This window comes from Flavobacterium reichenbachii (assembly GCF_002217435.1).
GTDB lineage: Bacteria > Bacteroidota > Bacteroidia > Flavobacteriales > Flavobacteriaceae > Flavobacterium > Flavobacterium reichenbachii.
Map to the genome: position 1 here is coordinate 1 of NZ_MUHF01000039.1, position 41131 is coordinate 41131.

Annotated in this window: 37 protein-coding genes; 12 read left to right on the forward strand and 25 right to left on the reverse strand. The window is 32.6% G+C overall.

Annotation, left to right across the window (positions count from 1 at the left end; translation table 11 throughout):
• Nucleotides 1–25: 25 nt before the first annotated feature.
• A complete protein-coding gene (locus B0A68_RS24590) occupies nucleotides 26–202 on the reverse strand; it encodes a hypothetical protein (protein ID WP_165770645.1) in 177 nt (58 codons plus the stop codon).
• A gap of 191 nt (nucleotides 203–393) precedes the next feature.
• Nucleotides 394–801, reverse strand: coding sequence for a hypothetical protein (locus tag B0A68_RS23615; RefSeq protein WP_035681071.1), 408 nt, complete (start codon nucleotides 799–801; stop codon nucleotides 394–396).
• A gap of 133 nt (nucleotides 802–934) precedes the next feature.
• Here B0A68_RS23615 and B0A68_RS23620 point away from each other — a divergent pair, with 133 nt between their 5' ends.
• The gene (locus tag B0A68_RS23620; RefSeq protein WP_035687716.1) at nucleotides 935–1366 is read left to right on the forward strand and encodes a hypothetical protein; all 432 of its coding nucleotides are present in this window, start codon (nucleotides 935–937) and stop codon (nucleotides 1364–1366) included.
• 118 nt (nucleotides 1367–1484) lie between these two features.
• Here B0A68_RS23620 and B0A68_RS23625 read toward each other — a convergent pair whose 3' ends face one another.
• Entirely contained in the window at nucleotides 1485–2741 is a 1257-nt protein-coding gene (locus tag B0A68_RS23625) for a mechanosensitive ion channel family protein (RefSeq protein ID WP_035681069.1), read from the reverse strand.
• Nucleotides 2734–3021 carry a DUF3817 domain-containing protein gene (locus B0A68_RS23630; protein ID WP_035681066.1) on the reverse strand — a complete coding sequence of 96 codons (288 nt, stop codon included), beginning with the start codon at nucleotides 3019–3021 and terminating at the stop codon, nucleotides 2734–2736. The genes B0A68_RS23625 and B0A68_RS23630 overlap by 8 nt, the downstream gene beginning before the upstream one ends.
• A gap of 187 nt (nucleotides 3022–3208) precedes the next feature.
• Between B0A68_RS23630 and B0A68_RS23635 the strand changes: the two genes are divergently transcribed.
• From B0A68_RS23635 to B0A68_RS23650, 4 genes are all read left to right on the forward strand, one after another.
• Nucleotides 3209–3742 carry a DUF6155 family protein gene (locus B0A68_RS23635; RefSeq protein WP_035681064.1) on the forward strand — a complete coding sequence of 178 codons (534 nt, stop codon included), beginning with the start codon at nucleotides 3209–3211 and terminating at the stop codon, nucleotides 3740–3742.
• Nucleotides 3743–3850: 108 nt separating this feature from the next.
• A complete protein-coding gene (locus B0A68_RS23640) occupies nucleotides 3851–5389 on the forward strand; it encodes a DEAD/DEAH box helicase (RefSeq protein WP_035681062.1) in 1539 nt (512 codons plus the stop codon).
• 105 nt (nucleotides 5390–5494) lie between these two features.
• Nucleotides 5495–6829, forward strand: a complete 1335-nt coding sequence (locus B0A68_RS23645) for a DEAD/DEAH box helicase (RefSeq protein WP_035681059.1) — start codon at nucleotides 5495–5497, stop codon at nucleotides 6827–6829.
• Between the two features lie 85 nt (nucleotides 6830–6914).
• Entirely contained in the window at nucleotides 6915–8174 is a 1260-nt protein-coding gene (locus B0A68_RS23650) for an NAD(P)/FAD-dependent oxidoreductase (RefSeq protein WP_035681057.1), read from the forward strand.
• Between the two features lie 106 nt (nucleotides 8175–8280).
• Here B0A68_RS23650 and B0A68_RS23655 read toward each other — a convergent pair whose 3' ends face one another.
• Nucleotides 8281–9510: a multidrug effflux MFS transporter gene (locus B0A68_RS23655; RefSeq protein WP_035681054.1), complete on the reverse strand. Its 1230-nt coding sequence runs from the start codon at nucleotides 9508–9510 to the stop codon at nucleotides 8281–8283.
• A gap of 112 nt (nucleotides 9511–9622) precedes the next feature.
• On the opposite strand from B0A68_RS23655, the gene B0A68_RS23660 reads away from it, so the two are divergent.
• The 4 genes from B0A68_RS23660 (at nucleotide 9623) to B0A68_RS23675 (ending at nucleotide 13369) form a co-directional block, all read left to right on the forward strand.
• A complete protein-coding gene (locus tag B0A68_RS23660) occupies nucleotides 9623–10042 on the forward strand; it encodes a hypothetical protein (protein ID WP_035681051.1) in 420 nt (139 codons plus the stop codon).
• Nucleotides 10043–10128: 86 nt separating this feature from the next.
• A complete protein-coding gene (locus B0A68_RS23665; RefSeq protein WP_035681048.1) occupies nucleotides 10129–10515 on the forward strand; it encodes a hypothetical protein in 387 nt (128 codons plus the stop codon).
• A gap of 340 nt (nucleotides 10516–10855) precedes the next feature.
• Nucleotides 10856–12769, forward strand: a complete 1914-nt coding sequence (locus B0A68_RS23670) for a DUF294 nucleotidyltransferase-like domain-containing protein (RefSeq protein ID WP_035687713.1) — start codon at nucleotides 10856–10858, stop codon at nucleotides 12767–12769.
• A 3-nt stretch (nucleotides 12770–12772) separates the two neighbouring features.
• Entirely contained in the window at nucleotides 12773–13369 is a 597-nt protein-coding gene (locus B0A68_RS23675) for a 3'-5' exonuclease (protein WP_035681046.1), read from the forward strand.
• Between the two features lie 71 nt (nucleotides 13370–13440).
• On the opposite strand, the gene acs is transcribed toward B0A68_RS23675, so the two are convergent.
• From acs to B0A68_RS23710, 7 genes are all read right to left on the reverse strand, one after another.
• Complete coding sequence (gene acs, locus B0A68_RS23680) at nucleotides 13441–15348, reverse strand: acetate--CoA ligase (protein WP_035681044.1); 1908 nt, start codon at nucleotides 15346–15348, stop codon at nucleotides 13441–13443.
• Between the two features lie 489 nt (nucleotides 15349–15837).
• A complete protein-coding gene (ilvC, locus tag B0A68_RS23685) occupies nucleotides 15838–17307 on the reverse strand; it encodes a ketol-acid reductoisomerase (protein WP_035681041.1) in 1470 nt (489 codons plus the stop codon).
• Nucleotides 17308–17368: 61 nt separating this feature from the next.
• Nucleotides 17369–17890: an acetolactate synthase small subunit gene (gene ilvN / locus B0A68_RS23690; protein ID WP_035681038.1), complete on the reverse strand. Its 522-nt coding sequence runs from the start codon at nucleotides 17888–17890 to the stop codon at nucleotides 17369–17371.
• A gap of 96 nt (nucleotides 17891–17986) precedes the next feature.
• Nucleotides 17987–19675: a biosynthetic-type acetolactate synthase large subunit gene (ilvB, locus tag B0A68_RS23695; RefSeq protein WP_035681036.1), complete on the reverse strand. Its 1689-nt coding sequence runs from the start codon at nucleotides 19673–19675 to the stop codon at nucleotides 17987–17989.
• Between the two features lie 66 nt (nucleotides 19676–19741).
• Nucleotides 19742–21415 (reverse strand): dihydroxy-acid dehydratase, encoded by a 1674-nt coding sequence (ilvD, locus tag B0A68_RS23700; RefSeq protein WP_035681033.1) that lies wholly within the window; start codon nucleotides 21413–21415, stop codon nucleotides 19742–19744.
• A 270-nt stretch (nucleotides 21416–21685) separates the two neighbouring features.
• Nucleotides 21686–22804, reverse strand: a complete 1119-nt coding sequence (gene leuB / locus B0A68_RS23705; protein ID WP_035681030.1) for a 3-isopropylmalate dehydrogenase — start codon at nucleotides 22802–22804, stop codon at nucleotides 21686–21688.
• A 93-nt stretch (nucleotides 22805–22897) separates the two neighbouring features.
• A complete protein-coding gene (locus B0A68_RS23710; protein WP_051892436.1) occupies nucleotides 22898–24073 on the reverse strand; it encodes a 2-isopropylmalate synthase in 1176 nt (391 codons plus the stop codon).
• A 155-nt stretch (nucleotides 24074–24228) separates the two neighbouring features.
• Here B0A68_RS23710 and B0A68_RS23715 point away from each other — a divergent pair, with 155 nt between their 5' ends.
• The gene (locus B0A68_RS23715) at nucleotides 24229–25773 is read left to right on the forward strand and encodes a hypothetical protein (protein ID WP_035681029.1); all 1545 of its coding nucleotides are present in this window, start codon (nucleotides 24229–24231) and stop codon (nucleotides 25771–25773) included.
• A gap of 209 nt (nucleotides 25774–25982) precedes the next feature.
• Here the strand turns inward: B0A68_RS23715 and B0A68_RS23720 are convergent, their stop codons facing one another.
• Nucleotides 25983–27638 carry a M1 family metallopeptidase gene (locus B0A68_RS23720; protein WP_035681028.1) on the reverse strand — a complete coding sequence of 552 codons (1656 nt, stop codon included), beginning with the start codon at nucleotides 27636–27638 and terminating at the stop codon, nucleotides 25983–25985.
• Between the two features lie 159 nt (nucleotides 27639–27797).
• On the opposite strand from B0A68_RS23720, the gene B0A68_RS23725 reads away from it, so the two are divergent.
• Nucleotides 27798–28496, forward strand: a complete 699-nt coding sequence (locus tag B0A68_RS23725; RefSeq protein WP_035681027.1) for a carbohydrate-binding family 9-like protein — start codon at nucleotides 27798–27800, stop codon at nucleotides 28494–28496.
• Nucleotides 28497–28543: 47 nt separating this feature from the next.
• Here the strand turns inward: B0A68_RS23725 and B0A68_RS23730 are convergent, their stop codons facing one another.
• The 12 genes from B0A68_RS23730 to B0A68_RS23785 all read right to left on the reverse strand — a co-directional run bounded on the left by B0A68_RS23730 (nucleotide 28544) and on the right by B0A68_RS23785 (nucleotide 40101).
• Nucleotides 28544–29131 (reverse strand): hypothetical protein, encoded by a 588-nt coding sequence (locus B0A68_RS23730; RefSeq protein ID WP_123947548.1) that lies wholly within the window; start codon nucleotides 29129–29131, stop codon nucleotides 28544–28546.
• Nucleotides 29132–29251: 120 nt separating this feature from the next.
• Complete coding sequence (hisIE, locus tag B0A68_RS23735) at nucleotides 29252–29851, reverse strand: bifunctional phosphoribosyl-AMP cyclohydrolase/phosphoribosyl-ATP diphosphatase HisIE (RefSeq protein ID WP_035681024.1); 600 nt, start codon at nucleotides 29849–29851, stop codon at nucleotides 29252–29254.
• A gap of 168 nt (nucleotides 29852–30019) precedes the next feature.
• Complete coding sequence (hisF, locus tag B0A68_RS23740) at nucleotides 30020–30775, reverse strand: imidazole glycerol phosphate synthase subunit HisF (protein ID WP_035681022.1); 756 nt, start codon at nucleotides 30773–30775, stop codon at nucleotides 30020–30022.
• A gap of 81 nt (nucleotides 30776–30856) precedes the next feature.
• Nucleotides 30857–31582, reverse strand: a complete 726-nt coding sequence (hisA, locus tag B0A68_RS23745) for a 1-(5-phosphoribosyl)-5-[(5-phosphoribosylamino)methylideneamino]imidazole-4-carboxamide isomerase (RefSeq protein ID WP_035681020.1) — start codon at nucleotides 31580–31582, stop codon at nucleotides 30857–30859.
• A 99-nt stretch (nucleotides 31583–31681) separates the two neighbouring features.
• A complete protein-coding gene (gene hisH, locus B0A68_RS23750; RefSeq protein ID WP_035681017.1) occupies nucleotides 31682–32263 on the reverse strand; it encodes an imidazole glycerol phosphate synthase subunit HisH in 582 nt (193 codons plus the stop codon).
• Between the two features lie 69 nt (nucleotides 32264–32332).
• A complete protein-coding gene (hisB, locus tag B0A68_RS23755; RefSeq protein ID WP_035681014.1) occupies nucleotides 32333–33469 on the reverse strand; it encodes a bifunctional histidinol-phosphatase/imidazoleglycerol-phosphate dehydratase HisB in 1137 nt (378 codons plus the stop codon).
• Between the two features lie 40 nt (nucleotides 33470–33509).
• Entirely contained in the window at nucleotides 33510–34271 is a 762-nt protein-coding gene (locus B0A68_RS23760) for a hypothetical protein (protein WP_035681012.1), read from the reverse strand.
• A gap of 30 nt (nucleotides 34272–34301) precedes the next feature.
• Nucleotides 34302–35345, reverse strand: a complete 1044-nt coding sequence (gene hisC, locus B0A68_RS23765) for a histidinol-phosphate transaminase (protein ID WP_035681009.1) — start codon at nucleotides 35343–35345, stop codon at nucleotides 34302–34304.
• A gap of 135 nt (nucleotides 35346–35480) precedes the next feature.
• On the reverse strand, nucleotides 35481–36773 hold the full coding sequence (gene hisD, locus B0A68_RS23770; RefSeq protein ID WP_035681007.1) for a histidinol dehydrogenase: 1293 nt from the start codon (nucleotides 36771–36773) through the stop codon (nucleotides 35481–35483).
• 94 nt (nucleotides 36774–36867) lie between these two features.
• Nucleotides 36868–37725 carry an ATP phosphoribosyltransferase gene (hisG, locus tag B0A68_RS23775; protein ID WP_035681004.1) on the reverse strand — a complete coding sequence of 286 codons (858 nt, stop codon included), beginning with the start codon at nucleotides 37723–37725 and terminating at the stop codon, nucleotides 36868–36870.
• Nucleotides 37726–38040: 315 nt separating this feature from the next.
• Nucleotides 38041–39435 (reverse strand): sensor histidine kinase, encoded by a 1395-nt coding sequence (locus tag B0A68_RS23780; RefSeq protein WP_035681002.1) that lies wholly within the window; start codon nucleotides 39433–39435, stop codon nucleotides 38041–38043.
• Nucleotides 39436–40101 carry a response regulator transcription factor gene (locus B0A68_RS23785; protein WP_035681000.1) on the reverse strand — a complete coding sequence of 222 codons (666 nt, stop codon included), beginning with the start codon at nucleotides 40099–40101 and terminating at the stop codon, nucleotides 39436–39438.
• Nucleotides 40102–40302: 201 nt separating this feature from the next.
• Here B0A68_RS23785 and B0A68_RS23790 point away from each other — a divergent pair, with 201 nt between their 5' ends.
• Nucleotides 40303–41100, forward strand: a complete 798-nt coding sequence (locus tag B0A68_RS23790) for an LTA synthase family protein (RefSeq protein WP_317044664.1) — start codon at nucleotides 40303–40305, stop codon at nucleotides 41098–41100.
• Nucleotides 41101–41131: the final 31 nt, after the last annotated feature.

Below are 41131 nucleotides of genomic sequence, written 5' to 3' on the forward strand. Positions count from 1 at the left end.
ATTAAACCTCCAATCACAATTACAGCTATACAAAAAGCACCACTATCAGAATAGAAGTTAAAATAATAAAACTTTGATTATCTCCAGTTTGATAGGCAGAATATATAGAATAAAGCCATTGCGGAACTACGGTTAAAGCACCCAAAATTAATAACAATCCTAAAATTTTGATTAAGATTGCCCAAAAGGTTTTAATTGACATTTATATATTATTTAATTTATTTTAATCTGACTGATTACTATTTCAATTGCTAAAATATGAAAGTTTTTTTTGATTTAAATGATGTAAATTTTATCATTAAAAGTTATAAAGAATTTGTTCTGATAGTCAGTTTTTTTTTAGTTTGATTAAAATATTTTGCCAATGTCAATAATTAGAGTTTATCTTAAAAATTAATTCGAATTTGATTGCAGTTCAAACAATTGCACCTGACTTTTCAATCTTTCAATCAACAAATTCATCATGCGCTTGTTTAAACTTGAAGAGTTCTGAATATAAGTATCGTATTCTTCAATAGTAAAAAGTGCCATAATAATTCCTTTTAAAGAATTTCTGAATTTAATATCTTTTTGAATTGAATTTTCAATGGTTTGAATTTTCTTTTCGACAGAATACGAATAAAAATCGGCTTTGTTTTTATTTACATAATTCGTAAATACTGCAATAAACAAATCATTTTGCAGCTTTAATATCGGCCTGATGGTCTGATTTTGGAATATTTCGTCTGGCGAAGATTGAGCACTTACAGTTCCTAAAGTCTCGCCTCTGAATTCTTTTAAAAATGTGTCTCTATCTGTCATGGTTTTTATTTTAAATTTAGAAAAAAATCTTGTACGAAAAGGTTATTTTTGTTTATATAATTAAAAACATTTTGATTACTAGATAGATCGTAGGTAAAATCCGATGAAGTTTAATTTCTTTAAAAAATATCACATGATAAAATTCTTCAAAGCTGTTTCATTGTTAATGTTCGTTTTTATACTGTTTTCCTGCAATTCAAAAGAAAAACAGGATTCTTATCGCGATGTTGTATATCGTGCTGTTAATGATAAAGATACAGCTGTTTTGGCATTAAAAATAAGCGGAAAAAGATTTTATGGACGTTATGAAATCTCGTATTACAAAATAGGTAAGGATTCGGGAGATGTAAGAGGGGATATAAAAGAAAATACTTTAACAGGAGATTTTCATTTTATTTCTAACGGCGGAAGCTGGAAAAGAATCCCTTTGGCTTTGCTTAAAAAAGAAGACAAATTGATTTTAGGAAACGGTGTAATAGGAACTTACATGAATCTTCCGTGCTTTATTCAAGGGACTTTAAATTACAATGAGCCAAAGTTTGTTTTTGAAGAGATTCAGAAATAGTTTTTTTGTTTCACGTTTCAGGTTTCAGGTTTAATTGGAATGTGTATTAAGCAAACTCAATAAAACTTGAAACCTGAAACAAAGAAAACGTGAAACCTGAAACAAAGAAAACCTGAAACTAATTTAAAGGTCCTATTGTTGACGGCAGCTCAAATATTTCGAGATCAAAATAAATTACAGAAGCCATAACGTGATCGAAAATATCCGACATGATATATTCGTAATTTGCCCAGCGTTTGTCGCTAGAAAAAACATAAATCTCTAAAGGCACGCCATGTGCAGTAGATTGCAGCTGACGGCACATAATGTGCATATTTTTATTCAGTCCCGGATGATCTAAAAGGTATTGCATGATGTATTTTCTAAACAATCCAAGATTGGTCATATTACGTCCGTTTAATGCTAAACTTTTATCAATGCCGCGGGATTCGTTATATTTTTCGATTTCTGCTTGTCTGGTATCAATATAAGAACTTATGAGCTGCACATTTTTCATATGATTCAGATCATCATTGTTCAGAAACCTTATACTGCTGCTTTTTATTAAAATATGTCTTTTAATACGTCTTCCGTCTGATTTCTGCATACCGCGCCAGTTCTGAAACGAATCTGAACTCAAAGCATAAGTAGGAATAGTGGTAATCGTATTATCAAAATTTCGAACTTTTACAGTCGTTAAATTAATTTCGATTACATCTCCGTCTGCACCAAATTTGTCCATCGTAATCCAATCGCCAATACGAACCATATCGTTTATGGCCACCTGAACACTAGACACAAATCCTAAAATTGTATCTCTGAAGATCAAAATGATAATAGCAGAAAGTGTTCCTAGAATGGTTAATAATTCGCCTTTTTTGATTCCGAATAAAGTCGAAATTATAAGAGCAACTCCAAAAATCCAAAGGACAATCATAATAACCTGAACAAAACTATCGATAGGTTTATCGCTGTATTCCGGCTTTTGTTTTAGATAATCTCTAAGTGAATTAAAAATTGTTCTTACAATCCAAAGTCCTAATAATACAATATAAACTCCTACTATTTTTCCAAAAATTAATTCCCAGTATTCGTATTTATCCAAAATAACAGGAACTGCTTTATATATAAAGAAAAACGGAATTAAGTAAGCTGTATATCGCGTGGTTTTATTTTGTACTAAATAATCATCGAATTTTGTTTTGGTGCGCTGCGCAAAAACAGCTGTAAGCGTAACTAAAAGAAACTTAGCAATATAATAAATGACATACGCCAATGCTATTAAAATAGCAATATTTAAGATCAGGCTTATATAAGACGCAAAATTGCGGCTCATTCCCCAATCTCTAAAAATCGGATATAAAAAATTAAATATTTTATCCAAAAGCTTATGCATTATGATCTAGATATTTTTTCTCCACATAAAAAGTTCCAAACGGAATAAGAGAAGCAATTAAAATAATTCCGAACGTTTTAAGATCCCAATTTTGAGATTTTTTGAGTAAAAATGCCAAAATAATATATCCGATAAATAAAACACCATGTGCCATTCCGAGCGGACGTAACAGGGTATGATAAAGTTCTGGATTATTGGACTTAATAATCAGCATATTTGCAAACAAAACTAAATACGAGATTCCTTCTAGAATTGCTGTAACTTTGAAAATCTTGAGCATGTATATATTTTTTGAGTTTATGGGGTAAAATTAAGTATTATGGTTTGATTTTTCTATTATAAAAATTGAAATTTAGAGGTTTGTTTTCGGTCGCAGTCGTATACCAATACAAAGAAAATTATAATTGGAATTGGGATTTGGAATTTAATTCAACTTATTGTAATTTACTTTTGTAATAAACTTGATAATGAGTAAAAGAGATTTAAAAAAATATATAGGCCAACTGACTAAAGAACAGCTGGAAGAACAAATTGTAGAACTTTATGAGAAATTTGCTCCTGTAAAGGTATATTATGATTTTGTCTTTAATCCAAAAGAAGATAAGTTGCTGCAGGAATCTAAGGTGAAAATTTCTCACGAATATTTTCCCATAAAAAAGCCTAACGCAAAGTGGCGCCCAAAAGCCAAAATGCGTCGTTCTGTTGCTCAAAAAATCATAAAACATTTTATTATGCTTGGCGTTGATTCGTTTATCATCGCAGATTTAATGCTTTACAATATTGAAATTGCCCAAACATTCTCTTCGAATAATTTTATAAAGCAGGAATTATTCTACAAAAGCATACTTAATTCTTTTGAACAAGCGGTAAATTTTATTATTTCTAATGGAATTCTGCCTGAATTTAAATCAAGAATTTTAGACATACAACAGCAAACTATGCAGCAAAAATGGAAAAACAAATACGAATTTGAGGCAATTTCAGACAAAATAGACTTTTAAAGATACTTCCTATAAAAAATCTTATTTAAAAAAAACATTTATTTTAGGTTAAAATAAGATGAATAACTGTTTTTTCGGTGTATTTTTGCAAAAATCCAAAAATAAACAATGTCTCAAAACACTTTAGAAATAGAAAGAGAAGAGAAGAAAGAACTTTATGCATACCAAAAAGGCGATATTGACGCTATTTTTGAGCGTCTGGATAATGCTTCTCAAAAACATCATTTATTGTATCAGCTGCCGACAGGTGGTGGAAAAACAGTAATTTTTTCTGAAATCGTTCGCCGCTATTTATCAAATAATGATAAAAAAGTGGTTGTTTTAACACACCGTATAGAACTTTGTAAACAAACCTCAAAAATGTTGAAAGGTTTTGGAGTGACAAACAAAATCATTAACAGCAAGGTTAAAGAATTGCCCGATCAGAATGAATATTCGTGTTTTGTGGCAATGGTTGAGACTTTGAAAAACCGTATTAATGATGAAAAACTTCATCTTGACAATATAGGTTTGGTTATTATTGATGAGGCGCATTACAATTCGTTTAGAAAATTATTAAACTCATTCAAAAATGCTTTTATATTAGGAGTAACAGCTACGCCTTTAAGTTCTAATATAAAACTGCCAATGCACCAGAGTTACGATGAGCTTATTGTTGGTGATACTATTGGATCGCTTATAGACAAAGGTTTCCTTGCAAAAGCAACAACTTATAGTTATGATGTTGGTTTGACTTCACTAAAAGTGGGTATTAACGGTGATTACACCGTAAAATCTTCAGATGATTTGTATACGAATACCATAATGCAGGAAAAACTGCTGCACGCGTATACAGAACGTTCTTTAGGAAAAAAGACTTTGATCTTTAACAACGGTATTCATACCTCATTATATGTATATGAAACTTTTAGAGAAGCAGGTTACGATATTAGACATCTCGATAATACCAGCAGTTCTGAAGAAAGAAAAGATATATTGCAATGGTTTAAGAAAACTCCAGATGCTATTTTAACTTCGGTTGGAATTTTAACTACTGGTTTTGATGAGCCTACGGTTGAGACAATTATCTTAAACAGAGCAACAAAATCGTTGACCTTATATTACCAGATGATTGGTCGTGGATCTCGAAAACTTCCTGGTAAAGATGAGTTTACGGTTATCGATTTAGGAAATAATGCAGCGCGTTTTGGTTTATGGAGCGAGCCGGTGAACTGGCAGCACATTTTTAAATCGCCTGAATTTTATCTGGAAAATCTTCGTGATGATACAGAAATCGAAATGTTCTTTAAATACAATATGCCGCCAGAACTTCGTGCTAAGTTTAGCAAAACAGCCGATGTTACTTTTGATGTTGATGAAGAGCATAAATTAGCAATAAAGCAAAACTTACGTTCTAAAATTGTATTAGACAAATCATTAGAACAACATGCTTCTATGTGCGTGGATAATACTGAAACCCTGCAGGAAGCAAAATCTCTTGGAAAAGAGCTAGACGATGATATCGAATGCAGAATCAAACGTTATGCAAAATGTTTGAGCCAGTGCAGTAAAAACTACCGCGAATGGCTGGTTGATGATTACAAAAAAAATATGACTTTATTGATTGGGAAAAAGTATCGTGAAAAAATCATGAACGAACCGGACTGAGAATAAGAGTTAAAAAAAGTTTCAGGTTTCAGGTTTCAAGCTTGCTGGAAAGCACAGAAAACCTGAAACTTGAAACAAAACAAATAAAATAAACAAAAAAAATACATGTCTAAACAATTCTCAACATTAGGACTTTCAGCGCCAATTTTAAAAGCTTTAAGCGAATTAAATATTGTTGAACCTACAGAAATTCAACAAAAAACAATTCCGCTTTTATTATCTGAAAATCATGATTTGGTTGGTTTAGCAAAAACAGGAACTGGAAAAACGGCTGCTTTTGGACTTCCATTACTACAGTTAATTGATGTTGAATCGCCAATCGTTCAGGCAATTATTTTAGTACCTACAAGAGAACTTGGACATCAGATTTTTAGAAACTTAGAAGATTTTTCTAAGCATATTCCGAACATCTCAATCGCTGCAACTTGCGGTGGAATTCCAATAAAGCCTCAAATTGAGCGCCTTACAGAACCAACACATATTGTAGTCGCAACGCCGGGACGTTTAATAGATTTGATTCAGCGTAAAGCAATAGATCTTAAACAAACGAAATATTTAGTTTTAGACGAAGCAGACGAGATGGTTTCGATTCTTAAAGAAAGTTTAGATGAGATTATTGCTGAGCTTCCTAAAAATCATCGTACTTTATTATTTTCTGCAACTTTACCAGGAACAATAAAACAACTGATTCAGAATTACTTAAACAAAAATGTAGTTCAAATTAGTGCCAATATGGAAACTATTGGCAATCAAGGAATAGATCACGAATATATCGTTGTTGATCCTATTGAAAAACTGGATATTTTAATGCATTTCTTAAATTCAAGAGAAGGAGAACGTGGTATTATTTTTTGTAAAACGAAAGCTGCTGTTAACAAATTGGCCAAAAATCTGGCAATAAATCGTTTTTCTTCTGGAGCACTTCATGGAAGTTTATCTCAGGGAATTCGCGATAGAATTATGGAACAGTTTCGTGAAGGTCACATTAATATTTTGGTCGCTACAGATTTGGCCGCCAGAGGAATAGATGTTGCTGCACTTTCTTATGTTGTCAATTATCATTTGCCGGATACTTACGAAAATTATGTACACCGAAGCGGAAGAACGGCAAGGGCAGGAGCAAAGGGGCTTTCTCTAACAGTTTTACAACAAGAAGAAGTTGCTGAAATTGCTGAATTTGAAAGAGAGCTGGATATTAAATTTACAGAATTTAAAAAACCTTCTGCTGTTAGCTTAGAGGAAAATAATACCCTTTTATGGGCAAAACAAATCTTCAAAACAAAGCCGAATCACGACATTTCTGCTGATTTAAAAACAAAGGTAAAAACAGTTTTTCATCATTTAACAAAAGAAGAATTAATAGAAAAATTATTGGCTAATTATGTTCTTCAAAACAAAAACGATATAGTTGAAAAACCTGTTAAAAAATTCAAAAAGTAATTTAAACAGACTTTGTAACTGTTAAATTATGTTGTACTTTTAAGGTGATTTTAAAACAAATAATCTTATTCGTAAAACAACATATATGAAGATAGTCATTATTGGAGGTGGTTTTGCAGGTATAAATCTTGCTAAAGAGCTTGTTAACCATCCTCAAATACAAGTTACCCTTGTAGACAAGAATAATTATAATTTTTTTCCACCACTTATATATCAGGTTGCAACGGCTTTTTTAGAACCGTCAAGTATCAGTTATCCTTTTAGAAAATTTTTTGCGGGCAAAAAAAATCTGCAATTTCGTTTAGGCGAATTAATTTCTGTTGTTCCTGCAGAAAAGAAAATCATCCTTAATAATGGTGAGCTAGACTATGATCATCTGGTTTTTGCTACTGGAGCAGAAACAAGTTATTTTGGTATGGAAAATGTCATGAAAAATGCCATTCCGATGAAAACCTTAAATGATGCCATCGAAATGAGAAATACGCTGCTCAAAAATCTGGAAAAAGCCGCTATTACCAAAGATATGCGCAAACGTCGTAAATTATTGACAATTGTAGTAGCCGGGGGCGGACCAACAGGAGTGGAGGTTTCGGGAATGTTTGCAGAAATGCGTAAAAATATCCTGCTAAAAGAATACCCTGAACTCGAAACTTCTGTAAGTAATGTTTATCTGGTAGATGGAGGAGACGCTCTTCTTGCTCCAATGAGTAAAGAATCGCAGCAAGATACTCTAGAAGCATTAACCAAACTTGGTGTTGTCGTAAAATTGCATACCCGTGTAACCGATTATATTGATGATACCGTGCATTTTGAAAACGGAGAGACAATCAAAACAAAAAACTTAATCTGGGCTGCTGGAGTTTCTGCAAAAATATTTGAAGGAATGCCGCAAGAAAGCTACGGACGAGGCAGACGTATGGCTACAGATGCTTTTAGTAAAGTAAATGCTGTAGACAATATTTATGCAATTGGTGATACTGCAATTCTGGCGGGAGATAAAAAATTCCCTGACGGACATCCGCAAGTGGCTCAGGTTGCCATTCAGCAAGGAATCAATTTAGCCAAAAACTTTATGAATATGGCTTCTAATAAACCATTAAAACCATTTGCTTATAATGACAAAGGTTCTATGGCAATTATCGGGAAAAATAAAGCAGTAGTAGATTTACCGAGTCCAAAATGGCATTTTAAAGGATTTTTTGCCTGGATTATCTGGTTGTTTATCCACTTGATATCATTAATCACTTATAGAAACAGATTAAATACTTTTTATAACTGGATGGTTGCTTATTTTGCAAGAGATCAATCTCTTAGAATGATTATCAGACCAGATAAAAGATCTTAGAAAAACTCAATTCCAATGGAATATGTAGAAAATATAAAAGCCAGAATAAATATTCTGGCTTTTTTGTTGGGAATTTGGAATATAAAAAATTTGAATTTTTATCTTTTTAATGTCCAACTATAATATTGTCATCTGCTCCAAGTTCTATTTTATTTTTAATAAAACGTTTGCCGATATTTAAAATTATAAATGCAGTAATTGTAGTTATAGACATAATGGCTACCATTGGTGCAACAGAATCTTTTACAAAAATACCAATAGCAAAAGAAGCCAAAGCTCCTAAACCAAGCTGAATTGCACCCATCAAAGCAGAAGCACTTCCTGTATTTTTTGCAAATGGCGCCAATGTAAGACCAGCTGTATTTGGGTTTGAAATTCCTAAACAAGCTAAAAATAAAAATAACATTATTACAGTTTCATACAATCCTAAAAAATTGTTTAGGGCCAAAAATAAGAAGATAATACTAATTACAGATTGTGAAATCAGAGCTCCAAAAATCATTTGTTCGCTTGAAAATCTTTTTAATAATAAGGAATTCAGCTGGCTTGAACCAATGAAACTCACGGACATAAAAGCAAAAATCCACCCGTACGTTTTAGCATCAACTTTATACACATCCATAAAAATTATAGGAGAAGCTGCTACATAAGAAAATAAACCCGAAAAAGCGATTGCTCCTGTAAAAGCATAAGTGTAAAACTGTGGTTCTCTAAGGACACTTAAAAAATTGGTAATAATAGGCTTAGGCTTTAGCGAAATCGAAGTATCTGGTTTATAATTATTTGGAAGTCCAACCATTGAAATTACCAAAACAAAAATTCCCATGCACATGAGGATTAAAAATACAAGATGCCAGCCAAAATCTTCTGTAACATAACCTCCAATTGTTGGCGCCAGCATTGGTGAAAGACCAACAACGAGCATTAGGAGAGAAAAAACTTTAGGAATATCTTTTACAGGAAACAAATCACGAACCATCGCAACTGAAGCTACAGTTGCTGCACAGCTTCCGATTGCCTGTATAAAACGTAAAAATATAAATCCATCAATATCTGGAACATAAACACATCCCAGAGAAGCTAAAATATAAATCAGTAATCCAATAAATAATGGTTTTTTACGGCCAAAACGATCTAATAATGGTCCATAAAGCAATTGTCCCGCAGAAATTCCGATAAAATAACTAGACAAGCTCATAGAGACTTTTGCCACAGTAGTATTTAAATCTCGAGCAATACCAGAAAAACCAGGAAGATACATATCGATAGAAAAAGGACCAAGTGCTGTTAAAGAACCTAAAATGAGGATAAGTTGGATATATTTTTTTGTTGTCATTTTCTTAAAATGTGGCTTTTAATTTTTTGCAAAGGTAAAGATTTCGTACCTTGTAGTATAATTAAATGAGTTTTTTAAAAAAACTTTACATTATTAATCTAAATTCAACATTATGAAAAAGTATTTATTACTATTAACAATTATTTTTACTTCAGCTTCCTTTGCACAAACTATAACTTCAAAATTAGAAGATGTAAATGCCGTACAATACGATCTTCTTAAAAAAGTAAATGAGTATTACCCAGACATTACGCTCAACAAAACGATTACTAATTTTTATGCTGACGGAAAGATCATAGATTCGCAGCAGGAATTTGATATTAAAAATACCAAATTCTCAAGTTATAAAATTGGAATTGAGCCAGATAACAAAAAATTATTATTTGAATATATCTCTGAAGAGACTGGAAAAGTTTACGGTGATGTTTCTCTTTTTAAAGGAAATGTTCTAAGAACAACCTTCAACGAAAAGAATAATCAAATTGAAGTTTCACTTAACGGAAAATCCGTTTATTTGAAAAAATTAAAATAAATTTTCATTTAAAGGAAATATGAAGCATCACAATCGTGATGCTTTTTTAGTTTATATTTGGATAAAAATTTTAAAATTCAATTTTAATGAAGAAGATCATCGTATTGCTGCTTTTTATTTCATTTCAGACATATGCACAAACTAATAGATTTACAGGAACCTGGAGTAATGAAAATTGTAAAAATTGCAGTAAAGACTATATTTTTACGTTGAATATTGCGCAGTCAAATTATAAGATCTACGGAACTGTAGAAATCACAAGCACAACTAAAACTGAACTTAATTCGGGAGTCTTAGAAGTTTCCGGATATGTATATACTATGGGCGAACGAGCTCAGATTACGTTAAAAGGAAAAAATGGAATTTCTGCCGGCGGTGTATTGTTTGAGCAGGATGGAAAACTTTTGTTTACAAAACGCGGCGGTGACGATATTGTGCCTAAAGAAGTAGTTTTAACCAAAATAAATGAATAAGCGTCTTATTTGCGCTATTCCATTTTGAACTATAATTTATATTATGTAAAATAGAATATTTTAAAAACCGCTTGACTGCACTTTATAACTTACTTATATAAAAGTCTTTTGAGCGTGCTTAAAATCAAATAAACTACTCTTTTCCAATTACTTGTATTAAAATATAAAAACTACAATCTAGAAATATTTAAAATTTTAAGTAAATTTTAGTTTTTAAAACGTCATAAACATCAAATTTAGGCGTTTCTTTAAAATATCTAGATTCTCACTAAGATGCTTTATTGTGAGCGTTTATTTTATTATTTTTACATTCGATACTTTAAAAAAAAATATCAAACAAATGAATACAATTGCTGAGCATATTGCAGATTTTTTAAAAGAATATCCGCCCTTTAATAATTTGACTTTTCAAGAACTGTCAGATATCGCTACGAATATTCGTGTACATAATTTAGAAAAACACGCAATATTGTTTCAAAACAATGATGTGCTTCATGACAGCTTTTATGTTGTAGCTTCTGGTGTAATCAATTTAACAACAATTGCTGATGCCGAAGAAACGATAATTAATAAATGTCACGAAGGAGATATTTTTGGTCTGCGCCCGTTTTTTGCTAAAAACAATTACATGATGACCGCAAAAGCACGTGAGGAAAGTATCATTTATGCTATTCCGATTGCTGTTTTTAGACCTTTTGTGGCTAATAATTCTGATGTTTTAAACTTTTTGCTAGAAAGTTTTTCTATAAATTCAAGACATACTAAGGATAATGCCAATTCAAACGGAAAATTAATTCCAGAGTCCGCTTATATAGACCAGCAGTCAGAAATGCAGTATGTGCAATCTCTTGTTTACAATAATTCTCCGTTAACTACTGAGGGACACCATATTGTAAAAGATGTTGCTATTTTAATGACCGAAGCTATGGTAGATAATATCGTAGTCTGCGAAAAGAATCATCCTATTGGTATTGTAACTGATGCCGATTTATCGTCAAAAATTGCTACAGGCCGTTATCCTATTACAGAAACGATCGATAAGATTATGTCTTCGCCGGTTGTTACAGTTATAGAAAATGTATCGCTGGCAGAAGCTCAGTTATTAATGCTTAAGCACAACGTTTCTCACTTATGTGTTACTAAAGACGGTACGAGCAAATCTTCTGTAAAAGGAATTATTTCTGAACATGATTTAATTGTTGCTCAAGCAAGTAACCCTGGTGTATTAATTAAAGAAATTAAGCGTTCGCAGCTTCCTAAAGATTTAAAACAAATACGTGATCGTCTTTCTGATTTGATTCAAAATTCAATTCAGAAGAATATTCCGATTTCACATATCAGTAATATTGCCAGCGAAATAAATTTAGCTATAATTAAGCGTGCGGTAGAATTATCTATTTTAGATTTAGGCTCCCCTCCTGCTCGTTTTGCATGGTTAAGCATTGGAAGTCAAGGGCGTAAGGAACAATTATTACTCACAGATCAGGATAGTATTTTGATTTTTGAAGATGTTACTCCTGAAAAATACAGAGAAGTAAAAGATTACTTCCTGAGATTAGGAAAAAGAACTACTGCAATATTAGAAAAAGTGGGTTACGAATATTGTCCAAATGGCCATATGGGAAGCAATATGCTTTGGTGTAAGTCATTGACAGACTGGACTAAACAATACAACAGCTGGATGAATACTCCAGGTGAAAACAGTAACGACTTAAGCAGTATATTCTTCGATTATGAAATTGTTTTTGGAGAGCCAAAAATTGAAGAAGTGATTGAAAATGTTATTTTTAAAAATGCAGTTAATAATACGCTTTTCTTTGACTTTTTAGGAAATGATGCTTTGAAGAGAAATTCTCCTTTAAGTTTTTTCAAAAAATTTATTGTTGAAGAAGAAGGTCCGCATAAAACAAAATTTGACATTAAAACCCGTGCTTTAATGCCTTTGATTGATTCTGCTCGTTTGTTAATTTTGAATGCAAATATTAAAGGTATTAAAAATACGTATTTAAGATTTAAACAATTGGCAATTACAGATTCTAAGAACGCCGAAATATATTTAAGCTGTGCAGAAGCTTTTTTAACGCTCTCAAAATTCAGAACTGTTGAAGGATTAAAAAATGACGATTCCGGACAATATATAAATTTAAGGGAAATGTCTAAAACAGACAAAGAGAAGTTAAAAAACGCATTGAATCCAATGAAAGACCTTGAGGAATTAATTAAGAGTAAATTTCAACTTACACAATTCTCATAAATTATGCTAGACTGGCTGAAAAAGATCAATAAAGAGTATCCTGATTTCTGGAAGGAATACTTAACTAAATTCGAAAGCAAACCTACAAAGTATGTTGTTTTATCAACAGAAACGTCTGGTTTAAACCCGGATAAAGATGTCATTTTATCTTTGGGGGCTTTCTCGGTTATTGATGATAGTATTGTAATTAAGGAGAGTTTTGAAACTGTTTTACTGCAATACAAATTTCTACAAGACAATGGTCTTTCTAATGAATTTATTATTGAAAGTAAAATGATCAAAATGCAGGAGCCGGAAGCTTTGGAGGCTCTGATTAATTTTATTGGAAATGCAGTTCTTGTTGGGCATCATATAAATTTTGATATCGAAATGCTCAACGCCGCACTTGAACGTCTGGACTGTGGCAGAATAAAAAACGAGGCACTAGATGTCGATGTGATGTACAGAAAATTAACTGATATTAATGACAAGCAGTTTTCTATGGATGATTTATCCGAAATATATAAAATTCCAAAAAGCGATAGAAATTCTTCTGCTGAAGATGCGTATAAAATTGCGCTTGTATTTTTAAAATTAAAATCTCGTTTGGGAATTAGATAATTTTTAATTACAATATAAAAAAAATGCCTCTTAAAATTTAAGAGGAGAGGCATTTTTTTTATATTATTTTATTAAACTCTTTCTTTGATGATTTCGTCTACAACTTCAGGATTCAACAAGGTTGTTGTATCTCCAAAGTTAGACAAATCTCCTTCAGCAATTTTACGCAAAATTCTACGCATAATTTTTCCTGAGCGAGTTTTTGGCAGCCCAGAAACAAACTGAATTTTATCTAATTTGGCAATTGGTCCAATATGATCAGAAATATACTGATTAATCTCTTTTGTCAAATTTTCTTTATTTCTAACTTCTCCAGTTTCTTTAAGAATAACAAAACCGTATAAAGCATTTCCTTTAATTTCGTGAGGGAAACCAACAATTGCAGATTCTGCAACAGCCTGATGTTCATTAATAGCATCTTCAATTGGAGCAGTTCCTAAATTATGACCAGAAACAATTACAACATCATCTACTCTACCTGTGATTCTGTAATATCCAACTTCGTCTCTTAACGCACCGTCTCCTGTAAAATATTTTCCAGGAAAGGCAGAGAAATAAGTTTCTTTATATCGTTCATGGTTACCCCAAATTGTTCTGGCAATTCCAGGCCATGGAAATTTAATACATAAACTTCCCACAACTTGATTACCTTCAATTTCGTTACGTTTTTCATCCATCAATACAGGCTGAATTCCCGGTAATGGCAATGTAGCATAAGTTGGTTTTGTTGGTGTTACAAAAGCAATCGGCGAAATCATGATTCCACCAGTTTCTGTCTGCCACCAAGTATCTACAACCGGACATCTCTTATCTCCTACGTGGTCGTTAAACCAGTGCCATGCTTCTTCATTAATTGGTTCTCCAACAGAACCAATAACTTTAAGAGATTTTAGAGGATATTTTTGAATATAATCTAAGCTTTCTTTTGCTAATGAACGAATTGCAGTTGGCGCTGTATAAAATTGTGTGATTTTATGTTTTTCGATAATATCCCAAAAGCGGCTGAAATCCGGATAAGATGGAACTCCTTCAAAAATCACGGTTGTTCCTCCATTCAATAATGGTCCGTATAATATATAAGAGTGGCCCGTGATCCATCCGATATCTGCGGTACACCAGAAAATATCATTTTCTTCGTGGCTGAAAACATTTTTAAAGGTATAAGCTGTATAAACCATGTATCCAGCTGTTGTATGTACCATACCTTTTGGTTTTCCTGTTGATCCTGAAGTATATAAAATAAATAAAGGGTCTTCAGCATCCATAATTTCGGCAACACTATTGTCTAAAGCTGCGTCTAACAATGGCTGTAACCAAATATCACGACCTTCCTTCATTGATACTTCTGTTTTGGTTCTTTTTACAACTAAAACTTTAGAAACAGACGGGCAAGTATTTAATGCTTCATCAACAATTGCTTTTAAGTCAATTGTTTTATTTCCTCTATAACCACCGTCTGAAGTAATAACCATTTTACATTCACAGTCATTGATTCTTGCAGAAACAGCAGAGTCAGAAAATCCTGCAAAAATTACAGAGTGAATTGCTCCTATTCTAGCACAGGCAAGTACAGAAACAGCCAGTTCCGGAATCATTGGCAAATAAATACAAACACGATCTCCTTTACGAATTCCCTGCTCACGCAGAACATTCGCCATTTTAGAAACTCTCTCGTATAATTCGTTGTAACTAATATGTAAAGCATCTTCTGAAGGATCATTCGGCTCAAAAATTATAGCCGTTTTCTCGCCTCTTTTACTTAAATGCCTGTCAATACAATTTTTGGTAATATTAACTTTTGCTTCTGTAAACCATTTTACTTCGGCGTCAGCCATATTAAAATCAACAACCTTATCCCATTGCTGATACCACGTAAAATTCTCTTCAGCTATCTTTCCCCAAAACTTTCTTGGTTCCCTAATTGATTTATTGTAGTGTTTAAAATATTGCTCTAAATTTTCAATTTTATAATAGCTCATAGTTCATGGAATTTTTTTATAAATGTATTAAATCTCGACGTATTCTTAAAATTATTTAATCGATAAATTTTAACTAAAAAAAACATATAACAAAAAAATATTAATATTTTTATGAATTTAATTTAAAAAAAAGCTTTTTTAATCTAAAATGTAAATTTAAAAAAGGCATAATACCTAAATACTATGCCTTTTTAATTAACAAATTTCAATAACAATTAATTTGGTCAGGCTGTATACAAACTGTATCCTATTTTGAAAATAGCAGCATCTTTATTAATTAATAACAGAAATTTCAACAAGCTTATTTATCTCTAAATACGCCCCCTAAAGGGATTAGCTTCACTTAACTTATTATGTCAAGTTAAGTGAATGCAATTTGCATCTATATCCATTGTTTGTTAATAAGTGCTTACTAATTCAAAATATTATACGAAACTGTGGTACAGTGCAGATCCCATCACATTCGAATGTGTGGTAACTCCCAATTTATTATCCAATTTTTTTCATTGCAGTCATAGACTCACGAAGCCATGCCCCTACTTCTTCAATAGGATGCTGACGAATTTCTTTGTTTACTGCAATTAAAACCGCATTGTCTACTCCGTTTGAAGTTGAAAATGGTTTTCCAATTATGTTAGTTTCTACAGTTTTCATATATTCTTCCAACAATGGTTTACAAGCGTGGTCAAATAAATAACAACCGTATTCTGCAGTATCAGAAATCACACGGTTCATTTCGAATAATTTCTTTCTTGCAATTGTATTAGCGATTAATGGTAATTCGTGCAAGGATTCGTAATAAGCTGATTCTTCGATAATTCCAGCTTCTGTCATTGTTTCAAAAGCCAATTCAACACCCGCTTTTACCATTGCAATCATCAAAACTCCATTGTCAAAATATTCTTGTTCTGGAATTGCAGCTTCTTGTGGTGCAGTTTTTTCGAAGTTAGTTTCTCCTGTAGCTGCTCTCCATTTCAACAAATTAGCATCATTATTAGCCCAGTCAATCATCATTGTTCTTGAGAATTCTCCAGAAATAATATCATCTTGGTGTTTTTGGAATAACGGACGCATAATGTCTTTTAATTCTTCTGCAATTTCATAAGCTTCGATTTTTGCAGGATTAGAAAGACGATCCATCATGTTTGTAATACCACCGTGTTTCAAAGCTTCAGTGATTGTTTCCCATCCGTATTGAATTAATTTTGAAGCATATGCCGCATCAATTCCTTTTTCGACCATTTTATCAAAACATAAAATAGATCCTGTTTGCAATAAACCGCAAAGAATTGTCTGCTCACCCATTAAATCTGATTTTACTTCAGCTACAAAAGATGATTTTAAAACTCCTGCTCTGTGTCCTCCTGTTGCAACAGCGTATGCTTTTGCCTGATCCAAACCAAATCCGTTTGCATCATTTTCCGGGTGAACAGCAATAAGCGTTGGTACACCAAAACCTCTTTTATACTCTTCTCTTACCTCAGATCCAGGACATTTTGGAGCACACATAATTACAGTAATATCTTTACGAATCTGCATTCCTTCTTCAACAATATTAAAACCGTGAGAATAAGCCAATGTAGAATCTTTTTTCATTAATGGCATAATTGCATTTACCACAGCTGTGTGCTGTTTGTCTGGTGTAAGATTACAAACTAAATCTGCAGTTGGAATTAATTCTTCGTAAGTACCTACAGTAAATCCATTTTCTGAAGCATTTTTAAAAGAAGCTCTTTTTTCTGCAATTGCATCTGCACGAAGCGCATACGAAATATCTAAGCCAGAATCTCTCATGTTTAAACCTTGATTTAAACCTTGTGCTCCACAGCCCACAATTACAACTTTTTTCCCTGCCAATGCTGCGATTCCATCTGCAAATTGAGATTGATCCATGAATTCGCAAACTCCTAATTGTTCTAATTGTAATCTAAGTGGTAATGTATTGAAATAATTTGCCATTTTGTTTAATAATATTTAATGTTGTGTAATTTTATTTTTGATTAATAGGTACTAAATTTTGTTATTTGAATGTTTCTAACAACGCTGAAATTTCCATTTTTTGCTTAGAAACTGAAATTCTCCCCGAACGTACAAACTGCATTATTCCGTACGGTTTAAACTTTTCGTATAATTCTTCGATTTCAGAACGTCTTCCTGATTTTGAAATCACAAAGAAATCGCGAGAAACAGTTACAATAGTAGACTGACTCTCTTTGATAATATTCTGAATTTGTTTTTCATCAAACAATAAGCTTGATGCGATTTTGAATAAGGCATTTTCCAGATAAATTGTTTCTTCATCTGTATGATAAAATGCTTTTATTACCTCAATTTGTTTTTCTATCTGCCCAACAATATTCTGAACCCATTTTTCTGTTGTATTGACTACAATAATAAACCTAGAAACATTCTCTATTTCTGATTCTGAAACGTTTAGACTTAATATATTAATGTGGCGCTTTAAGAATATTCCAGATATTCTATTTAGTAAACCCACGTTATTTTCTGAATATACCGATATGGTAAATGTTTTATCTTCCATTGTTTTTTAGTTTTATTTGTTTCATGTTTCATGTTTCATGTTTCAAGTTCTGATGGGAACGTGAAACGTGAAACTTAAAACTTAAAACTTTTTTTCCTAACTTAATCTAATTTCTGAAACACAAGCTCCTGTTGGAATCATTGGGAAAACGTTATTTTCTTTTTCTACCATAACTTCTAAGAAGTAAGAATCTTTTGAAGCCAGCATTTCTGCAACTGCTGCATCCAGATCTTCTCTTTGTGACACTTTTTTAGATTTAATATGATAACCTTCGGCTATTGCAACAAAATTTGGATTAATCATTTTTGTCGAAGCATATCTATTGTCAAAAAATAATTCCTGCCATTGACGTACCATTCCTAAAAATTCATTGTTTAAAACAACAATCTTAACCGGAACTTGAGTCTGGAATATAGTTCCTAATTCCTGAATCGTCATCTGGAAACCACCGTCTCCAATAATTGCTACAACTTCGCGATCTGGTCTCCCCATTTTGGCTCCAATTGCAGCCGGCAATGCAAATCCCATAGTTCCTAAACCTCCAGAAGTAATATTACTTTTGGTTGAATTAAATTTAGCATATCGGCAGGCAAACATCTGATGCTGACCTACATCTGAAACAATTATAGCATCACCTTTTGAGTGTTTGTTAATCATTTCCAAAGTTTCTCCCATTGATATTCCTTTACCGTTTGTTGGGTTTAACTCTTCGTTAATAACTGTTTCTATCTCGATTTTATGCAGTTCTTTAAATTCATTATGCCACAAATCATGAGATTTTGATTCAATAAGAGGTAATAAAGCAGTTAGAGCTTCTTTTACATCTCCTAAAACAGCAACTTCTGTTTTTACATTTTTATCAACTTCTGCAGGATCAATTTCAAAGTGAATTACTTTTGCCTGTTTTGCATATGTTTTTAGATTTCCCGTAACACGGTCATCAAAACGCATTCCTAAAGCAATTAAGACATCACATTCGTTCGTCAGCATATTTGGTCCGTAATTTCCGTGCATTCCAAGCATACCAACATTTAACGGGTGATTTGTTGGCAAAGCAGAAAGTCCTAAAATAGTCCAGCCAGCCGGAATTCCAGATTTTTCAATGAATGCTTTTAGTTGTTCTTCGGCTTGACCGAGAATAATCCCCTGACCAAAAACAATAAAAGGTTTTTTTGCACTATTAATTATTTCAGCAGCTTCGGCCACTTTGTCTAATTTTAATTTAGGAACCGGAACATAACTTCTGATTGCCGTACATTTTTCATAACTAAAATCAAACTCATCAAACTGAGCATTTTTAGTAATATCAATTAATACTGGTCCCGGACGTCCAGAACGAGCGATATAAAATGCTTTTGCAATAATTTCCGGAATTTCAGAAGCTTCTGTAATCTGGTAATTCCATTTTGTAACCGGAGTTGAAATCCCGATAATATCAGTTTCCTGAAATGCATCAGAACCTAATAAATGTTTTCCAACCTGACCTGTAATACAAACCATTGGCGTTGAATCGATCTGCGCGTCTGCAATTCCGGTAACTAAATTTGTAGCTCCCGGTCCAGAAGTTGCAATTGCTACTCCTACTTTTCCTGTAGCTCTTGCATATCCTTGCGCGGCATGCGTTGCACCTTGTTCATGACGTACTAAAACATGGTGTAATTGATCTTGAAATTTATATAATTCGTCATAAACCGGCATTATGGCTCCTCCTGGATATCCATAAACCAAGTCTACTCCTTCTGCTAATAAACATCTTATAACGGCTTCTGCCCCTGATATTTTCATAGTATATTTTTTTTATCAATGTCAACTTTAATTAAATTGACCTTGATTTTTGATATTGTTATTTTATTAATTATCGGTAACGCAGCCTGTAGAAGCACTTGACACCGATCTTGCGTATTTAAGTAAAACTCCTTTTGTAACTTTTAACGGTGGCTGAACCCAAGCCGCTTTTCTAGCTGCAAATTCTTCGTCAGATATTTTCAGGTCGATTGTATTTTTTACAGCATCGATAGCAATTAAATCTCCATCTTTTACTAAAGCAATACCACCACCATCATAAGCTTCTGGTGTAATATGTCCTACGACAAAGCCATGTGAACCTCCAGAGAATCTGCCGTCTGTGATTAGCGCACAAGTGCTTCCTAATCCGGCTCCAATAATCGCAGATGTAGGCTTTAGCATTTCAGGCATCCCCGGACCACCTTTTGGTCCACAATACCTGATGACGACTACACTGCCTGGTTTTATTTTTCCCGCCTCAAGACCAGGAATTACTTCAAATTCTCCTTCAAATACAACAGCAGGCCCTTCAAAATATTCTCCTTCCTTGCCGCTTATTTTTGCCACAGCACCTTCAGAAGCAAGATTTCCGTATAAAACCTGAATGTTTCCAGTTGGCTTTAAAGCTTTATGAATTTCATGAATTACTTCTTGTCCATCTTGTAAATCCGGTACAGAAGCTAAATTTTCAGCTACTGTTTTTCCTGTTACTGTCAAACAATCTCCATGGATTAAACCTACGCTTAATAAATATTTCATTACCGAAGGAATTCCGCCAGCAGCATGTATATCTTCCATCATGTATTTACCACTTGGCTTCATATCAGCCAAAACAGGTGTCCTGTCATTAATTGCCTGAAAATCATCCAGCGTAATTTTGATATCAACAGCGTGAGCCATTGCAATTAAGTGCATAACTGCATTTGTAGAACCTCCTAAAACTGCTACAATTGTAATAGCATTTTCAAAAGCTTTACGAGTCATAATATCTCTTGGTTTAATATCTTTTTCTAATAAAATTTTAATAGCAGCTCCGGCAGCAAGACATTCGTCTCTTTTTTCCTGACTCAATGCAGGATTAGAAGAACTGTATGGCAAACTCATTCCTAATGCTTCAATCGCAGAAGACATTGTATTTGCAGTATACATACCGCCGCAAGCACCAGCTCCCGGACAGGCATTTTGAATAACACCTTTGAAATCTTCTGGAGTAATTTCGTTTTTTACTTTTTTTCCTAAAGCTTCAAAAGCAGAAACAATATTTAAAGATTCACCTTTCCATTTTCCAGAGTGAATTGAACCTCCGTAAACCATCATCGAAGGGCGGTTTAAACGTCCCATAGCAATAAGAGCTCCAGGCATATTTTTATCGCAGCCCGGAATTGCAATTACACCATCATACCATTGTCCGCCTACAACGGTTTCAATAGAATCTGCAATTACGTCACGAGAAACTAATGAAAAACGCATTCCTTCTGTTCCATTAGAAATTCCGTCACTAACACCAATGGTATTAAAAATAAGTCCGACAAGATCAACATCCCAAACACCTTTTTTAACATCTTTTGCTAAATCGTTCAAGTGCATGTTACAAGTGTTACCATCGTAACCCATACTCACAATACCAACTTGTGCTTTTTTCAGATCTTCTTCAGTTAAACCAATACCATACAACATGGCTTGCGCTGCAGGTTGTGTTTGATCTTGAGTGATGGTTTTGCTGTACTTATTTAATTCCATTATTGTATTATTTTTTTTTAATTTTTATTCCAAAAAAAAACCTTCCAGTATTTGGAAGGTTTGTAATATAGTTTTTCAATTATATTTATACCATTCCCGATGCAGATGTGCTAAACACATTGACAACAACGACAGAAGTAATAATAATTGAGATTTGCATCATTTAATTTTTTAGTATTACAAAAGTAAAAAAACTTTAAGAACTAAAAAAATAAAATCTCAACATTTTCAATACTTCTTGTTACTTATTTCATTATTTTAATAAAATTTTTAAACAATTGTCGATTGTCCTATATGAACGTTGTCATTATTAAAATACAGTAAATCATCTTTACTGAAAATGAAGTTTGAAACAAACTCCCCTACTTCATTTGTACCAAATTTTGAATCTGGTTTCAAATCAACCGTAACCACTTTGTATTCAATAGCTTTTTCAACAGCCTGATAAATAACATTCGCTTCTTTAAATAATCCGAAATGCTCTAACAGCATTGCTGCTGATAAAATAGAAGCAATTGGGTTGGCAATATTTTTTCCTTTTGCCTGAGGATAAGATCCGTGGATTGGTTCAAACAAAGCATTTTTCTCTCCTAAAGAAGCCGATGCCAATAAACCAATCGAACCTGTAATTACGCTGGCTTCATCTGATAAAATATCTCCAAATAAATTCTCTGTCAAAATCACATCAAATTGTTTTGGATTTAAGATCAACTGCATTGCAGCATTATCTACAAATAAAAAGTCTAAAGCAACATCTGGATAATCTGCACTCACTTTCTGAACTACTTTTCTCCATAATCTTGAAGTTTCCAAAACATTTGCTTTGTCCACCATTGTCAGCTTTTTGCGTCGGTTTTGTGCCGATTTAAAAGCTAAGTGTGCAATTCTGGTGATTTCTTCTTCTGAATACTCACATAAATCTGAAGCGTGTGTTCCTTCTTCATTCAATGTTTTTGCTCCGAAATAAGCACCGCCTGTTAATTCTCTGAAAATAGTAAAATCTGCTCCTTCTATAATTTCTCTCTTTAAAGGAGAAGCATCAATTAATGATTTATACGGTTTTATTGGGCGTATGTTTGCAAACAAACCTAATTCTTTACGAAGTTTCAATAATCCCTGCTCCGGACGCACTTTTGCATTTGGATTATTATCATATTTAGGATCTCCGATAGCGCCAAATAAAACTGCATCTGTGTTTAAACAAAGATTTAGTGTTTGTTCCGGCAGCGGATTTCCGGTTTTGTCAATAGCAATTGCTCCCATGAGTGCTTCTTCAAAAACAAATTCATGATTGTACACTTCGCCAATGGCGTATAATGCCTTTTTGGCTTGTAAAATTACTTCCGGTCCAATTCCGTCTCCTGGTAAAACTGCTATTTTCAAATTCATAATGCCTCGTTCTTTATGTATTTAAATCTTTATTTTTTTCTTTCTTCTTTGCTTGCTCTATTCTCCTTCTTCTTTCCTCTATTCTCTTTTCAACTAACTTCTAATTAAATCACCTTCAATTTTAGAAGCTTCAATAATTTGGTGAATATCTGCATCTATCACTTCTTTTTTAATATCAGCGAATTTCAAAAACTCAACATATACAATATCCAATTGTACTTTAGTAAGCTCGTAACCTACTTTTTTAGCTCTGTAAGCCAAAGCTGCTCTTCCGCTTCTTGCTGTTAGAATAATTGAAGATTCGTTAACACCCACATCAAGTGGATCCATGATTTCGTAAGTCGCTCTATTTTTGATCACGCCATCCTGGTGAATTCCAGAACTGTGTGCAAAAGCATTTGCTCCAACAATCGCTTTATTTGGCTGCACGATCATTCCCATACTTTCAGAAACCAAACGACTCATTTCGTTTAATTCTCTTGTATTAATATTAGTATCTAAATTAAGGTATGGATGTTGTTTGAAAATCATCACCACTTCTTCAAGTGCTGTATTTCCCGCTCTTTCTCCAATACCATTTATAGTACACTCAATTTGTCTTGCACCGTTTATAGCGCCAGAAATAGAATTGGCAGTTGCCATTCCTAAATCATTATGGCAGTGACATGAAAGGATTACGTTTTCGATTCCTTTTACGTTTTCTTTTAAATATTTAATTTTTGCTCCGTACTCTTCCGGAAGGCAATATCCTGTTGTATCCGGAATATTTAATACTGTTGCTCCCGATTTAATAACTTCTTCGCAAACTTTTGCTAAGAAAGCATTATCAGTTCTACCAGCATCTTCTGCATAAAACTCAACATCTTCTACATAAGATTTTGCATGTGCTACAGCATATTTTGCTCTTGCAATAATATCTTCGGGCGTAGTATTTAATTTATGGAGGATATGAGATTGTGAAGTTCCGATTCCAGTATGGATTCTTGGTCTTTTTGCATGTTTTAAGGCAGCTGCTGCAACATCAATATCGTTTTTTACAGCTCTAGTCAATCCGCAGACGGTGGCATTTTCTACAATTTTACAAATCTCAGAGACCGATAAAAAATCGCCCGGACTTGACACTGGAAAACCTGCTTCGATGATATCAACTCCCATTTTGTCTAGTCGTTCTGCGATAACTAATTTTTGCTTAGTATCTAACTTACATCCTGGAACTTGTTCACCATCGCGCAAAGTGGTGTCAAAAATTTGAACTTTCTCTCTATTCATATTCATTTATTTAATGTAATTTCACATCTTGATAACAAATATATGTTGTACCTCTTCAGCACCAAATTCATTTTAATGAAATTATACTGTTCATAACACAATTTATAACGAGTTAAACTTCTAATAATCAATAATTTATATTATTATTTTTTACAATGGCTAACCATCAAAAAGATTTCTTATTTGTTCTTATAAAATCCCTTTCTAAATCTGAAAAAAGACAGTTTAAAATTTTTGCAAGCAGATTAGAGACAAGTTCGAATACTAAATTCATTGAATTATTTAATATTTTAGATAAGTCTGAAACCTACGATGAAAAGCTTATTCTAAAGAGCGGAATCATCAAAAAAATACAGTTATCTAATTTAAAATCATACTTATACAAACAAATTTTAGTAAGTATTCGACTGAATATTCCAAGCCAGAATATTCGATATCAATTGCGCGAACAAATAGATTTTGCGGGAATCCTATATAATAAAGGATTGTATAAACAGAGTTTAAAGATTCTGGATAAAACAAAAATGATTGCGCTTGAAAATGATGAAAAATATATGGCGTATGAAATTGTAGAGTTCGAAAAACTAATCGAATCGCAATATATTACACGAAGTATTCAAGGCCGCGCTGACGAATTGGTGATTCAGGCAAAAGAACTAAACTACAGAAATACGATTTCGAGCAAATTATCAAATTTATCATTGCAGCTTTACGGAATCATGCTCAAAACTGGTTACGTAAAAAATGATGAAGAATACAAATACATTGATGATTATTTTAATAAACATATTTCTAAGTTAGACGAAAGCAAGTTTGGCTTCCGCGAAAAATATTGGTTTTATAATGCTAATTTGTGGCGCAGTTTCTTGGTTCAGGACTTTTTGGCCAGTTATAAATATGCTTATAAATGGGTGACATTATTTTATGACAACCCAAATATGATCTATCAGAATCCAGTTTTTTTTCTAAAAGGAAACCATTACTTTTTGGAATCTCTGTATATGCTAAAGTATAAATCGAATTTCAAAAAATACTTATCGGTTTTAGAAGATACCATACAAGATGAAAAATTTCCTGTAAACGATAACATTGCATCTCTATCATTTCTGTACGTATACAATAATAAGCTGAATCTGCATATTTTAGAAGGTACTTTTGAAGAAAGTGAATACCTGATTCCTGAAATTTTAGAAAAAATAAAGTTACACAGTGAACATCTGGACGAACACCACGAAATGTTGTTCTTCTACAAAATTGCTTCGATTTACTTTGGAAATGAAAAATATACTGAATGTATTTTTTATTTGGATAAAATCATCAACAACAAAAACTTAACTATGCGTGAGGATTTAATGTGTTTTGCGAGACTCTTATCTTTAATTGCACATTACGAGTTGGGAAAAGATTATTATTTAGAAAATCATCTTAAAAGCACCTATAAGTTTTTGTTGAAAATGAACGACTTACACGAAGTTCAAAAAGAAATCATCAAATTTTTACGAAATCTGAATAACTTTTATCCCGCAGATATTAAGAAGGAATTTAAAAAGATGCATGCTCGATTTGTAGAGCTTGAAAAGAATACGTACGAAAAAAGAGCTTTTCTATATTTAGACATTATTTCGTGGCTTGAAAGTAAAATTGAAAACCGCAAAATTGCTGCTATAATTAAGGAAAAAGCGAAACTGAATAGTCGTTAGTTTTCAATCTCAATCCCGAAACCCCGAAGTAATTCCAAATCCCAATCGTTTACAACACAACCTTTGTCAAAGTTTAAAACTTTGACAAAGGTTTTTTTACGCAAAATGACAACTTATGAGAACTTACTTAAAACAACAAACCCGACAGGTTTTTAAAACCTGTCGGGTGTATTAAACGTAAAAAATCCGAAACTACAACAATTGGATTTTTATTCGATAATATTAGAACTCGTTACATAAAAATCTTTATCTACTTCTACTTTACGAGTTTCATCTGCAGTTTTTTCAGATTGCCATTCTGTAGTTGGTTTTAACCAGGTTTCGACTCCATTTAATTTCACTCTTACCGGCATGTCAAATTTGGCTACGCAGTTTGTCCAGTGATATCCAAAGGTTCCATTTTTAAACATATATTCAAAAACCGGAATTTGTGTTGTGGTTAAATATTGAGCAAAAACTCTGTTAAAGTTAATTCCAGACTGCTCGTTTATATAATCTTGAATTTGCTTACTTGTTACAGTCTGATGATAAAATGTTTTATTTAAACCTCTTAAAATAGATTTCCATTTGGCATCGTCATTCACTACCTGACGAATCGAATGCAGCATGTTTGCTCCTTTTGGATACATATCGCTCGATCCTTCGTTATTTACATCATAATGTCCGATAATCGGAGCATCATTCTGAATAATTTTTCTACACCCAATTACATATTCTGCTCCGGCATCTTTTCCATAATAATATTCAAGAAAAAGACTTTCAGAGTAATTCGTAAAGCTTTCATGAATCCACATGTCCGCAATATCTTTATACGTAATATTGTTGGCAAACCATTCGTGTCCAGACTCATGAATTATAATAAAATCAAATTTTAATCCCCAGCCGGTTCCGCTTAAATCTCTACCCAAATAGCCATTTTTATATCCATTCCCGTACGTAACAGAACTTTGGTGTTCCATTCCTAAATAAGGCGCTTCTACAAGTTTATAACTGTCTTCGTAAAACGGATAAGGACCAAACCAATTCTCAAAAGCTTTCAGCATTCTTGGCGCATCTTTAAAATGTTCTTTAGCTACAGCTAAATTATCTCTTAAGACATAATAATTACAATCTAAATCGCCTTTTTCACCTTTAAATTTCTCCGAAAAATTAACGTAATCTCCAATATTGATGTTCACACCATAATTATTAATCGGGTTAGAAACGTACCAATTAAAAGTTTTAGTGCCGTCTTTTTCTTTTTTAACGCTTTTTAGTCTTCCGTTAGAAACCTCAGTCAAATCTCCCGGAACATTCACACTAATCAGCATATTTTCTACTTCGTCATACATATGATCTTTGCAAGGCCACCAAACACTGGCACCTAAACCCTGACACGACGAAGCGATAAAGTCTTTTCCGTTTCTGTCTTTTTTCCAGGTTATACCGCCGTCCCAAGGTGGTTTAATGGCTTCTTTTGGTATTCCTCCAAACGAAATTATGATTTCTTTTGTATCTCCAACTTTTTGATCTGCAGATAATTCAATAAAAAACGCATTACCTTCTCTCGTAAATTTTTGTTCTTTACCGCCTTGTGTGACTTTGTAGATCTGCATCGGTTCCTGCAAATCAATCTGCATTTTATTATTGGCAGCAAGAACGGTGTAACGTACTGTATTTGAACCTGTAATTGTTTTGTCTTTCGGATTTACTTTTATATCTAAATGGTAATATTTTAAATCCCACCAAGCTCTTTCTTTTGTAATGCTTCCGCGTAAAGTGTCCTGATGCGTAAAAGTAGTTTCAGACTTATTAAGAAGTCCTTGTGCCTGAGCATTTAACCCAATTAATAAGGCAATTAAAGCGCCGCCAAAGTATTTTTTCATTATTAGTAATTTGAAATAAATAGTGTATTCTACAAACTGATTCTATAACAAAAGTAAACATTCGAATCAATTTTTTGATAATTTTACAGTTCTATTCAAAAGATTAAGTGTTAAAATTAATTTTCATCTATTTTATCTTTTTAAAATAATTTACCTTTTATGAAACCTAATTTAATTTTATACATTTTAACTGCAGCACTTTCGTTTACAAGCTATTCACAAAATATTCCGATTCCTAAAACAAATGAAAAACTGATTATTGACGGCGATTTATCCGATTGGAAAACACCGTTTTTAGGTCCATTTGTAATTCATAATTCTGGCGGAAAAGCGACTCAGAATACATTTGTTTCACTTTCGTGGAATAATGAAAACCTTTATATAGCGTATCGTTCTGAAGATTCTAATATAATCGGAAAATCACAGCCAAAAGACTCTAAAATCTATGAAACAGATGATTTAGTAGAAATGTTTATTGATCCTGACGGCGATGGAAAAAACTATTTTGAAATTGGCGTAAATGCTTTTTCTACCCATTATGACATGGCAGTAAAATGTATTTCTCCAGATTGTGGCGGCTGGAATACCGATATGAATTATAATATTTCGGACTTAGAAACAGCAAGCAAAATAACGGAAGAAGGTTTTTGCATCGAAATAAAAATACCATTTTCGAGTCTCGAAAAAATTAAAAATGGCGGTTTTACAAAACCAAAAGCGGGTACAAAATGGAAAGCAAATACTTTTAGAATAGATTACGGTAACACCACAGAATACCTTGCTTTACAATATTATAAAAGCTTAAAGTTTGGTTTTCATCATCCAGAAGAATTCGCTGTTTTTGAGTTTGCAGAGTAGTCTTTTAGTTTAATCGTTTGTTTGTTTGTTTGTTTGTTTGTTGATATTTAATTGAAAAGTTGTTGTATCTCTACTGGTTTATAATACTCTACATTGTCAACTAAAAAATTAAAAGACATATTAGTCTTTGTCATATTATAAATTTCAAAAATGGATTTATTTCGAGTAAAATAGAAACTTCTATTATTTGAATTTTCATAAAAAATATATGTTTGCAAAAACATAGAAATTCCTTTTTTTAAAACTATCGCATTAGAAAATTCTTTAGGAAGAAATCTATTTATAAAAGTATCATTATCAATGTATATTTCTCCAGTGCTATCATTAATTGGCGCAAAATTACCATACGGCGTTTTTTCTAAAAACAGAATTAATCTCTGGCCAGCTTTTAATTCTTTAATTCTTGGATCACATAACCATTCTTTCCAGATGACTACATTAATTTTCGAACTTGATTTTCCCTTTATAAACTGAGTGATCGTGAATTGATATTCATTTTTTGATATTTTAGAGACAGTTCCGTCTACAATTAAAACAGCTTTAGAAATAACTATTGGGTATGGCGTTTCATTTTTCTTGAATCCATAATTCAGACAAGGAATTAAAAGCATTAATAAACAGATATATAGTTTCATAAATAGATTATTTAATACTAAAATTAGTTTTTTTTCATACATGAAGTAAAAAAAAAAAAATGCATTACATCTTACTTTTTAAGACATAATGCATCTAGATTTTATAAATTTAAAAAAAAGTTACTTCTGGCGTTTCTTCAAAACTTCAACAACATCAGCCAGCTGATATCCTTTTGCTTGAAGTAGAATCAAATAATGAAATAATAAATCGGCGCTTTCGCTGAGGAATAAATCATCGTTATCGTCTTTGGCTTCAATTACCACTTCTACAGCTTCTTCGCCTACTTTTTGAGCAATTTTATTGATACCTTTTGCAAATAATGAAGCAACATAACTCTGCTCAGAATCTGCATTGTCTCTACGAATTTTTATTGTTTTTTCGAGCGTAGAAAGAAAACCATAACTTTCTGCATTTTCTTCCTGCCAGCACGTGTCTGCTCCGGTGTGGCATGTTGGCCCAACAGGTCTGGCCTGAATTAAAAGCGTATCTTCGTCGCAGTCGTTTTTAATGCTTACAAGATTCAAAAAGTGACCGCTCTCCTCGCCTTTTGTCCAAAGTCTTTGTTTTGAACGGCTGAAAAAGGTTACTTTTTGAGTTTCTATTGTTTTCTGAAGCGATTCTTCGTTCATATATCCCAGCATCAAAACATTTTTAGTTTCCGAATCCTGAATTATCGCCGGAATTAATCCGTGTGCCATTTTAGTAAAATCTACGTTCATTGTATTTTATATTTTAGACTTCAGTCCCGATAGCTATCGGGATAGATTACTGAATTCTATATTTTTATTTCTTAATTCTATCTTCTTAATTCTATCTTCTTTATTCTCTTTTCTAAAGTCTATCTTCTTGATTCTATCTTCTTGATTCTATTTTCTAAACTCTATCCTCTAAAGTCTAACTTCAATATCATTCTTTCTTAATTCTTTTTTCAAATCCTTAATTTCGATTTCTTTAAAATGAAAAACACTTGCTGCCAAAGCGGCGTCTGCTTTTCCTTCTTTAAAAGAATCTACAAAATGCTGTATATTTCCGGCGCCTCCAGAAGCAATAATCGGAATATTAATTAAAGTGGATAATTTAGCCAAAGCATCATTTGCAAAACCATTTTTAGTGCCGTCATTATCCATCGAAGTAAATAATATTTCGCCCGCGCCACGTTCTGCCACTTCAACTGCCCAATCAAATAGATTTAATTCTGTTGGTACTTTCCCGCCCACTAAATGCACAATCCATTGTCCGTCAATTTGTTTCGCATCTATTGCAACCACAACACATTGGCTTCCAAATTTCTGCGCTAAATCATTAATCAACTGTGGATTTTTTACTGCCGATGAATTAATTGAAACTTTATCAGCTCCATTATTCAACAAAATCTCGACGTCTTCTACAGACGAAATGCCGCCACCAACCGTAAACGGAATATTGATTTTTTCTGCCACACTTCGCACCATATTTACTAAGGTTTTACGACGTTCTTCTGTAGCCGAAATATCCAAAAAAACCAATTCGTCTGCGCCTTCAGCAGAATAAATTTCAGCCAGTTCTACCGGATCGCCCGCATCACGCAGGTCAACAAAGTTAACGCCTTTTACGGTTCTTCCGTTTTTTATATCTAAACACGGTATGATTCTTTTTGCTAACATTTTTTAATGTGTCAATTTGAGAATTAGATAATTAGATAATTTTAAACACAACGTAAAGAATTATCTAATTGACTAATTATCTCATTTTCTAATTATGTAATTCTCTAATTGTTTCAAAGTAATTCTGCCTTCGTAAATTGCTTTTCCTATTATCGTTCCTTCACAGCCTAATTCGGCTAATTTTGGAAGTTCGTCGAAAGTTGAAATTCCTCCCGAAGCGATTAGTTTTATACCTTTTGCTTCGCTTAATATTTTCTCATACAAATCAAAACTTGGACCTTGAAGCATTCCGTCTTTGGCAATATCGGTACAAATTACGTACTGAATTCCTTTTGCTTGATAATCCTGAATAAAGGGAACTAAATCCTCATTTGACTCTTCTAACCAGCCAGAAACTGCTATTTTTTCATCTTTTGCATCTGCTCCTAAAATGATTTTATCTGAACCGTATTCTGAAATCCATTTTTCGAAAATCGCTCTGTTTTTTACAGCAATACTTCCGCCGGTAATTTGGTTTGCACCACTTTCAAAAGCAATTCTTAAATCGTCGTCTGATTTCAATCCGCCTCCAAAATCAATTTTTAAAGTGGTTTGCGATGCAATTTGTTCCAAAATTTTATAATTGACAATTTTACTCGATTTTGCACCGTCTAAATCTACTAAATGCAAATATTCAATTCCGTGTGCTTCAAATGATTTCGCTACTTCAAGCGGATTCTCATTGTAGATTATTTTGGTATCGTAATCACCTTTGGACAATCGAACGCATTTTCCGTCAATGATATCTATAGCTGGTATTATTCTCATTTTTTTTAGTCTTAAAGTTTGAAAGTCGAAAGTCTTAAAGTCTTTTTTGATTTTCAAAAATTGTTATTTTGGTTTATATTGATTTTTGAAATTGAAATTTTACATTTTTAAGAAATTCTCTAAAATCTTTTCTCCCACTTCACCGCTTTTTTCCGGATGAAACTGCGTTCCATAAAAATTATTTTTCTGTAAAGCCGAAGCATATTCCATTTCATAATTGGTCGTTGCAATGCTTTCTGCGCAATTTGGAGCATAAAAGCTATGAACCAAATACATAAATTCATTTTCTGATATATCCTTAAACAAGTCCGATTTTAAATTATAAATCTGATTCCAGCCCATTTGCGGCACTTTTACCTGATTCGAAAATTTAATTACATCAACATCAAAAATTCCTAAACCTTTGGTATTACCCTCTTCAGAAGATTTACACATTAACTGCATTCCCAGGCAAATTCCTAAAACCGGCTGTTTTAAAGTCGGAATCAAACTATCTAATCCGCTTTCTCTCAGTTTCGTCATCGCCGAACTCGCTTCGCCCACGCCAGGAAAAATCACTTTATCAGCAGCTTGAATTTCTTCAGCATTATTACTCAAAACGGCTTTAAACCCTAACCTTTCAATAGCAAACATAATGCTCTGAATATTTCCTGCTCCGTAATTTATAATTACTATTTTCATTTTATAAAGCTTTAGGCTTTAAGCTGTAGGCTTTAGGCTTATTGCCTATTGCTTATAGCTTAAAGCGTTTTACAGCATTCCTTTCGTCGAAGGCAAAATCATTTTTTCTGTATCTCTTTTTACCGCTACTTTTATCGCTTTCGCGAAAGCTTTAAAAATCGCTTCAATTTTATGATGCTCGTTGATTCCTTCTGCTTTGATGTTTAAGTTGGCTTTTGCTCCGTCTGTAAATGATTTGAAGAAATGATAGAACATTTCAGTTGGCATTTTACCCACCATTTCGCGTTTAAATTCCGTTTCCCAAATCAACCAGTTTCTTCCTCCAAAGTCAATTGCAGCCTGCGCCAGACAATCGTCCATTGGCAGGCAGAAACCGTAACGTTCTATTCCTAACTTATTTCCAAGTGCTTTCGCAAAAACTTCTCCCAAAGCAATTGCTGTATCTTCGATTGTATGATGTTCATCAACCTCTAAATCACCTTTTACAAGGATTTCTAAGTCCATTTGACCGTGACGTGAGATTTGATCTAACATATGATCAAAAAAGGCAATTCCCGTATCGATTTTGCTTTTTCCTGTACCGTCGAGGTTCAAATTAATATAAATATCAGTTTCGTTGGTTTTACGAGTTATAGACGCAGAACGCGCCTCTAATTTTAGAAACTCGTAAATGGTTTTCCAATCCATTGTCTGCAAAACAATTGTTTCGTCTAATTCTTCACGTTTTGAGGAAATTTCGTTGCTTCCCGCTCCATCTGTAATGTTCATAAAAATAGCTTTTGCACCTAAGTTTTTAGCTAATTCTACGTCTGTTAAACGATCTCCTAAAACAAAAGAATTTTCCAGATCATATTCAGGATTATTCAAATATTTAGTCAGCATTCCAGTTCTTGGCTTGCGAGTTGGCGCGTTATCTTCTGGAAAAGAACGGTCAACAAAAATATCATCAAATAAAACACCTTCATTTTCAAAAGCTCTTAAAATGAAGTTTTGTGTCGGCCAGAAGGTATCTTCCGGAAAACTATCCGTTCCTAATCCGTCCTGATTGGTTACCATTGCCAATTCATAATCTAATTCAGCGGCAATTTTAGCTAGATATTGAAAAGCTTTTGGATAAAATTCCAGTTTTTCCAAACTGTCCAATTGTAAATTTTCTGGTTCTAAAACAATCGTTCCGTCACGATCGATAAAAAGTACTTTTTTCATATTATTAATTTTGAGCGGATTACGCCTAAATCTTTTTTAATTAATATTTAAATTCTCTTTGTATAAAATAACATTTAGATTTTTTATCAGAATCTATATCATCTTCTACATATATTTCTGTCCAATTATGTAAGTCATATTTTTTATATTCAAATCTCATCGATAGTTTTGATTCTTTGTCAGGAACCGGAAAACTTAATTTACTATAAAATTCGGTCATAAAATTTTTATCATTATAGACATAACTAAAAACATCATTTTGAAAATTAGAATCATGCGATTCTTTTATCATGTTGTTTCTAGCATCATATTGATACGTTATCACCGAGTTTGGAGTATCACTTAAAACACCTTTCTCAGCATCAAATTCTAACTTCTTTATTATTAAATCATTTAGATATTCATATTTAACACTACTTACAATAGTGTCAGAGTTATAATAAAACTTTTCCTGTATGACTTTATTTTTATCATAGAAAAATTCTGTTCTATTGATAATTCCTCCATCATCGTAATAATTTATTGTTTCCAGTTTTTGCTTTTTATCATTATAACGATTCTGTGGAAAATCCCATTTATTTGTTGGAAAGAAAGATTGTTTGATAAATTCTCCATTAGAATCTTTGATGTAAACGTCATCGTGAAGATATTTTCCTTTCAGAAAACCTGTTTTCGTTTTTTTAGCTTCATACCAGGTTTCTTTATATTCTTTAGGATTGCCTTTAATTTCTTCAAGAACGCTGTTATTTTGTGAATATGCATTTAGAAAAACAAAGAAAAATAGAGTATATAAAAAATTCATGATTTCGTTTTTATATTATTTAATTAAAAATTACAGCAGTTTTAATTCTCTAATCAAGACAGCATTTTCTTCTTCTGTGCCAATTGTAAAACGAAGACAATTTTCGCATAAAGGCTGTGTTGTTCTGTTACGAATTACGATTCCTTTTTCTATTAATTGATCGTATCTTTTATTCGCATCATCCACTTTTACTAAAACGAAATTAGCTTCTGTCGGGTAAATTTTTTCTACAAAATCTACTTCAAGTAAAACTTTAAGCAACTCCTCTCTCTGTTCAACAATAGAGGCTATTTCTTGTTTAATTTTATCCGAATCCTTTAAGCGTTCAACTGCTTTTTGCTGTGTCAATTCGTTTACATTATAAGGCGGTTTTATTTTATTTAAAACTGAAATGACAGCTTCAGAAGCATAACAAATTCCTAATCGAATTCCTGCCAGCCCATACGCTTTTGAAAGAGTTTGCGTAATCACTAAATTTGGGTATTCATCGATCTCTGTAAGCCAGCTTTCTTTCTCAGAAAAATCGATATAAGCTTCATCAATTACCACTAATCCTTTAAAATTTTGAAGCAGTTTCACTACGCTTTCATCGGAAAAAGAATTTCCTGTTGGATTGTTTGGCGAGCATAAAAAAATAATTTTTGTATTGTCATCAACAGCTTCTAAAATCTTTTCAACCTGAGGCTGAAAATCGTTAGAAAGTAAAACTTCTCTATTTTCTACCGCATTGATATTCGCCAGAACGCTGTACATGCCGTAGGTAGGCGGCAACGAAATAATATTATCCTTTTTAGGTTCGCAGAAAGCTCTAAAAATCAAATCCAGTACTTCATCACTTCCGTTTCCGAGCAAAATCTGACTTTGTTTTGTATTTTTATTTTTTGCTAAAATTGCTTTAACAGAAAGCTGCTGCGGATCTGGGTACCGATTTACTCCATTTTGAAAGGGATTTTCATTGGCATCCAAAAAAATCATTTCGGCCGTATCAAAATCTTCAAACTCGTCACGCGCAGACGAATAAGGTTTTAATGTTTTTACGTTTTCTCGTGTTATTGTATTTATATCGAATTTCATTACCTTAATTTTTAGAATATAGAAACTAGAATAAAGAGAATAGACTTCTCATCTGATTTCAAAAATTTTCTATATTCTTTGTTCTATATTCTTTCTTCTATTTTCTTGCTTCTATTTTCTTGCTTCAATTTTCTTCTATTCTCTTTCTTCTAAACTCTTCAATCTCAAAGTAACAGCATTTTTATGCGCCTGCAAACCTTCGGCTTCAGCCATTATCTCAATCGCTTTTCCTATATTCTGAATTCCTTTTTCTGAAATTTTCTGAAATGTCATCGATTTCATAAAACTATCCAGATTTACGCCGCTGTAATTTTTAGCATAACCGTTTGTAGGAAGCGTATGGTTTGTTCCTGAAGCATAATCACCAGCACTTTCCGGCGTGTAGTTTCCGATAAAAACCGAACCCGCGTTTACAATTCCGTTGCAGTAAAAATCATCGTACTCTGAACAGATAATGAAGTGTTCCGGTCCATAATCGTTGATTAAATTTAAAGCAGTCTGGTCATTTTCTACAAAAATCAGTTTTGAGTTTTCGATTGCTTTTTGAGCAATTTCTTTTCTCGGAAGAACTTCCAACTGTGCCTGAATTTCTATTTCTACTTCGTCAATCAATTTCTTTGAAGTCGAAACTAAAATAACCTGACTGTCTGTTCCGTGTTCTGCCTGTGATAATAAATCTGAGGCTACAAAGGAAGGAACCGCAGTATCATCGGCAACAATCAATAATTCTGAAGGTCCAGCCGGCATATCAATCGCTACTCCAAATTGAGTTGCCAATTGTTTTGCCACTGTTACAAACTGATTTCCCGGACCAAATATTTTATACACTTTTGGAATGGACTGCGTTCCGAAAGTCATTCCCGCAATCGCTTGAATACCTCCAACTTTTAGAATTTTAGTAACACCGCATAAATTTGCTGCATATAAAATTGCAGGATTTATTTTTCCTTTTTTATCCGGCGGAGAACATAATACAATTTCTTTACAACCTGCAATTGCAGCAGGAACTGCAAGCATCAAAACCGTTGAAAACAATGGAGCAGTTCCTCCCGGGATATATAAACCAATTTTTTGTATTGGTCTTTTTTCCTGCCAGCAGTTTACACCTTCAATAGTTTCAATTGAAATTTTGTCTGTTTTCTGAGCTCTGTGAAACTTATAAATATTGTCTTTTGCTAACTGAATTGCTCCTTTTAATTCGCTTGATATCAAACCAACAGCTTCCTGAATTTCCTCATTAGAAACTTCATAATTATCTAAAGCGATTCCGTCAAAAATTGAAGTGTATTTTGCTACGGCTTCATCTCCTTTTTTTTGTACTTCTTTGAAGATTTCTTTTACTGTAACCTCAATATCATCAATGGTTTTGGTTGGTCTTTTTAATATTTCTAACCAAGTATCTTGTTTGGGATTATATATTTTATTCATTGTTTTTTTTGCTTTATACTTTAAGCTGTAAGCTTTATTTACTTTGTCATTCCTTAGCTTAAAGCATATTGCCTAAAGCCTAAAGCGCGAAGCTTTACAGAACCATTTTCTCAATTGGGCAAACCAAAATTCCTTCTGCTCCCACTTCTTTCAATTGATCTATTACGTCCCAAAAACTGTCTTTGTCTATAACTGAATGTACACTGCTCCAGCCTTCTTGCGCCAATGGCAGCACGGTTAAACTTCTTAAAACCGGAAGAATTTTTCCAACTGCATCGATTTTATCATTTGGAACATTCATTAAAATATATTTTGAATTTCGAGCTCGTAAAACTGCCTGAATTCTAAATTTTAGAGTATCAATATGTTTCTGAATTTCTGGAGAAACCTTTGGTGAAACAGCAAGCACGGCTTCACTTTTAAGAATCACTTCAACTTCTTTTAAATTGTTTTTGAATAATGTACTGCCGCTTGAAACGATATCTACGATTGCGTCTGCAAGTCCAATGTTTGGAGCAATTTCTACAGAGCCAGAAATTTGGTGAATGTCCACTTTTAATCCAAAAGAATTGAAATATTCGTTTACGGTGTTTGGGTATGAAGTTGCGATTCTTAAACCTGCTAAATCTTGTATTGAATTGTATTCTAAAGTTTTAGGAACTGCAACAGAGACTTTGCATTTAGAAAATCCTAATTTCTGAACCACTTCAATTCCTTTTCCTTTTTCTACCAATAAATTATCTCCAACAATCGCCAGATCTACAACTCCATCGATTAAATATTGCGGAATATCTGAATTTCTAAGATATAAAACTTCTAAAGGAAAATTGGAAGCTTCTGCTTTTAACTGATCGATTCCGTTATTGATTGAAATGCCGCAGTCTTTTAAGATCTGAATGCTTTCCTCATTTAATCGTCCGGATTTTTGAATTGCAATTTTTAAAGTACTCATTTTTTTTTCTTTGTTTTGATTAATAGTTTGAGTACAAAGAATTGGAATTAAAAAAACCCGCTTGATGTACTCAAACGGGTTTTAAAATATGATGATTTACAAACATATCATTAACACATCGCTTGAGAGCAATAATGTAAATGATGATGATGTAATTGAATAGAAATCATGATTTGTGTATTTTTTTCTTCTTTGATTCGGTTGCAAATATAATAGATAATTTCATAAAAACGCAATTATTAATTTAACTTAACTAAAGTTTATTGTTAAAAAAAATATTGAGCATCCATTTTATTGGATTTATTCTATTTGTTATTACGTTTTAGATTCTTCTTCAAAATCTAAAGTAACAGTAGTTCCTATTCCAATTTGACTGGAAATTTTAAACTTAATATGCAGCAGTTCTGTAATTCTTTTAACAATAGACAATCCCAAACCAGTTCCTTTAATTTCTGTATGATGAGAAGAATTTGATCTGAAAAATGGGTTTAAAATAGATTCTAAATCCTCTTTTGCGATTCCGATTCCGTTATCAGAAATATTGCAGCGTATTTTATTTTGTTCTTTAGAAAGTTGAATTGTTATTTCGCTGTTATCGTTAGAATATTTAACTGCATTGAAAATAATATTTCTAAGAATGGTTGTCACTAAGTAACTGTCAGAATTTATATAATAATCTTCTTTGACATCAAAAATAACATTGATATTATGTCTGTTTATTTTTTCTGAAATCAGCGTTAAAACATCTAAAATTACGGCATTCAAATAAACCGATTCTGTATTTATATTTTGCTTTTGATTCTCAAAACGCGCCATTAAAAGCAGCTGATCTACAAGTGTATTCAAATGATCAACTTCATTAATACAATAGTTTATTTTTTCTTCATATTCTTTATTATCACGTGGTTTACGTATTAATACTTCCAGAGTTCCTTTAATAACTGTCAAAGGCGTTCTTAACTCATGTGATGCATCAGAAGTAAATTGTTTTTCGCGTTCCATTGCGTCTTCAATCCTGCCTAATAGATTGTTTATTGTCTTAGAAAGTGTAAACAATTCGTCGCGGGTTTTGGGCAGCGGAATCCTGGTTTTAAGATTGTCTTTGGTAATTATTTTTGATGTATTAATAATTGCATTTATCGGCTTTATGCTTCTTCCTGCAAAAAATCTCGCAATAAAAAAAAGCAGTATTAAAATGATAGGAAATGCGATTAACAGCGTATCAAAAAGATTTTTGAGTACTTTGGCCGAATCCGAAAGTGACATTGCAATTATTAAATACCCTATTTTTTTTGATTTTATATGAAGAGGCACCTGAATCTGCCTGATCGTATTGTCTAACAATTGTGTATCAAAAAGCTCAAAATGACTCACACTGTCATGAAATTCAAGCTTTTCGTTTTTTAGATTTGGAGATTTTTCGATTATCTTTTTATTCAAATCAAAAAACTGAACAAAAACAGGATTTACATCTACCGAATTGTGTTCACGCTCCTCCCACTCTTCCGCATCCATGAAAATAACCTTTTTATTTTCAATCCTGATTTCTTTCAAATGATCCTGAACTTCGATCATCAAATTCTCGTCAATATGCTTATAAACAGTAAATTTTACAGTAAAATAAATGGCATAAAAAACCACCAAAATCAATAAGCCTGTGGTAATAATATAGTTTAAAGCGATTCTATTTTTAAAAGATAACTGCACCATTTATAAGTCATTAGCAATATAACCAATACCACGAATTGTTTTAATATAATCTTCTTCGATCTTAAGATTAAGTTTCTTTCGAATAGCATTCATAAAAACATCGATTACACCTGTATCGTATTCAAAATTAATTTCCCAGACATCCTTTAAAATCTGATTTCGTGTACAGACTTTTCCTTTATTATGAATTAAATATTTCAACAATTCAAATTCTCTCTGTGTCAGTGCAACTTCTTCATCATTTTTAAAGACGATATGTTTGGATAAATCAATTTTTATCGCACCCAGCGATAACATTTCATCTTTGCTTAGATTTCTAAAATGAACTTTTATGCGTTCTACCAATTCCTCAAAACTAAAAGGCTTTTTTATATAGTCGTTGGCGCCTGCTTTTAGGCCTTCAATCGTTTCCTGAACGGTATCTTTTGCCGTTAGAAAAATTATTGGAGTTGTTTTATCTTTAATTCTTACTGCTTTGCATAAATCCAAACCATTAATTTTAGGAAGCATCCAGTCTAAAAGTATCAAATCAAATTTATGATTTTGCAGCAGTTCAAAACCTTTAGAACCGTCGTTTGCTGTCGTAATTTGATATCCCTCTTCTTGCAGACCTTGCTGCAAAAACTGAACAATACCCAATTCGTCTTCAACTATTAAAATATGCATTTACCGTATTTGTTTAAAATAAATATTCTTGATCTGATCTGTCAAAGGTAAATATTTTACAACTCAGAAACTGCTTAAAATCATCAGAATACACAAAAGCAGTCATCTTAAGCAAATATTAAGTTAACACTAAGTAAGGTAAAAGGCGAACTTAATCTCGCATTAATCAATCGAAATTAATTTTGTAGAAAAAATAATAACATGATTTTTTACAAAAAACTATCCGCTTTTTACAATCTTGCTTTATTTTATTTTATAGTAAGTTTTGTGCTTCGCATTGTCTTGCTTTTTCATCCCATAACACAAAGTTCATTTACCATTGCAGAAAGTCTGAAAATCTTTGGCTTAGGAATTGTCTCTGATTTTTTTGTGTTTATTGTGGCAGGTATTTTTTTATGGCTTTATCTTATTTTTATTTCAAACTCGAAGTATAACAAGCCTTCAGGTTATATTATCCTCGGAATTCTCATTATGCTGTTTCTTTATATTGCATCGGGAAAAAGTATTCTGGATGAATACGGAGGCGCTTTGCCCAGAATTGCTTTGATTTTTATCGGCATTAAAACTTTTCTTTTTGCACTGTTGCTTTTTCTTCCAAAACATAGGGATAAAATTAGATTCTGGCTGTTTGCTTTTGTATTGTTTTTGAATGTTTTGTTAATCCTTCAAAATGGCTTAAGTGAGTATTTTTTCTGGAACGAGTTTGGTGTAAAATATAATTTTATTGCTGTTAATTATCTTATTTACACCAATGAAGTTATTGGCAACATAATGCAGTCGTATCCTGTAATTCCGATATTTTCTGCTTTATTTCTGGTTACCGGAATAGTAACTTATTTCATACTTAAAAATTCCAGAGATTTTATTAGCAACATTCCATCTTTCAATCAAAAAATAAAAATTTCTGTTCTTTACATTGGTTTATTTTTTGGCTCTTTGCTTGTTATTCCGGCTTTGGCTAAAACAGAAAATTCTAAAAATATATTTGTAAATGAATAACAGTCAAACGGATTGTATAAATTTTATCTCG

Bases quoted from the DNA above. Each gene is read 5' to 3' on its own strand.
- B0A68_RS24590 (WP_165770645.1), bottom strand. From the start codon at position 202: ATGTCAATTAAAACCTTTTGGGCAATCTTAATCAAAATTTTAGGATTG.
- B0A68_RS23615 (WP_035681071.1), bottom strand. From the start codon at position 801: ATGACAGATAGAGACACATTTTTAAAAGAATTCAGAGGCGAGACTTTA.
- B0A68_RS23620 (WP_035687716.1), top strand. From the start codon at position 935: ATGATAAAATTCTTCAAAGCTGTTTCATTGTTAATGTTCGTTTTTATA.
- B0A68_RS23625 (WP_035681069.1), bottom strand. From the start codon at position 2,741: ATGCATAAGCTTTTGGATAAAATATTTAATTTTTTATATCCGATTTTT.
- B0A68_RS23630 (WP_035681066.1), bottom strand. From the start codon at position 3,021: ATGCTCAAGATTTTCAAAGTTACAGCAATTCTAGAAGGAATCTCGTAT.
- B0A68_RS23635 (WP_035681064.1), top strand. From the start codon at position 3,209: ATGAGTAAAAGAGATTTAAAAAAATATATAGGCCAACTGACTAAAGAA.
- B0A68_RS23640 (WP_035681062.1), top strand. From the start codon at position 3,851: ATGTCTCAAAACACTTTAGAAATAGAAAGAGAAGAGAAGAAAGAACTT.
- B0A68_RS23645 (WP_035681059.1), top strand. From the start codon at position 5,495: ATGTCTAAACAATTCTCAACATTAGGACTTTCAGCGCCAATTTTAAAA.
- B0A68_RS23650 (WP_035681057.1), top strand. From the start codon at position 6,915: ATGAAGATAGTCATTATTGGAGGTGGTTTTGCAGGTATAAATCTTGCT.
- B0A68_RS23655 (WP_035681054.1), bottom strand. From the start codon at position 9,510: ATGACAACAAAAAAATATATCCAACTTATCCTCATTTTAGGTTCTTTA.
- B0A68_RS23660 (WP_035681051.1), top strand. From the start codon at position 9,623: ATGAAAAAGTATTTATTACTATTAACAATTATTTTTACTTCAGCTTCC.
- B0A68_RS23665 (WP_035681048.1), top strand. From the start codon at position 10,129: ATGAAGAAGATCATCGTATTGCTGCTTTTTATTTCATTTCAGACATAT.
- B0A68_RS23670 (WP_035687713.1), top strand. From the start codon at position 10,856: ATGAATACAATTGCTGAGCATATTGCAGATTTTTTAAAAGAATATCCG.
- B0A68_RS23675 (WP_035681046.1), top strand. From the start codon at position 12,773: ATGCTAGACTGGCTGAAAAAGATCAATAAAGAGTATCCTGATTTCTGG.
- acs (WP_035681044.1), bottom strand. From the start codon at position 15,348: ATGAGCTATTATAAAATTGAAAATTTAGAGCAATATTTTAAACACTAC.
- ilvC (WP_035681041.1), bottom strand. From the start codon at position 17,307: ATGGCAAATTATTTCAATACATTACCACTTAGATTACAATTAGAACAA.
- ilvN (WP_035681038.1), bottom strand. From the start codon at position 17,890: ATGGAAGATAAAACATTTACCATATCGGTATATTCAGAAAATAACGTG.
- ilvB (WP_035681036.1), bottom strand. From the start codon at position 19,675: ATGAAAATATCAGGGGCAGAAGCCGTTATAAGATGTTTATTAGCAGAA.
- ilvD (WP_035681033.1), bottom strand. From the start codon at position 21,415: ATGGAATTAAATAAGTACAGCAAAACCATCACTCAAGATCAAACACAA.
- leuB (WP_035681030.1), bottom strand. From the start codon at position 22,804: ATGAATTTGAAAATAGCAGTTTTACCAGGAGACGGAATTGGACCGGAA.
- B0A68_RS23710 (WP_051892436.1), bottom strand. From the start codon at position 24,073: ATGAATAGAGAGAAAGTTCAAATTTTTGACACCACTTTGCGCGATGGT.
- B0A68_RS23715 (WP_035681029.1), top strand. From the start codon at position 24,229: ATGGCTAACCATCAAAAAGATTTCTTATTTGTTCTTATAAAATCCCTT.
- B0A68_RS23720 (WP_035681028.1), bottom strand. From the start codon at position 27,638: ATGAAAAAATACTTTGGCGGCGCTTTAATTGCCTTATTAATTGGGTTA.
- B0A68_RS23725 (WP_035681027.1), top strand. From the start codon at position 27,798: ATGAAACCTAATTTAATTTTATACATTTTAACTGCAGCACTTTCGTTT.
- B0A68_RS23730 (WP_123947548.1), bottom strand. From the start codon at position 29,131: ATGAAACTATATATCTGTTTATTAATGCTTTTAATTCCTTGTCTGAAT.
- hisIE (WP_035681024.1), bottom strand. From the start codon at position 29,851: ATGAACGTAGATTTTACTAAAATGGCACACGGATTAATTCCGGCGATA.
- hisF (WP_035681022.1), bottom strand. From the start codon at position 30,775: ATGTTAGCAAAAAGAATCATACCGTGTTTAGATATAAAAAACGGAAGA.
- hisA (WP_035681020.1), bottom strand. From the start codon at position 31,582: ATGAGAATAATACCAGCTATAGATATCATTGACGGAAAATGCGTTCGA.
- hisH (WP_035681017.1), bottom strand. From the start codon at position 32,263: ATGAAAATAGTAATTATAAATTACGGAGCAGGAAATATTCAGAGCATT.
- hisB (WP_035681014.1), bottom strand. From the start codon at position 33,469: ATGAAAAAAGTACTTTTTATCGATCGTGACGGAACGATTGTTTTAGAA.
- B0A68_RS23760 (WP_035681012.1), bottom strand. From the start codon at position 34,271: ATGAATTTTTTATATACTCTATTTTTCTTTGTTTTTCTAAATGCATAT.
- hisC (WP_035681009.1), bottom strand. From the start codon at position 35,345: ATGAAATTCGATATAAATACAATAACACGAGAAAACGTAAAAACATTA.
- hisD (WP_035681007.1), bottom strand. From the start codon at position 36,773: ATGAATAAAATATATAATCCCAAACAAGATACTTGGTTAGAAATATTA.
- hisG (WP_035681004.1), bottom strand. From the start codon at position 37,725: ATGAGTACTTTAAAAATTGCAATTCAAAAATCCGGACGATTAAATGAG.
- B0A68_RS23780 (WP_035681002.1), bottom strand. From the start codon at position 39,435: ATGGTGCAGTTATCTTTTAAAAATAGAATCGCTTTAAACTATATTATT.
- B0A68_RS23785 (WP_035681000.1), bottom strand. From the start codon at position 40,101: ATGCATATTTTAATAGTTGAAGACGAATTGGGTATTGTTCAGTTTTTG.
- B0A68_RS23790 (WP_317044664.1), top strand. From the start codon at position 40,303: ATGATTTTTTACAAAAAACTATCCGCTTTTTACAATCTTGCTTTATTT.